The following is a 57,671-nucleotide window of genomic DNA, read 5'->3' on the forward strand; positions in this document are numbered from 1 at the left end:
GTGATAATATTACTGCTACATCTTTTGAAATATGACCTGCCCCAAATATATATGCTTTACTTATATTTTCTTTTAAGTTTTTATTAAATCTTTCTAAATTGCTCTTCAATTTACTATCAATAAAATCTATCTGTATTTCTCCAGTACCACCACATATCATTCCAAGCTTTGCTATATCAGTTTTATTTAGAGTAAATTTATACAACATTGACTCTCTATTTTTTATAACATTAATTGAATGTTTTATGCATGTTGCTTCTACACTTCCTCCACCTACAGAACCAAATATAGAACCATCACTTTTTACAATCATCATTGCTCCAGTTTCACGTGGTGTTGAACCTGAGTGAGAAGTTATTGTAGCAAATGCAAAGTCCTCGTTATTTTCTATTAACTTTATCGCTTGTTCATATATATTCATATATTTCTCCTTACCTGTCTATTTAAAAATCTTTTATATGTCTACTTTAAATTTTTTATTACTTTGTCTGGTATTACAAACTCAACTGGCCCAATATAACCAGGAGCCACTTCATATTCATCAAAACTAATTACAAGGTTTCCATCTTTATTAAAATAGAAATCTTGATACTTATTTATAGACTCAAAATTTTTTACTGGGGAATCTTTTTCTTGGTCTATAAAATATGATTTTGTATTGTCTTTCTTAATTTGATTTTTCATCTGTTCTTTTATATTATCACTTATAACATCTATATATCTACTATCTTTAAAAAATATTGGTAAATTTAATAGTATTTCTCTATTTTTATCAATAGTATAATGCGTTTTAGTTACATATGAAGAAGCTTCTATCTCTTCTTTTTTAACTTCTATAGATAAAAAATCCTTAGAATTATTTTTTACACTATAACTTACATTTAAGTATCTATGACCTTTATTATTTTCTTTTTTCATTTTATTCTGAAATTCACTATAAAGCTTTTTCCCATTTTCCATAAATTCATTGTTTAATTTATTCTCTAAATCTTTATCTTTTAAACCTTCTATCTTAGGAACTCTAATATTAACTTCATAATTATCTTGTTTTAGACTATAATTTTTAGCATTTATTACTTTTATCTGATTCTTTTTTACAAGTTTATTAGAAGAACTTCCTGCAAATATAGGATGTACATTTACTAATGCTACAAGTAGGCACACTGAAATCACAGCAATTTTAAATATAGATTTTTTAAGTTTTTTATATGTATTCATATTAACCTCCTTAATATATTTATATATAAATTACTATTCTATTTACAAATCTTTTATTACTTTATATGGGATTACAAATTCTACTGAACCCATATAACCAGGTGCTACTTCAAACTGGTCAAAACAAATTACAAGGTCTTCATTCTTATTAAGATAGAAATCTTGATATTTATTTATTGTTTTAAAATCTTTAACAGGAGAATCTTTTCCTTGGTCTATAAAATATGATTTTGTACTGTCATTTTTCATTTGATTTCGCATTTGTTCTTTTATATTATCACTAATAACTTTTATATATTTATCATCCTTAAAAAGCATAGGTAAAGTTAAAACTATTTGTCTTTTTTTATCAACATTATAATGTATTTTACTCACATATGATGATGCTTCTATTTCATTTTTTGTCATTTCTATTGATAGAAAATCTTTAGAATTATTTTTAACACTGTAACTTAAACTTAAGTATTTATGCCCCTTATTTTTTGATAATTCTATTTTTTCCATTCTATTTTGAAATTCATCATAAAGCCTCTTTCCATCTTCCATAAAACTATTATTTAATCTCTTCTCTAAATTTTTATCTTTTAAACCTTGTATTTTAGGAATATCAATTTTAGCTTCATAGTTTTCGTTCTTTAAACTATAATTTTTTATAGTTACTACTTCTACTAATCCTCCGATTATAGGTAATTTAGAAAAGTTATCTGCAAATACAGGACTTATATTTACTAATACTATAAACATACAGGCTGAAGCCATAATAACTTTAAATCTCCATCTATTTATCTTTTTATTTTGTTCGCAATATATATCTTTTATTTTCTTATGATTTATTATAGTATCTAGTTTCTTTGGTATTGGAATTTTATGATACTCATCTCTTAACTTATCTAACCTTTCTTTGTTTGTCATTCTTTTTATCCCTACTCTTCAATTTTTAATTTTAATTTTTTTAAAGCAGTATATAACCTAGTTTTAACAGTATTCACATTTTCATCCAATATTATTGCTACTTCTTCAATCTTTAAATCTTCAAAAAATCTCAATATTATAATAGATTTATATTCAATAGGTAATTCTTCTAACGCTTTTTTTAGGTCTAAATCAGTATACTTGTCATATTCTCCTGTCTCATCTATAAGAGTGATATCTGTCATGTTGTTATATTTACGGTTTTTTCTAATAAAATCTATACTCGTTCTAACTAGAATTTTATAAAACCATGTTTTTATATAATTTACTTCTTTAAGGTTTTCTACTGAATATAAAGCCTTATACATGGCTTCTTGAACCACATCTAAGGCGTCTTCCTCATTTTTTGTATAACTATATGCAATTCTATAAAAAGAGTCTTTATTATCGATAATGTATCTCTCAACTTTCCTTCTCTTTAAACTCTTAAACATTCCTGTAAAATCTCCCTCCGGCTACAGGCTAGGATTGAGTTTTTATAGATTCTATCTCTCTACTTTTGCACTTTCGTTCAATTTTTTTATGTGCTCAATATATTTTTCGTTTAAAATAGATTCTCTTACTAAACTCTGACACTCATTAATACTTTTTTGTCTTTCTCTTTTATCAGTAACTTTGACTATATGATATCCATAACTAGTTTCAAAAACACCTGAAACCTCATTTTTCTTTAATTTGAATACTTCTTTTGTAAATTCAGCATTTTTATCATTTTTTGAAAAATATCCTAGCTGACCTCCATTTTTTCCAGTCGCTTTGTCATCGGAATATTTTTTAGCTAATGCTTCAAAACTTTCTCCATTTTTGATTTTAGTCAATATACTCTCGGCCTCTTTTTTTAAAGCTTCTTTTTTATCCTTACTTACTTCTTTTTTATTTTTATCTAAAGTTGATATCAATATTTGAGAAGCACTTACTTCTTCTACATTAAAATCTTTTTTATGATTTACATAATAAGATTCCATCTCGGCATCACTTATATTTATTTTATTTTCAAAGGCTTTTTTACTTTTGTCTATGGCTAAATCTCTAGATATTATTTGTTTTAAATATTCCTTATCTACACCTGCTTTGTCCATTTTTTCTTTATAGCTTGTATTCAAATTAATTTCATTTTCTAGTTCTTGATATTTTGAGTCTATATCACTTTTACTTGGAGTTAATCCTTTATCCTTAGCCTCTTGATATAAAAGTTCATTATCCACCATAAACGATATTATAACATTTTCTAGTTTATTTCTACCTTTTTTATCCAAACTTTTTTCCATTTCATCCAAAGATTGACCATTTATATAACTATTAGTAGCAGATAAGACTGCCTTTGTTTTTTCATATTGCGCCTTCGTGATTTCTACATCATTCACTTTAGCTAAACTTTTATTACAACCAGCCATCATTAAAGATAGTATTCCAACCATTCCTATACAAAGTTTTTTATTCAAAACACTTACACCTCACTCATTTTTTATTTTCAATTTTTAAAACTCTTAATCAACATTTTTTTATTTTTACTATTCTAAATTGCGTAACCAATAATTTTTTGGTATTTGATTTTGCTCTACTGCTGCAAATTCATAGCCTTCATCTGATAAAAATTTTAAAATTGAATCTAAAGCTTCTGCACTTTGTTTTTTCTCATGCATTAAAACTACAAGTTGATCTTTATCTTCACCTTTTCTATTCTTAATATGAGTTTTTACATTTTGTACAATTTGTGCAGAATTAGATTTCCAGTCTTCAGTATCTAAATCCCAATCCCAAATTTTATACCCTGCATCAACTAAGGCTTGATATGAAGCTTGTGGAGTATATGGTTTACTTCCATAAGGAATTCTTATTACTTTTGAATGTTTACCAGTTATACTATAAAGAGTCTGATCATTCGTATCAAATTCATCTTTTGCTGATGTACTAGTAACATAAAGTTTATGAATATCATGAGATACACTATGAAAACCTGCTGTGTTCCCATTTTTAATTATATTTTTAACTTGCTGTGGATATTCCTTCATATTTCCATCTATCATAAAAAAAGTTGCTTTAACATTATACTTATTTAAAGTTTTTATCATTTGGTCAGTAAATTTAGATGGACCATCATCTATAGTTATGTATGCTACTTTTCCAGAACTTTTACTAGGCCCTTTACTAACTTCTGCTGATGTATTAGACATTATATCTGTAATAGTAGAACTTGATAGTTTAGCATTTCTACTAATTTCATCTTCTTTCATGTTCATATAACTAACTCGCATACCAATTATTATAAATGCTAAACAAACTACTATAGCACTTAAAAGCAAATACAATTTCTTTCTATTTATTTTTTTCTTTTTATTTCTCATCGTTCGACCTCCAATATTACTATATTTTTACATTTATATTTTTGTAGTATTTTAGAATCATAATCTTCACTACATATATATAGACGTTGAACTTCGACAAAAAGTTTTACCTAATTTTTAAAATTTGTTATTTTGATGATTATTATGCTGTATAATTTCTGTATAATTGTATAGAATGTTGAAAATTGAGTATTATATAGTGTTTTTTACAATTAATACTAGTTAAAATGTCGTTTCTATTTTTTAAAATTTATAATTTTTTTCTATAAAATAGAAATTTTAAATAAGAAATATATTACGAAAACACTATTATTTCTTATTTGACTTCATATGTTATATATTCATATACAATTGTTTTTGTTATTAAATAAAAATTTATAAACTTGTCTACAAAGTGTTATACTTTATAGGCAATTTTTTACATTACAACATAATAATTTGTTACAATGTAAGTATTAGTTGTATAAAAATTCTAAAAATATTATTGGGAGGTATTGTTTATGAAGGTAATTTCTTTAATTGAAAATATTTCTGGCTCCAAAAACTTAAAATCTGAACATGGTTTATCTTTGTTCTTAGAAATTAATGATAAAAGATATATATTAGATACAGGAAAAAGTGGAGATTTTATAGAAAATGCTAAAAATTTAAATGTTGATTTATTAAATTTAGATGCACTTGTAATATCTCATAATCATTCAGACCATATTGGTGGTATAGATAAATTTTTTGAAATTAATAAAGATATTAATGTTTATATAAAATCGCAAGCTAAATTATATGAATATTTCTACCATAACGAAAATCAGCAAGAAAACTACTATATAGGAAATAGAAAAGGCTTGTTTGAAGATTTTAATAAAAACTTCATTTGGATAGATGATTTTTACAAACTTAGTGAAAATCTTTATATCTGCTCTGATAAAAACAATAATAAAGATTTCTTTTGTAGAGACAAAAATCTGTTAAAATTTAAAGACAATATGTTCATTGAAGATGATTTTAAGCATGAATTATTCTTAATATATGTGGATGGAGACTATGTATCAATAATAAGTAGTTGTAGTCATAGTGGAATTGTAAATATCGCTCATACGGTTAAAAAATACTTTCCAGATAAATCAATTAAGTTTATTATTGGAGGATTTCATATGGATAATTTATCAAAACAGGGTGGACTTAACTGTTCTACAGAATACATAGATGATGTCATAAAGGAACTTAACACAATTGGTTTTCAGAAAATATATACATTCCATTGTACAGGACTAGTTGCATTTGATTACATGAAAGAATTACTTGGAGACAAAATAGAATATTTTAAGACAGGTGACTTTTTAGAAGTGTAATTTTATAAACTAAAAATAAAAAAATAAAATCCCAATATATCTATAGATAGATTGGAATTTTATTTTTCATATAATCATAAAGTATTTATAAACTAGTTAGACTCATTTTTTGTTCTCTTAGTCATATAAGCATACACTGGTAATCCTATAGCTGTTATTATAAGACCTCCAACAGATATCATAGTAGTTTTCATACCTGCAAAGCATAATTGATTAACTACGACAAATATACCACTCACTATAGCTATTATTGGAACAATTGGATATAGTGGTACTTTGTATTCTCTTGGTATATCTGGATGAGTTTTTCTAAGCTTCATTACCCCTATAAATGTCAATACATAGAATATCCAAGTAGCAAATACTGCTAAATCAGTTAATAAATTAAATTGACCTGATAAAGCATAAATAGCTGCAAGAACAGATACTAATACTATAGAATTTGCTGGAACTTGAGCAGAATTTAATTTAGAAAACACCTTATATTTAGGCAAAGTTTTATCTGTTGCCAAAGTATAGGCCACTCTTGAACCAGTTAATAAGAATCCATTTAATGCTCCAAATACTGAAATTAATATACCTACAGATATTATTTTTCCACCTATTGAACCAAATATAACCTCAGCAACTGCTGATGCTGGTGAAGCGTAAGTAGCTAGTTCACTAGCTGGTAATACCCAAAGATATGCCAAGTTTATTACAAAGTAAACAGCCATAACTACTGATAATCCACCTATTATAGCTTTTGGAAGGTCTTTTCCTGGATTTTTCATTTCTCCAGCCAAAGTACCAACATTCATCCATCCATCAAATGCAAATAATATAGCAATTAAAACTTGACCTATTACACTACCTAGACTTAGTCCTTCACCAACCATAGGACTAAGTATTGGATTATCTCCACCACCTTTAATAAATCCAACAATCATTATTAATATAAGTGGTATTAATTTACATATCGTAGAAATCGTTTGTATAGCTCCCCCAGTTTTTGAACCCAACATATTCAACCCTGCAACTATCACTATAATCCCAATTGCTATTGGAAGTAATAATGATGAATTACCAATTAAAGCTGATGCTTGCTCTCCAAATATGACACCTAATGCTGCCATCATCCCAGGATAAAATAATACAATTTGCATCCATCCAGTTAAAAATCCTAATTTATCTCCATAAATCTCTTTTATATATACCATCATTCCACCAGTTTTTGGTATTGCAACTGATACCTCTGCAGCTGTAAGCCCAGCTGTTATAGTTATGATTCCTGCTATTAACCATGCCAATATACCAAGTCCTGGAGCTCCTCCAGTTAATGTATAAACTGCTTGTGGTTTAAAAAATACACCTGCCCCTATTACTGAACCTACAACAGTTGATAATGCTGCAGATACACCAAGAGTCTTTTTTAGCTCACTATTTCCCATTTTTTTCCTCCTACTTCATCTTATTTAATTTTAATTTCATAGTTATATAAGCATCTACTATGCCAATATTATAGAAAAATAGTTTTTATTATTTATTAAAATAAAATAACATATGCTAAGCTTTTGTAAATTTTAATTTTAACTAAAATTAAAATTTTTTTAAAAAAATTATAAAAATTAAAAATCCAAATACGATGATACTTTCTTCATAACAGTTAAATTGTTTTACATTTAAATATCCATTTGCCTCTTAGAATAGCTTACATCCCTAAGTCAAAATTAATTTAAATCTTTTGCAATAAAATTTCACTGTTTTTCAAAACATTTTATTATATTCATATAATTTGTATTTTATTATTAATTTTTTTGACGGAATAATATCATTTTTATTTATTTTATAGCTTGTTTTATAGTAATAAATAATTTAACAATTTATTATAACCCAAATTAAACCATAAATCAAAATTAATATTTTATTTTTTAGTAAAAAATAAAATATTAATTTTGAAAACGTTTACTTTTTATTAAAATTTAGCCTATTCCATCTTAAAATATATCCTTTTTAAGCCCATATTATTCAATATGAAAATTAATTTAAAATCATTCTTCTTAAATATTAATTAGATAATGATGTTTTTTCTAAAACAAATAATGTATTATAATCGTTTTGTAGATAAATTGTATACATAATAAACTTAAGCAAGAAACCTTCGATTTTACTCTACAATATAAAAATAGAAAATAAGAAAGTATACCATTTTTTCTAAAAAACGGTATACTTTCTTATTTTCTATCAATCTATCTTTATTCTATTTTCTTCTTTTAATTAATTCTTTTTTTATTTCATCAATTTCAACATCTTTTTCTATCATTAAAACCAATGTATGATATACTAAATCACTAATTTCATAAATAAGTTCACTTTTATCTTCATTTTTTGAAGCTATAATTACTTCACTGCTTTCCTCTCCAACTTTTTTAAGAATTTTATCCAAACCTTTATCAAAAAGATAGTTAGTATAAGACCCCTCAATAGGATTATTTTTTCTTTCATTTATTAAATCATATAATTCTTTTAATGTATTTTTTTGTACTTCAAAATCAATTTTATCAGTATCATCAAATAAATCTCTATAGAAACAAGAATAATTACCTGTATGGCAAGCTACACCTGTTTGTTCAACTAAAAGTAATATTGTATCTACATCACAATCATAAGAAATTTTGACTACTTTTTGAATATTTCCAGATGTCTCACCTTTAATCCATAATTCTTGTCTACTTCTGCTAAAGTAACAAGCTATTTTTTCTCTTAAAGTTTTCTTTATAGACTCCTCATTCATATATGCTAACATCAATACATCTTTACTTATTACATCCTGAACAACAGCAGGAATTAATCCTTTATCATCAAATTTTACATTTTTTATAAATTCTTCAAATTCTTCACTGCACATATTATTACATTTATCATTCATTTTCCCATTCTCCTTATAGATATTTAATTTATAATCTTACTTCTACACCCATTTCTTTTAAATACTTCTTCAAATCCTTTATTTTTATCTCTCCAAAATGAAAAACAGATGCTGCTAAAATTCCATCTACATTAGATTCTTTGACTGCTTCATAGAAATCTTCCATTTTCCCAGCCCCTCCAGATGCTATAACAGGTACATTTACTAAAGATGTTATTTTTGAAAGTAACTCTATATCATATCCATTTTTCATTCCGTCTTCATCCATACTATTTACAACAATCTCTCCAGCTCCAAGTTCAACACCTTTAACTGCCCATTCAATTACATCTAAATCTGTTTTCTCTCTACCACCTTTTACATATACACTCCATGAACCTTCTTCATTTTTTTTTGCATCTATTGATAAAACTACACATTGTGCACCAAACTTTAATGAGGCTTCTCTTATTAATTCAGGATTTTTTACTGCTGATGAATTTATAGAAACTTTATCAGCACCTTTTCTTAAAATATTAGTAAAATCTTCTAATTTATTTACTCCTCCACCCACACAAAATGGGATATTTATATTTTCTGCAACTTTAGATACAAATTCTAAAGATGTCTTTCTGTCTTCATTTGATGCAGTTATATCATAAAATACAAGTTCATCTGCACCACAGTCACTATAAAATTTTCCAAGGACTTCTGGACTATCAACATCCACTATATCTGTAAATTTTTTCCCCTTTACAACTCTTCCATTTCGTACATCTAGGCATGGTATTATTCTTCTAGTAAGCATAGTTGTTGAGCCTCCTTAAAGTCTATCTTCTTATCATAAAGTGCTTTACCTATTATTGCTCCATATAAGTTCATATTTTTAAGTTTTTTGATGTCTTCAATAGAAGTCACTCCCCCAGAAGCAATAACATTTAAAGATGTCTCTTTTGATATTTTTTCATATATATCAAAGTTTGGACCTTGAAGCATACCATCTTTTGATATGTCTGTATAAACAATCGTCTTTACTCCTGTTTTTTCAAGTTGTTTACATAAAGTAAGAGAATCTACATTACTTACAACTTCCCAACCTCTAACCGCTACCTTTCCATCTTTAGCATCAATTGAAACAACAATTTTTTCTTGATATTCATTAACCAACTCTTCAACTAACTCCATATTTTCAATTGCTATACTCCCAAGTATCACTCTAGTAACACCTGCTTTTATTAAATTTTGAACTTTTTCCTTGTCTCTAACCCCTCCACCTACTTGAATAGGTATTTTTATATTGTCTGCTATATTTTCAATTGTTTTTGTATTTACACCAAATTCACTTCTAGCTCCATTTAAATCTACTATATGTATATATTCTGCACCTTCATTTTTCCATTTATATGCTACCTCTAATGGATTATCATAATATACATTTACTTTATCAAAATCACCTTGAGTTAATCGTACACATTTGTTATCCTTTATATCTATTGCTGGAAATATTATCATTTTATCATCTCCCCATATGCTTTTAATATGTTTAAACCTACTTCTCCACTTTTTTCCGGATGAAATTGTATACCATATACATTATCTTTTCTAACTATAGCTGGAATCTTCTTCTCATACTCTGAAAAAGCAACAAGTTCTTCATTTGATGAATTTGCATAATATGAATGAACAAAGTATACATAGTCATCTTCTTTAATATATTTAAGGATATCATCATTTTTCTTATTAAATTTTAGATTGTTCCATCCCATATGTGGAACTTTTAAACTTATATCCAGTTTATCAATGCTACCTTCTATAAGACCTAACCCTTCATATTCTCCATATTCATAGCTTTTTTCATAAAGTAATTGCATGCCCAGACATATGCCTATTAAAAACTTTCCCTTTGACACATGTTCTTTTATTATTGGTACCAAATCTAGTTTATTTAAGGCATTTATAGAATCTCTAAAAGCTCCAACACCTGGAAGTATTAGTGAATTTGCCTCCTTTATTTCATTTAAATTGTTAGAAATTTTAGTTTCTATTCCAGCCTTTTTAAAACCTCTGGACACAGAATCTATATTTCCTAGACCATAATCTACTATTATATTCATTTTATAAGACCCCCTTTGAAGATGCTATTTCATTGGAAATTACTTCACTACCTTCTTTCAACGCTCTTGCAAATGCTTTAAAAATACTTTCTATTTTGTGATGGTCATTTTCTCCATACAAAAGGTTAATATGTAAAGTTACTCTAGATTCGTTTACAAAAGCTCTAAAAAATTCTTTAAAACACTGTGTACTCATACTACCAATCATTTGAGTATCAAACTTTGCATTAAATACAAGATATGGTCTGTTGCTTATATCAATCGATACCATGGATAAAGATTCATCCATAGGTATGTAGATAGTAGAATATCTTCTTATTCCTTTTTTATCCCCTAAAGCATTTTTAAATGCCTCTCCTATAGCTATACCTATATCCTCAACACTATGATGGTCATCTACATATATATCTCCTTTACAAATAACCTTTAAATCAAACTTACCATGAAATGCCATTAAAGTAAGCATATGGTCTAAAAATCCAATTCCAGTATCTATCTCAACTTTTCCAGTACCATCAATGTTTAGTTCTACTAAAATCTGTGTTTCAAGTGTATTTCTTTCTATCTTCCAAATTCTCATACCTAATTCTCCTTTTGAAAAATATCTTTTATAGTATTTACAAACATAATATTTTCTTCTTTATCACCAATTGTAACTCTATAATAATTTTCTAGTTTTCCACTAAACTTTCTTATTAGTATTCCTCTATCAATCAGCTTTTGTGATAAATTTTCTATCTCAGAATAAAACAATATAAAATTTGCTTGTGATTCATACACTTTGAGACCTATATCAATCATTTCTTTATATAATTTTGCTCTTTCTTTTTTTACTTCCCTTATATAAGATTTCACTACTTCTTTATTTTGCAATGCTCTTGTAGCAATGAAATCTGATAATGAATTTAAGTTATATGGAGGTCTTACCTTCTCAACAGAGTTTATTAAACTACTATTAGATAACATATATCCAGTTCTTATGCCAGCTAATCCAAATGCCTTTGATAGCGTTCTAAGAACGATTAAGTTTTCATACTCAAAAACATTCTCTAACATGCTTTCTTCCCCAAAATCCATATATGCTTCATCTAAGACTACTAAGCTGTTAGTTGAGTTTAAAAGTTTTATTATGTCTTCTCTTTTAAGTATTGTCCCTGTTGGATTATTAGGATTACAAACAATTATTATCTTTGGATTATTTTCTTTTACTTTTTCAATTACATCATCTATATTTATAACTAAATTTTCATCACTCTCAACACCTATAAACTTTGAACCATTTATCTGACTGTATATAGAGTACATGCTAAAACTTGGAGAAAAACTTAATATTGTTTCATCTTTATCTACAAAAGTATGTATTATCAAATCAATTATTTCACTTGACCCATTTCCTACTAAAAGGTTTTTCTTACTTACTCCAGAAACATCTATGTAGTTTATTATAGACTCTTTTAAATCGCTATAAGAGTCTTCAGGATATAAATTTAAATCTATATCACTATCTCCAAGCTCTTTAACAAGATACTTAAACAACTTTTTATTTCCTTCATTTGCATCAAGCTTTACCTTACAATTTACACAATTTGGTTCGTATCCCTTTAGCTCTCTTATACTTTCTTTTTCTCTCAATTTAAACCTCTCCTTGTCAATTTTAATTATATTTTAGTTATCAATTTCCTTAAACAAACGAATTATATTTTGAATTTGTTCATACTTAAATCTATAACTAGCTCTATTTGATATAATCCTAGCACTTATATCGCATATATCTTCTAATATTTCAAGTCCATTTGCTTTAAGTGTATTACCCGTTTCAACTATATCAACAATTACATCTGATAAGCCTACTATTGGAGCTAGTTCAACAGAACCATTTAGTTTTATTATTTCAATTTTTTGACCTTTTTCTTTAAAGTATTTTTTTGCTATGTTTGGGTACTTTGTTGCCACTTTTAGATATTCATCTTTTCTATATATACTATCTCCCTTTAGTCCTGCTACTGCAAATTTACACTTTCCAAAACCTAAATCATATATTTCATATACATCTGTTTCATTTTCTAAAATAGTATCTTTACCTGCTATACCGAGGTCAGCAACTCCTTTTTCAACATACGTAACTACATCTGATGGTTTTACATGTATATATATGATTTTATTTTTTTCATCTTTAAAAATTAGCTTTCTTGTATCAGTATCTATACTATCCCCCAACCCCATTTTTTTAAATTTTTTAAATGATTCCCCTTCTATTCTTCCTTTTGCTAATGCTATAGTTAAATAATCCAAAATAATACCTCCTTTTCAATCTTACTTATATACATACTTCATTAATTCATCAACACTTAATGTAAATCCAATAGCTGGAATTTCTTTTCCATACTCTTTAGTTAGAGAATCATATCTTCCACCGCTTAGAATTTCTTTATATGAGTCTGGATAGTATCCTCTAAACATAACTCCTTCATAATAGTCAAGCATTGTAATCATTGATAAGTCAAATCTAGCTTTATCTAAAAAATTACATTCCTCAATTAAATCGTTTATTTGTTTTAACTCTTCAAGTGCTTGTTTCATCTTATCATTACAATAGAATTTTTGTGCCTTTTCAATAACATTATATAGATTACCTTGAAAACTTAAGATATTTGATAATAATTCTTTTACATCATTTTTAATTTTTAAATCTTCAATATATACTTTTAGTTCATGGTTATTTTTGGTATACAATAAGTTTTTAATTTGATTTTCACAATTCTTGTTCAATTTTAATTCCTCTAATAGTCCATTAATATATTTACTACTACCAACCTCCAAAATAAAATTATTGTTGTACTTTTCAAGTATCTTAAGAGCCAATTTTACCACTTCTCTATCTGCTTCTAAAGAAGATTCTCCTAAGTACTCACAACCTATCTGTCTTATCTCTTTTATTCCAACTGTATTCTTATTTTTATATATAGATGAATTATAAAAAAGTTTAAGTTTTAAACCATCTTCCCATCTTGGTATGAGACTTTTTATTATACTTGTAGTTATATCAGCTCTTAGGACCATTACTCTTCCATTTACAACCTTTACCATAGATTCTTTTGGAATTTTACTATTTATATTTGTAAATTCATCATATTCTTCAAATAATTGTGGTTCTATTTGAAAATATTCTTCATCTAAGAAAAGCCTGTCTATTTCTCTTTTTAATTTGTATCTTTTTTTAGAATAAATAACTTCATCTTCAATCCTTAAAAATTTCATACTCTCACCCTTTTCATTAAAATTACTCTTACATTTGCAAATTTAAAACAATAAAAAAGCCATATAGGCTTTATACCTATATGGCTATAATTTTCTTTTAAAATTACTTCCCATCATAGATACAAGACCAATTACACTAAAAACAGGGCTTGTGTCTATGAATCAATTTCATATTACAATCCCTTTAGTCTATGATGATGGTGATGATTTAATTTTATATTTAATTTTTCTACATTTAATCTCACCATGATAATTTCCTCCCAAATATTTTTTATTAATATTCTAAATTTACAGTTTTTTTATTACTATTAATGATAATATACTTTTCAAAAATTGGCAATAGTTATTTAGAAATTTAAATAAAATATTTTATATGATTTTTTATTTGTACAGTTAGATATTTAATCTTTACTTAATTTGGAAATTTTGTGTATAAAAAATGAAATTTCGGGAAAAATTGTAATAATTTAAAAAAACTTATTAAAATATAGTATAATAAGTATATCTTAATGTAAAGGGATGATTTTATGTATAAATATGATGACTATGTAAATTTAACAAATGATTTAGATTTGCCTGTGGAAATTAGAAATAAATGTGTTAGAATTGTTAGTGTGTCAGAGAATTTAGAGGATATAATTATAGTACATAAATTCAAACTATATGTCGTAAATGAGAAGTACATTAAAGGAATTATGGAATAGACATTTTGAATATGCTATTTTTATAAACAAGTTATTATAAATATAATTTGATATTTATAATAAGGAGCTGTCTTATAATAGAAGATACATTCTATATAAGACAGTTCTTTTTATTTTCTTCATTGTAGAATTTTTAGTATCAATTAACTGGATTTTTAAACTATAAAACATACAATAAAACAGCCAAAAAGTGGAATAAAGAACCTAACATAATAAAAATATGAAATATCTCATGAAATCCAAATTCAGGACTTATATCTGGCTTCTTAATAATGTAAATAACTGCACCTATAGAGTAAGATACACCTTCTATTATTAATAAGTTAAGACAATCCTTAGGAATTGAATTAAATGCATTTATATCAAAGACAATTGCCCACCCCATAAGTAAATATAGACTTGTAGACAACCATCTAGGTGCATCCATCCAAAATATTTTTATTACTATACCAATAAATGCAACTATCCATATTGCTGTAGTAAATATTATTCCCTCTTCTTTTTGCATAAAATACAAGCATATTGGTGTATATGAACCAGCAATCAATACATAAATCATCGCATGGTCTACTTTTCTGAAAAATAATTCTTGTTCTGGTGTACCTTTTAAAAAATGATAATATGAGCTTGCACTATAAAGAGCAATTAAAGATAATCCAAAGACAGACACAGACACTATCATCAAAAAAGAAGTTTGTTGTAAAGATATAGATTGAAAAATTAAAATTATAGTAGCTATAAGAGATAAACAAGCCCCTATAAAATGAGTTAAACTACTTATTGGGTCTCTACCCTTTAAAAAAAATTGATACATTTCGTCCTCCTACAATTATGTATTTTAAAAATTATATTTTATATATAGTTTTTAATACTATATTATACATTTAATTATACCACTTTATATATCTTTTGCAACCATTAATATTGTTTTATTTTCTAAATTAGTGTATTATAGATATTATGGAGGTAACATATGATGAACAATGAATTAAATACCATAATACTAGAAATGCTAAATAATACAGATATAACTTCAAATGATATTCCATCTATTGACCTATATATGGATCAAATTATTTCTCTAATTGACAATAAACTTTCTGCCAATAAAAGATTTGACGATGAAAAAATTCTCACTAAAACAATGATAAATAATTATAGTAAAGAAGGATTAATCAAACCTATTAAGGGAAAAAAATATACCAAAGAACAAATCTTACAAATGATAATCATTTATTCTATGAAAAATACACTTACAATACAAGAGATTAAAAGAATCTTAAATGGTGTATACGAAAAAGAGGATTTCAGTGGAGAAGACTTAGTGGCATGTTATGAAAAGTTTATATCAATAAAAGAAAGGCAAAGAAATAATATGCCAAACTTTATAGAGTCTAATTTTGAAAATATCACTATTAATCCAGAAAATAAAGATGATTTATTGATAGCCTTACTAAGCTTAACTTCAATGGCTGACCAATTAAAAAGTATTTCGGAAAAAATAGTAGATACTTTTTTCAAAGATACTCCCAAAAAATAATTTTAATAAAGTAAGACTGAAAATAAATATTAAAATACAATGTAACTTAAATTAATCATTATTGTATACAATATAATTTTCAGTCTAAATATTAATACTTTCTATTTTTAACTCCTTCAAGAATCTCCATATCTAAAGTTTACAAATTTAATTTTATTCTGTTTAAGTTTTGACAATGTGAACAATTCAAATTAACTTGAATTTGTTTATACCCTATGAAAACGGCTTGTTTAAGTATACCAGTGCCATCATCTATCATCACTACATTGTCTTTTATCTCTACATGGAAATTATTCTCTTGATTACACCAATAACAATCATACTTCTCATTACTTTTTTCTTCTCGCATGATTTTCGCCTCCTTCAATATAAGTTTCTACATTAAGAGAGGTTTTTCCTTTATATTTTCAATAAAATAAAATATTATAACTAAAACTTCAAAGAATCAATTATACCTTCTATTTTTTCAGATGCTTTTTCTATTGCACTTTGTCTTTCTTCTTCACTAGTTCCAGTTCCATCTACTAATAATTCATCAAATTTTTTGATTCCTATAAATTTCATGATACTTTCCACATAATTTAATCCTTTATTCATAACTGGCTTTAGTACCCATGGTATATGTCCACCTGAAGATTGTATATATACCATACTTCTATCAATATCATTTAGTATTCCTTGTGGTTTATCATCACCTTCAAAAGATATAGTTTTTCCATCTTGAATTATACAATCTATATATTCTTTAAGTGGGGCTGGAAAAGATAAACTCCACATAGGAGCTGCTATTACATATACACTTGCACTCACAAATTGGTCACAAAGACTTCTAATTTTTGCAAGTTCTTTTCTATCCTTATCATCTAATTGCTTAGCAGCTTCTTCACTAACTATACTATTTCTCTTTTCAAAGTATTGATATTCCAATCTTGGTATATGTTCTTTATAAAGGTCTACTTCTTCAACTTCAAAATCCTTATTTTTTTCCATAAATTTATTGATAAACTTTCTTGCTACAGTTTTACTTGAAGATAAATCTTCTGGTTTTGAATTCACATTTATATATAATAATTTTTTTTTCATAAGCTCACTCCTAAGATTATTTTTATATTATTATTTCACAAAAATAACCATTCTATTCTGTAGTTAAATTATAAAGTTAATAGAAATATATTTCTTAAATAATCTTAAAAAGTAAATTTATAGAATACAAGAATAAAATATAATTAATTATACAATATAATTTTAAATATATTAAAATTCTAATCAAGCAATTACTTATAATATTTTAGATAAAATAAGTATTCTATGAAGTTATGTAAATTCCTCTTAGAATTTCTAACTTCAATAAAAAATGGTATAGTGCTTTGACACTATACCATTAAAATTATTAAAGTATTTTTTAATACTTCTTCTTCCATTTTGCGCTTCTTCCCCTTGCAACAACCTCTATCTTATCTTGTTTTCTTAGATTATTAAAAACTCTATTTATAGTAGGTTCTGGAATATCAGGACATAGGTCCTTTATATCTTCTTTTGTAAAATATCCAAGAGTAGAATTTATTATTTTTTCTATTCTGCTAGTTTTTGTCTGTCTTTTCTTATCAGATACATTTAAACTGTCATCTAACTTCTTATATGCAGTCAATATAGTTTCTAAAAAATATTCAATCCAAGCATTCATATCTGATTTTTCATTCCCTATAGAGGACTTCAAATAGTTTAAGTTACTATAGTACTCATATGAACTGTCATCAAATATTTTTCCTAAACTTATATATCTTCCAACTTCATATCCACTTTTATTTAACAGCAATAATATAAGTACTCTTGCCATTTTTATATTACCTTCTTTAAATGGATGTATCAATATGAAATCTAACACAAATGCAGAAATTAATATTAATATATCAATTTCATCCTCATCTATCAATGTATTATAAGCTTCACATATTTCTTCTACGGCTTTTTCAACCTTATTAACACTTGCGTCACCATTCATGAAGTCACTATTTTTTAAATTGTATTCAAAAAATCCACTCTCTGATTTATAGCTTCCCCCTCTAGTAGATGAAAATTTATATAAGTATCCATGAAGTTCAAGAATTGTTTGTGAGCTTATTGGGATACTCTCATAAGCACTATTAATAGTTTTTACTACATCTCTGTATTCAACAATACTTAACTCTTCTCTACTTTTAGGTGTGACTTCATTACTTATTAATTTTTCTAAATTAAAAGTATTACTTTCTTTTTGATTTCCAATATATGTAGATTCTGAACAATCTACTAAAGATTTTTTTTCTAGACTTTCTAAAATTTCTTTTGGTTGTTTTTTGTAAAGCAGTTGTCTACCCTTATACTCATTTATCTTAGACAACATTCTAGCTACATTCATGTTTACATACATATTTTTTAATTTGCTTTTTTTTGTAAATTCCATAAAATCACTCCATAATTAGAATTTCTCTTCTTTTTGACAGCGGTTTTATTTTATCATATAATTGTATTTTTTACAATTTTTTACTTATTTATCTGAAATTATACTTTTTATTCGGTTGTTATTTCGCTTAATCGTTCACTTTTAGGTGTATATCTTTTCAATTCTCTAAATACTACTACACCTGTAATTACTGTGGCTATAAAGTCAGATACTGGTTGAGCTGTCCATACACCCTTTAAACCTAAGAATGTAGGAAGAATTATTACTGCTGGTATCAATAAAATTACCTGTCTTAGAAGACTTAATAACATTGCCATTTTTGCTTTACCTATAGATTGTATAAAGTTTGTTCCTGTAATTGATAAACCTACTATTGGTAACATAAGTAGATATATTTTTAAACCATCTACAGATATACTCATAAGTTCAGCGTCTTTATTAAATATTCCTATAATTGCCTCTGGGAAAAGCATAATTACTACCATACCCATACATAAAATTATAGTAGCTACTACCAATGAACCTAAGTATGCTTTTTTAACTCTATCGTATTTTTCAGCCCCATAGTTAAAACCTATAATGGGTTGCGCTCCCTGATTTATTCCAAAGATAGGCATTAAAAATACCATTGCTATAGAAGAAATTGTAGCCATAGCTCCTATAGCTAAATCTCCACCATGAGTTTTAAGAGCAATATTTGATATTACTTGAACTAAGCTTGCTGCAAGTTGCATAGCAAATGGTGACATACCTATCGCAAAGACTGCTCTTACTAATCTTTTATCTAATTTTAAATGAGATTTACTGAATTTTAAATTTGATTTTCCACTTATATAGTAGCCTATAGTTAAAATAGCTGTAAGAGCTTGAGAAGTTACTGTAGCAATTGCAGCTCCTTGTATTCCCATATTGAATCCAAATATTAACATCCAATCTAAAACTATATTAGTTAGGCATCCTATTATCATTATTCCTGCTGAAATCTTAGGGCTACCGTCAGCTCTTATTGAGTGATTTAAAGAAAAGGATAGAAGATTTACTACTGTTCCTAATAAGATGATATTTATATATGTCTTTGCATATATTAGTGTATTTTCACTTGCTCCAAATAACGTAAGTATTTTATTTGCAAATAATATCCCAAGTACCATTATTATAATTCCTGTAACTACAGCTAATGTCATTGCATTTCCTATAAGTCTTCTTGCATCTTCTACTTTACCTTGCCCAAGTTTTATTGATATAGTCGTCGTTGTTCCTATTCCTATCAACATACCAAATGCAAGTATTATTGTCATTATTGGCATCGTAACACCAAGACCTGTTATTGCAAGTGGTCCAACCCCTGGTATGTTCCCAATAAAAATTCTGTCTACCACATTATATAGACTATTTACCAGCATACCTATTATTGCTGGTATAGAGTATTTCAGTAGTAATTTACTGATTCGTTCTGTTCCTAATAATTGTTGATTATCCATCAAGTCTCCTCCTTCTTCTAATATTTAATTTTCCACATATTACAAGGGAGGTGCATATGCCCTCCCTTAATATTAACTACTTTTTAAATATTAATTTTCTATAATATATATTATATACCACTTTAATCAAAAAACCAAACTTTTCTAATATAAAATTTCTTTAGCAAATGAAAATAAAGTGAATATATACCTGAGAGCACTAATAATATACCCACATTTTTTAAGTTAAAACTATTATTTAGTACACTATTTAAAAAGAGTAAAGAAAATATGTTATTTACAATAGCTATAATAAAAGGTACAAAAAATAGTATGCCTATCTCTATACTAACAATCTTATTCATATTTTTAAAAGATAGACCTATTTTTGATAGATTGTAGTATTTAACCTTATCAAAAGGTTCATCTGTATATAGTCTAAAATACAAAAAACTAAGAACTGCCATAAACAGAATAACACCTATGAAAATACCCATAAAGTGAAGAATTTTACTTTGCTGTAACTCAACTAAATACATATCTGGTAAAGTTAAAAAATATGACTTTATATCATTTCTATCTAGGTTAAAATGTTTTTCTTTTAACGCTTCAGTTATATCAGCACTATTTTGCCAGTTTTCATAATCAAATCCATAAAAATTTATTTTTGAAAACTTACTTTGTATATTATTATATAAATCATCATGTATAACTATAATTTTACTAAACATACCTGTAGGAAAAATTATCCTATCTGTTGATTCTTTTATCTTTATCTTTATGTTTACATTTTTTATTTTATAAGATTTAATATCTTTTAAAGAATTTATGTGCTCTTTTGAATTATATCTAGGGACTATAATTCCCTCATTTTTCTTTAGATTAATTTTATCTAATCCCAATTGTTTTGATAATTTATTATAGTTATTTATACTTAATAATACTTCATTATTATATTCAAGCATAGGAAAACTTAATTCCTTATAATCATATTCTTTTATTGTATTTCTAATTTCTTTTAATTCTTCATATTCTTTGTTATTATTATCTTCTGAAAAATATGAGTAAACCATCGGAAAATTCTCTTTAGAGGATTTACCTTGTGAAGTTACAAGCGTTGAAGTTGTTGTAAATGCTACTAAGGTTCCAGATAAAAGTATTGTCATTAAAAACAACAATCGAGAATTATCTTTCATCTTATATACTAAATTACTTATAAGCAACATATTTGTTTTATTTTTATAAAACTTCTCTTTATTTTTCATATGCTTTAATATTAAAATGCTAAACTGAGAAAAAAATAAAAACGTTCCTAGCGTAATCAACAGTGCTATCGTGTACATACCTCCATTTATATTTAACTTATTACCAAATAGTATCATAGCATATCCTGTCATAAGACATACTATACCAAGCATCCCAAATAATCTTGAAGATTTTATATCTTTTTTAGGTTTTTTTGTACCTACTAAAAGTTCAAAAATATTGTTTTTGTTTAACAATTTTAAGCTAAGTGGTCCTGTTATCAAAAACAACAACATAAAAGATATAATTGTCATTAGTATCGCTTTTATTGGAAAGTAACTTTCTGTCAAGTTCATATAAAATATTTTACCTAAATACAATAAAAATAGCTTAGAAATAGATAGCCCTAAAAGTATTCCTAATATTATTGCTAATAATCCTATTATTAAATTTTCAATCAATATCAATCTTTTCAGTTGTTTATTACTCATTCCAACTATCATCATAACTCCAAAATCCCTTAATCTAGATTTTAAGAAATTTCCTAAAGAATACAATATAAAAAGTAGACTAAATCCTAATATTATTAATTCTGAAGTCATAAGAGCCATAAATGCAGTAGAGCCACTTTGGATTCCAGAATCAGTTATAATTGGATGAAACATAGATACTGCAAATACAAAGAATATCATTATAGAAAAAATTGAACTTAAAAAATACGCTAAATATGCTCTAAAGTTTCTAATTATATTATTATAAGCAAATCTTCCAAAATTCACTACCTTACACCTCCTATTTGAGACAATACAGATAGTATTTTATTGTAAAAAGAACTATTTGTGCCTGATTTCTTTATCTCTGTATATATGCATCCATCCTTTATAAAAACGACTCTATCTGAATGGCTTGCACTATATGCTTCATGAGTTACCATAAGTGTAGTTACATTTTGTTCTTTGTTTATCTTAGTAAATAACTCTAAAACACCATCAGTGGATTTCGAATCAAGATTCCCTGTTGGTTCATCTGCAAGAAGTAATGATGGCTTATTTATAATTGCTCTAGCAATTGCACATCTTTGAGCTTGTCCTCCTGAAATCTCATAAGTTCTTCTATCTAAAATTTTATCAATACCTAAAAATTCAGATATATTTTTAGTTTCCCTGTTCATTTTTTTTACATTTCTACCATCTAGTGTAAGTGGCAACATTATATTTTCACCAACTGTCAAAGTGTCAATCAAATTAAAATTCTGAAATACAAAACCAAGTTGTTTTCTTCTAAATTCAGCTAATTTTTCTCCTTCTAATCTACTTGTATCCTGTCCATTTAATATAACTTGACCTTCACTCTGCTTATCAATTGTAGATATTATATTTAAAAGAGTAGATTTCCCACTTCCAGATGGGCCCATAACAGCTACAAATTCACCTTTTTCTATACTTAAATTAATACTATCTAATGCTTTATATGGAACTTTTCCATAATATGTTTTTGATATATTTTTAATACTTAATATGTTCATTTTATATTCTCCATTACTTTTTTATTTTTACTATATTAATATACTATCGTGAATATATCATTTTAACCATAAAAATACTCTAACAATTAACTTACATATTTGTAAGTTAATTGTTAGAGTATCAACAAATTAATTAGTATTAATAATTAATTCAACTAAAATTTTAAAAGCTTTTCAAATTCACTAAGTACCATCGGTTTAGCAAATAAATAACCTTGAACCTTATCGCATCCTATTTCTTTTAAAAACTCTACTTGCTCATTGGTTTCTACACCTTCACATATAACTTTAATATTAATCGCTTTTGACATTTCTACTATCTTAGAGATAATAATTTTTCCACGTTTTGTATCTGTTGTCTCAATTAGAAAAACTCTATCTAATTTTAAAATATCAAAAGGAAGGTCCTTTAATAGATTCAAGGATGAATATCCTGAGCCAAAATCATCCATTGATATAAGAAATCCTATCTTTTTAAGCCTCTTAATTATATCAATCAATATATTTAAATTATCAAATACAACACTTTCTGTTAATTCAAGTTCTATAAACTTAGGTGATATATTATACTTATTTATCAATTCAGTAATATTTTCTATAAAATTATCTCTGTGTAAATGAACTCTAGATATATTCACAGAGATTGGCACAGGGTTATAACCTTTGTTTAGCCACTTTCTCAAGGTCTTACATACTTCTTCAAATACAAACATATCAACATTTACAATGAAACCATTTCTTTCAAATAAAGGTACAAAATCTACAGGTGAAATAAATCCCATATCTGGATTATTCCATCTTATTAGAGCTTCTGCTCCTTCAATTTCATTTCCATCATTTAAACTATATTTTGGTTGATAATATACTACAAACTCTCCTTTTTCCAAAGCTTTATTCATATTATCTTCCAATTTCTTTTCTCTATATAATCGATTTCTTGTATCTTCATTAAAAAATGAATATGAATGCTCATACTTATCTTTTTTTGTTTTTGCAGCAATATTCGCTCTATCAATTAACAAGTCAATTTTTTGTATATCATCACTTTTATTTATCTTATATATACCACTTGACATAACAATTTTATATTTTGAGGAATTACTAGTACTTAAACTGCATATTTCATTATTTATTTTAGATAGTCTATTTAAAAGGTCAACATCAGTATTGCAGGAAATTAATAATATAAAGTGGTCATTATCCATTCTAGCACAAAGTTCATATTTGTTTGTATTGTGTCTTAACACATTTGCAATATGTACTAATATCTTATTTCCTTCAGCATAACCAAACATCTCATTTATGTATTTAAATTTATTAACATCTAATTGAACTAAGTAAAAATCATCCTTATAGTAATTATGTAAAATATATATAGAATCTTTTTTAAATTTTTCTTTGTTTTTTATTCCACTTAAGGAATCATAGTAAGCTAATTTTTTAAGTTGTTCTATTAGTGTAACATTACTTAATTTCCACAATATCAAAAATATTAATATATAGAAAAATAACTTGATTATAAAATCAATTATCAAGCTTTTAAAGTTCTTAAAAACATCACAACTTGAGATTAATGTCCAATCAGTTCCTTTGATACTCGTATATCTTGCACTATATAACTTCCAATTATCCCATGATAAAAAACCACCTTGACGTTTCTCATCTATATTTTTTAAAATTTCATTTTTACTGCTCCCTATAATATTTCCTTCTACACTAAACATATTTGTCTTATTATAGACATAGTCTTTATTTTGATGAGAAATAATGGCATAGTTTTTATCTACCATTAAAAATTTAATAGAATCATCAGAATTAGTTCTACTTACTATCTTATTTACATCTTGAAAATAAAAGGAAGCAAAAATAGTTCCACTTACTTCATTATTTTTTATAATAGGTACACATATAATAAATACTTTATCCCCTGTAACCTTACTAACTGTAATATCGGAAATCACCATTTTTTTTGTTTCTAGTACCTTCTGAAAATGCGTTCGGTCTTTTATTGTCCCAACCCTTTCTCTATATGTACTTGAAGTATTTCCTTGTGCATCAGTTATTCCAAGCATAAAAAGATTATATTGTTTTTGATAAGGTCTTAATAACTTACCTTTTTCAATTAGAGAGATTCTGTCATCAGAAAATCTATCGTCTTGACTAAGAGCCTTTAATAAGGATGCATTGACGCTTAAATAATTTTCTAATTCTCTTTTTGAGGCTTCAATCATATTTTTAGAAGTAACCTCCATAGAATTACTTGCATATATAATTGTACTTGTAAAATCAATTAAAATTAATAACATCAATAAAATTAATATATACCTAAAAACTAATCCATCAAATATTTTTTCTCTTTTTCTCATATTTAAACACCATTAATTATACTATTGTAATACATACTCAATCGGCTCTTTAATAACTTGTGACATTACTCTATGTGAATAATCCAAAAGTATTCTTTCTTTAAATTTATATGAATCCCTTATACAAGATTCATAATTTAAAACTGGCACATTTGATTTTTCAATTTTATATAGGAATGGCCTATATTCTAATGATGGGATATTATTTTTTAAGTAATTTATACTTGCTTCATCTAAAATGCTTACATTTTCAATGTCTGTTGTACCAATATATGCAACAGTTATACCCAAAATATTCTTTTTAGATATAAGTTCTAATGTCAAGTTTGATAACTCTGATTCTGCCAACCACACATTATTCCCCCCTTATAAAATCTTTATTCGATATTATTTTACCATAATTAAACAAAATTATGTTGCTTAGTGGTAAATATTACAACAATAACTGTGACTTTATTATATAATTTTCAAAAAAAATATACCAAGCTAGAAATTATTCTAACTTGGTATATTTAATTTACAAATTAAGCATTAACTTTTGCTTTTAAATATTCGTCTATTGAAGCTGCTGCAGTTTTACCAGCACCCATTGCAGATATTACTGTTGCTGCTCCAGTAACAGCGTCTCCACCTGCAAACACACCTTCTTTAGAAGTTTGACCACTTTCATCTGTTATTAAGCATCTTCTCTTATTTATATCAAGACTCTTTGTGGTAGAAGATATTAATGGATTTGGACTTGTTCCAAGTGACATTATAACTGTATCTACATCAAGTACAAATTCAGAACCTTCTATTTCTATAGGTCTTCTTCTTCCAGAATCATCTGGTTCTCCTAATTCCATTCTTATACAAACCATACCTTTAACATATCCATTTTCATCTACTAAAATTTCTTTAGGATTTGTCAATGTATTAAATATAATTCCTTCTTCTTTTGCATGATGTACTTCTTCAGCTCTTGCTGGAAGCTCTTTTTCACTTCTTCTATAAACTATATATGATTCTGAACCTAATCTTAATGCAGTTCTAGCAGCATCCATAGCAACATTTCCACCACCAACTACAGCAACTTTTTTACCAGAACTAATAGGTGTATCATAATCATCTCTATAAGCTTTCATTAAGTTTACTCTAGTTAAAAACTCATTTGCAGAAAATACTCCATTTGCATTTTCTCCTGGTATATTCATAAACATAGGAAGACCAGCTCCTGAGCCTATGAATATAGCTTCAAATCCTTCATCTTCTATAAGTTCATCTACTGTAATTGTTTTACCAACAATTACATTAGTTTCTATTTTCACACCTAATTTTCTTATATTATCTATTTCAGGTTGAACAACAGCTTGTTTTGGAAGTCTAAATTCAGGTATTCCATAAGTTAAAACTCCACCTGGTTCATGCATTGCTTCAAATATCGTTACATCATATCCTTTTTTAGCTAAATCACCAGCACAAGCAAGGCCTGCTGGACCACTTCCTATTACAGCTACTTTTTGATTTTTCTTAGGTTCTGTATCAGATAAGTTTATATCATTTTCTTTTGACCAATCTGCTACAAATCTTTCTAATTTCCCTATTGATACTGCATCTGATTTTATTCCAAGTATACATACACCTTCACATTGACTTTCTTGTGGGCATACTCTACCACAAACAGCAGGTAGTGAACTACTCTTAGCTATTACTTTAGCAGCACCTTCTATATCATCTTCTTTAATTTTTGTTATAAATCCTGGGATATCAATTCCTACTGGACATCCACCTACACATTTTGGTTTTTTACATCCTAGACATCTATTAGCTTCTGCCATAGCTTCTTCTTTATTGTATCCTAAACATACTTCATCAAAATTTGTTGCTCTTACAGCAGGTTCTTGTTCTCTAACTGGTACTTTTACTTTTTTAGCATCCATTATTTGTTACCTCCACATCCACAATTACTATGATGATGACTGTCGCCTTCTTCAAGTTTTAGCATAGCTCTTCCTTCTTGAGTTTTGTACATAGATTGTCTTCTCATCGCTTGGTCAAAGTCAACTAAATGTCCATCAAATTCAGGTCCATCTACACATGCAAACTTAGTCTCATTTCCAACACTAACTCTACAACCGCCACACATACCTGTTCCATCAATCATTATTGTATTTAAACTTACTATAGTAGGTATGTTTAATTCTTTAGTCAATTGACACATAAATTTCATCATTATCATTGGTCCAATTACTATTGCTTGGTCATATTTTTTACCTTGATTATCAACTAAATCTTTTAATAAATCTGTAACTCTTCCATCAAATCCATATGTCCCATCATCTGTTGATATGTATACATTTTTAGCTACTTTTCTCATATCATCTTCTAATATGATTAATTCTTTAGTTCTTGCACCAATTATTACATCTACATCTAATCCATTATCTTTAAACCATTTAACTTGTGGATACACTGGAGCAGAACCTACTCCACCAGCTACAAATAGGATTTTTTTATTTTTTAATTCTTCTATATCTTCATGTATGAATTCACTTGCTTGTCCTAGTGGCCCTACAAAATCCATTACAAAATCGTTTTCTTCAAACATTGCTAATTTCTTAGTTGAAGCACCAACTGTTTGGAATACGATAGTCACTGTTCCTTTTTCTCTATCATAATCAGCTATTGTAAGAGGAATTCTTTCTCCCTTTTCGTCATTTTTAATTATTATAAATTGACCAGGCTGAGAAGATTTTGCAACTCTAGGAGCCTCTATTTCCATCAAATAAATACTATCTGTTAATTGTCTCTTACTAACTATTTTATTACTCATCTCGCTATTCTCCATTCTAACAAATATATTTTTCCCACTTTAAATTTAATTAAAACATAAACACACAAAACTATAACTCTAATTATAATACAATATTAGTTCTCGATTAAATGTTTTGTATTGGACATCCCCCCTGTAAAATAATTATAACTGCCCAAATTACAAATAGTTGATATTAACAAATTACTTTTAAATTCCAACAAATATTAAAACCTATATTATACATATAATTTGTTATAGATTTAACCTAATACACACTTAAAGTATACTATATTATGCTAAATTTGTAACAAAAATTTTATAAATACATAATAAATTTTTTTTATTCAATTATTTGTTTAATAAATTAACCTAGGTTTTCATAATAACTCAGATTTCTTTAAAAACTAAACGTGTATAAGGCTTTAATCTATTGCAATACAAGCTTTTATATAAACTAAAATATACTCTTATTTTATTATATATCTAAAATTTTTAATATTCATTAATTATTTGAATTTTTATATAAAATTTTTATATTTTCTAAAGATTTATTTACTTATGTAATAATTTATAATAATATTAATTTATAAAGTTAATAATTATTATGAATACACATAAAAATAATTAAAAATAGGAGGTTTGTTTTTTGAAAAATATTATTTCTGCAAAAGAACTTATATCTAAATTAGAACATAATGATAATCTAGTTGTTATAGATTGTAGATTTGACCTTATCAATAGAACTTATGGTATTGATTCTTATAAAAAAGGACATATAAAAGGTAGCTTTATCTTGGATATAGACAAGGATTTATCATCTCCTACAAAAGAACATGGTGGTAAAAATCCTTTACAAGACCCTTTTATATTAAAAGAAAAATTAGAAAAAATGGGTGTTGATAATGACACTACAATTATAACTTATGATGATGGAGATTTAAATGGTGCTTGTAGACTATTCTTCCAATTAAAACACTTAGGTCTTGAAAATGTCTATGTATTAGATGGTGGAATAACAGCTTTTGTAAAAGAAGGCGGACAATTAGAAGAAAAAATAAATATTCCAAACTGTATAGGCAAAAAAATTAAGCCTAATGTAAATGACAATTTAGTTGTTCCAATGGAATACGTTAAATCTAAATTATATGATGAAGATACTGTGATTATAGATTGTCGTGCTAATGAAAGATACCAAGGTTTAGTTGAACCTGCATATTCAAAAGCTGGCCATATACCTAGTGCAAAAAATTACTTTTGCAAGGATTTAATAAAAGGTGATTTTGAAAATGGCTCACTTAAAGATATAGAATTTTTAAAAGACTTCTTTAAGGATTTAAATAATTATGATGAAATAATTTTATCTTGTGGTTCAGGAATATCTGCTTGTGTTAACAGCCTTGCACTTAGAGAGCTTAATATGCCTCATAAGATTTATGTTGGTAGCTTTAGTGATTGGATTAGCTATGATGACAATGAAGTTAAAACTGGACAAGAATAAAGTCAATAATAAATAAAACTAGGATATAATATTTTAGTTTTTTATAAAGGCGTTAGTCATTATAGACTTTCGCCTTTTATTATTGTAATTTCATGTAGTTTTCTATTATTCATTTATTCATTAAACATACCTTTAGTTTATAATATTGATGAACTACAATATGATTAATAAACTGCAACATGACCATCACATCTTGATTCTGTTGCACAAACATAGCTTTCTTGCTCTGTTTTAAAGATTATTTGTCCCCTACCCATATCGACATTATCGTGAATTACTTTTATCTCATGGCCTTTTTCAATAAGGGCATCTACCACATGTCTTGACATCTCTGATTCAACTTCTATCTCTTTACCTTTTATCCACTGCCATCTTGGAGCATCTAATGCCTCTTGAGGGTTTAAACCAAAGTCTATCATACTTGTTAATACTTGAAGATGTCCCTGTGGTTGCATAAAAGCACCCATTACACCAAATGGACCTATTGCTTTATCATCTTTACCTAAAAAACCAGGTATTATTGTATGATAAGGTTTTTTAAATGGTTTTACTACATTATGGTGTTTAGGGTCTAAGTTAAAATTATTACCTCTACTATGTAACGCAATGCCAGTGTTTGGTATTACTATCCCAGAGCCAAAATTTATATAATTACTCTGTATATATGAAACCATATTACCATCTTTGTCAGCAGTACAAAGATATACAGTTCCACCACAATATGGCTCTCCTTCTTTTGGATATAAAGCTTTTTTATTATCAATCAATAAACTTCTCTTTTTTGCATAATCTTGACTTAATAGTTCTTGAACCTTTACTTTCATATGTTCTATATCAGTTACATAAGTTTTAGAATCTGCAAAGGCCAGTTTTAAGCTTTCTATAATCTTATGTATATCATCTACATTTTCTATATCTCCTTTTATGTCCAATTCTTTTAATATATTTAATGCCATTAAGACTGTTATCCCATGTCCATTTGGTGGAATTTCAAATATTTTATATCCTTTATATTCTGTGCTTATAGGTTCTACCCAAGTTGGATAAAAACTCGCTAAATCACTTTTTCTTATAGCTCCATCAAACTTTCTAGAATACTCATCTATTTTATCTGCTAGTCTACCTCTATAAAAACTTTCAGCTTGTGTATTTGCTATCTCTTCTAATGTATTAGCATGCTCTTCACATACAAATATGTCACCAGCTTCTGGAGCTTTACCATCTTTAGAAAATGTCTCAAACCATGACTTAAATTCTTCTCCAACAAATTCTTTTTCATATAGTTCATAGGACTTTTTCCATACTTTTGATACATTAGGAGAAACAACATATCCTTCTCTTGCATATTCAATTGCTGGAGATAAACATTCTAGTAGACTAAGTTTTCCATACTTTTTATTTAATTCTGCCCAAGCTGCAGGTATCCCAGGTACAGTTACTGCTCCAAATCCATACTTTGGCATTTCTTTCATGTTCTTGTAATTTTTTAATTCCATTCTTTCTGGAGCAAAACCACTAGAATTTAGTCCATACAATCGTTTTTCTTCTTCTATCCAAACAAGAGCATATGCGTCTCCTCCAATTCCATTACTTGTAGGTTCAACTACCGATAATGTAGCAGCAGTTGCAACTGCTGCATCCACAGCATTTCCACCTTTTTTTAGTATTTCAAGCCCAGCTTGAGAAGCTAATGGTGTTGAAGTTGCAACTGCTCCATTTTTAGCATATATAACATTTCTTATTGATGGATATTTATGTTGATGAGCATCAAACCTCATAATTTTCAACTCCTTGTCATTTTTATTTTATATTTTCCTTAAATTTATTATATAACATTAAGTAATACAACTGATAGGAAATACAAACTTTTTCCAAAACTTAATTACATTATTATAATATTTTTTTGTTTTGATTAGATAAACTATCTTACTTTTAGTATCTATTTAATTCTTATTAAGTAAAAAATACTCTACAGCTTAATCTATTATCATATTTTGAGCGTATTTTAATGTTATAAAATAATATATAAAGTAACCTATATAATAAATGGCTAGTGTTATAATAATTGGTATAAACAAAGACCTAGTTATAAATTTTTGAGCAATTGACATAGCAAATAAATTATGAATTGTACCTATAATTAATGGCAATAAAAATACAACTTTTAATTGTTTTGATATTATTTTCTCAATATCTTGATTGTTTGCCCCAAGTTTTTTTAGCATAATATATCGTTCTTTATCATCATATATATTTGATAGTTGTTTAAATAAAATTATACTTCCTGTACACAAAAGAAATACTACAGATAGAAATATACCTATAAATAACATAAGACCACTTAGTCTAATTAAATTATTATAGTTTTCGATACTTGATGTAAAATTAAAGGGATAAGTTGATTTCATATTTTTATCAACAATATTTTTTAATCTTAAAGACATGTCAAACTCTTTTTTTTCATTTTTTATATCAATTAATCTTAATAATCTTGATTTTCCATCTGATTTTAATCTATTAAATACATTATCTTCTACCACAATTAAATCAAATGTTGATTGTGAATTTATTTCTGGTTCTAAGATATTTTTTTGAACTGTAAATAAACTCATATTCTCTTTTTCTTTAAGATATATATCTATTTTTTGAGTACCAGTATTTTTAAGAAACATTTTCTTATATGAATCTGAAACATAATATACATGCTCTTCTGAAGTTAATTCTTCATAATTACTGTTTTGATATTGTCTTAATTTCTTAAAATCACTTTCTTTAATAAAATCTACAAGCACTGTGTTTTCTCTATAAACTCCTCCTTTTTTATAATACAATTTAAAATTTACATCTCTGTTTATAAGCTCTATTGTCTTATCAAAAAATATCTTATCATCTTCTTTATATTTATATAACAACTTGTCAATTTCCTTATTTACAAGATAATTTTCTGCATTTATAGTATAACTATACTTGTAGTTTTCATTTATATTTCTATCTATATCGTAATAAAGGGATATTGTAAATCCTAACATAGTTACACTTGTAGCTATTAGTATCGCTATTATTGCCAATACTCTGCTATTATTCTTCAATTTGAATCCAAGTTCCGAAAATGCAATTAAATTTCTTCCCTTGTAATAAAAACTTTTTTTCTTCTTAGCAACATCTATAATTATCGACATTATTGATGAAAAAAATAAAAAAGTACCTGGTATTATTGTAATTAATATAAAAACTGAAAACATAATGTTTTCAATAATGAAATAACTGCTGGACATTAAATAAGAAAATACTATTAGTAAAATTCCAAGTATTCCCTTTAGCTTTATAAATCTTTTATTTGTATATTTTTCTGGTGACTTCTTAAATAACTCTACAATTTTTTTATTGCTAATGACTATAATATTTCTTATTCCAATTACTACAAATATTACTACAAATATTACTAATGTTTGAATTAAAGCCTTTATACTTAAAGTCATCTTTACTCCTATAATTTCTTTCATTAATTTTACAAGAATCATTGTCATAAGCTTTGAAAATAAAAAACCTAAAGATATCCCTATTAATATTGCAAATATTCCCATCAAAAAAGTTTCATATAAAAATATTCTTCCTATCTGATTTTTTCTCATTCCAATCAAGCTATAAGTACCTATCTCTTGCCTACGTCTATTAAAAAAAAATGAATTTGAATAATATATAAATAAAAAAACAAATACCACTATTACAATTGAACTTGTATTAATGCCTATTTTAGCCCTTCTACCAAGTAAACTTAAAGCTTCATTGTACTCTATTGATTTGAAACTAAAGAATATAAATACACTAAATACAATTGAAACAAAGTACATAAAATAGCTTAAAAAGTTCTTTTTTACATTTTTTATAGCAATTTTAAATAAACTCATTTTTATTAACTCCTCCAATTAAGGAAACTGTATTTAGTATTTTATTATAAAATTCTTTTGTGCTTTCTCCTTTTATAAGTTCTGTAAAAATTATTCCATCCTTTATAAAGAGTATTCTACTACAAAAACTTGCACTTATAGCATCATGCGTTACCATTAATATTGTTGAATCATTATCTCTATTTAATTTTAGTAGAGAATTTAATAAATCCCTTGCAGATTTAGAATCTAATGCTCCTGTAGGCTCGTCTGCAAGTATTAATGATGGTTTTGTTACTATTGCTCTACAAACAGCTCCTCTTTGTTTTTGACCACCTGAGACTTCATTAGGATATTTATCTAATATTGATTCTATATTTAGTGATTTTGAAACTTCTTTTATTCTACTTTCTATTACTGATACTTTTTCATTTTTTAAAGAAAGAGGTAGCATTATATTTTCTTTTATAGTTAATGTATCTAAAAGGTTAGAATCTTGAAATACAAATCCAAGATTATCACGTCTAAAGTCAGCTAATTTATTTTGTTTCATTTTAATAATATTCTTATCCTCTATATAAACATTTCCTGATGAAGGCAAATCTATTGTAGAAATAATGTTTAAAAGAGTTGATTTTCCAGCTCCAGATGAGCCCATAATACCTACAAATTCACCTTTAGAAACTTTAAAACTTATTCCCTTTAAAGCTTCATATTTTGAGCCTTTTCTACCATACTCTTTTTTTATATTTTCAACAATTAATATTTCTTCCATAATTACTTACCACTCCTCAACATAATTGCTCATTTTCCAATTCTTATAAATATATTATATATATTAAGGTAGTTTTTAACCATTTAATTACATTAATATAATGTTACATTTCTGTAAGTATTAACTATATTTCTTCATTTTTAATGAAATTATGTTTAAAATATAATTTGTCAAGCAAAATATAGTTATATTAATATAATTATTTTAAATTATAAGGTAGAAATGTTTGAACTTATCAAGTAAAATATAGTTATGTTAATATAACTATTCTGGATTAGGAGGTAAAAATGTTCAAAATAATGGTAATTGAAGATGATGTTTCATTAAAGCATCAAATAGCAGACTGTCTTTCTAAATGGGGACATATTGTCTATCAAATAGAAAATCTTGAAAACATAATAGAAGAATTTAAGCATTATAAACCACAATTGGTTTTATTAGATATAAATCTTCCATTTTATGATGGATTTCATTGGTGTAATGAGATAAGAAAAATTTCCAAAGTTCCAATAATCTTTATTTCTTCAAGAAACTCTAATATGGATGTAATAATGGGTGTAAATCTAGGTGCAGATGATTATATACAAAAACCATTTTCTATAGATGTTTTAATAGCTAAGGTAAATGCTCTTTTAAGAAGAACTTATAATTTTGCTGATAATAATTCAAATAAAATTGTCCATAATGAAGTTACTTTAGATTTATCAACTGCAACTATATGTTATAAAGATAATACTATTGAGCTAACAAAAAATGAAATTAAAATTCTTCATGAACTTATGAGGAATAAAAGTAAAATAGTTAGTAGAAATAAACTTATGAAAAAATTATGGGATAATGATTGGTTTGTAGATGATAATACTCTCACTGTTAATGTAAACAGAATACGTTCAAAACTAAGTGAAATTGGATTGGAAGACTTTATAGAAACTAAAAGAGGACTAGGTTATATAATCAGTTAAAATAGCTTTAAGTAGGTGAATTTATGAGTTTTAAAGATTTTCTCAAAGATAAACTCGAATTTTTAGTATACAACTTTGCTTTCTTACTTTTTACGATAGCAGTTATTATATTTTCTCCTATCGATACTCTCTTAGTAGACACTATTGTATACATATTAATTGTAAATATAGTATTTTCATTCATATATATACTTACTGGCTACATTAAGAAAAATAGATTTTTAGAGAAAATTAAAAATAATACATTCAAAGTTAGTACTAATGATATAGAATTAATTAAATGTACAAATGAAGAAAAAATATATTTGGATATAATTAAAGATTATCAAAGCCAATGTGATGATATAATAGATATCAATACTAAGAAATTTGAAGAAAATAAAGAAACTATGAGTATGTGGGTACATGATATAAAAATGCCTATAGCAATAATCAAACTAATCCTTGAGCAAAACGAAAATTTAATTGAAGAAAAAATTTCAGATGATATCGATAAAGAGATATTTAGAATTGAAAATTCTGTTGAAAGGATTTTATATTTATCTAGACTTGAAGATTTTCATAAAGATTTTTTGATTCAAGAAGTAAATATTGAAAAAATTATTAGAAATATTATTAGAAAATATTCGAAATATTTTATCTCAAAAAAAATAATTTTAAACTTAAATAATTTGAATTATACAGTTTTATCAGACGAAAAATGGCTTTACTTCATATTCGAGCAATTATTAAATAATTCCCTAAAATATGCCTCAATAGAAGATAATATATCTATCTATTGCAAAACCCACAAAAATTATTTACAATTAAGGGTGGAAGATACTGGCTGTGGTATAAAAAAGGAAGATTTAAATCGAATATTCAATAAGGGATTTACAGGTAATAATGGAAGAAATAACGCTAAATCTACAGGGCTTGGTCTTTATTTAGTAAAAGAACTTTGTGACAAACTTAGCCATAAAATTGATGTAGATTCAGAGTACAATCAATATACAAAAATTACTATTACATTCAAAGATTATCTATAGTATCTTATATATTGATAGTTTATTTTCATTTGACTTATATTCAACATGCTTCTTATAATGGTTCTATATGTACATCCCAGTATATAATAAGTAGTTTTTATACAAAGGAGGAAAACATGTCTTTTCTAAAAAAATTTAAAAATAAAAGATTTAGAAATAGTAGCTTTAAGAGTAATAGCTTTAAAAATACTAGCTTTGGAAGTAGTAATTTCAAAACTAAAAACAAAGGTTTTAAAAATAATCCTTTTAAAAACAAGAGATTTAAAATCTATGCAGGAATCGTGATAATCATACTTTTAATTTTAGGGGTACTTGCTTATGTCGATTCAAAAAACACTGAGTTACAAGCTAATGAAAACTTCATAGAAACATACACTATTCCAGAAAACGAAAAAATATTTATAAATGGTATGGTTGTACCTAAGCAAACTAAAGACTTTAATATTTCTGGAGATTATGAGTTAAGCGATGTAAATGTTACAAATGGGCAAAAGGTAAATCAGGGAGACCTTCTTTTTACTGCTAAAAATCCAACTATAATAGCAGAAATAGATAGTCTAAAAACACAACTTAGCCAATATAAAAAACAAAAGATATCACTTGCAAATATTGATGAAAATAGAGATGCTATAGCCTCTATAAACGCACAAATAACAACTTTAAACTCTCAGATAGCTTCTTTAGATAAAAAAGCATATGATAGAACTACTGCTCCTTTTGATGGTACTGTATACTTAAATGACCAAACTGGAAATCCAGACCAACCAGCTTCATTTATGACTATTCAAGGTCTAGAGTTTTATATGAAAGGACAAGCAAGTGAACAAGATTTACCTAAGATGAAAATTGACCAAATGGTTAATATATTAGTTTTCTCAACTGACCAAAATCTTACTGGTAGAATAAGTTTTATATCTGATAAGCCCTCTACTCCAAATAGTGAGATGGGAGCTCAACAAAGTACTTTATCTTATTATGATATAAACATAGCATTTGATAACCAAGAAGGGTTGACAAATGGATTCCATCTTCAAGCATCACTTGAAGTAGCTAACTCAAGCTTTAAAATACCAGCATCTTGTGTACTTAAGGATAAAAAACACTCATATGTATTTAAAGACTTAGATGGAATCTTGAAAAAACAAATTGTAGATGTTGCAAGTAAAAACAATGACTTTGCTGTAGTTAGAGGCGGTCTTGAACAAGGTGATATAGTAATAAAATACCCTACTAAAGAAATGAAAGAAGGAGACCCAGTTCAAGGTGATAGTGTAACTGCTGGCTCTAATAATAATGGAGATGCTACTCCAGACAAAAAATTAAAAGAAGTTAATATGGATGTGAATTAATTTACATATGTTAATTAAATTAGAAAATATTCAAAAATATTACAAAGTAGGGAAAGATGAATTACATGTTTTAAAATCCTTAAATTTAGAAATTGAATCTGGAGAATTTGTCATGATAATGGGTAAATCTGGTAGTGGTAAAACCACTTTACTTAATATCTTAGGTTTTCTTGATGTATTTGACGAAGGAAGATATATATTTGATGGCACAGATGTAACTAATCTCAGTGAAAATGAGCGTTCTGTTTTTAGAAATGTCAATATTGGTTTTGTTTTTCAGCAATTTAATTTAATAGAAACTTTAAATATATATCAAAATGTAGAGTTACCTCTAATTTACAATAAAATATTAAAAAAATCTGAAAGAGAAGAAATTGTTAAGAGCAAACTAAAATCTGTTGGGCTTTTAGATAAAATCAAACAAAAACCTCTTCAACTATCTGGTGGCCAGCAACAACGTGTAGCCATTGCACGTTGTTTGGCAAATGACCCTCAAATAATCTTTGCTGATGAACCAACTGGAGCATTAGATAGTGAAACTAGCAGGGAAATTATGGAGCTTTTGACAGAACTTAATGAACAAGGCAAGACTATAATAATGGTTACACATGATCAGGATTTGACTAAGTATGCAACTAAGGTCATACGACTTAAAGATGGTGTGTTTACTTCGGAGGTGTAATCATGGGCTTATTAAAAAATTCTTTGGCTAATTTAAAGGGGCACAAGCTTCGTGTCTTTGTAGCTTTACTTTGGATTATTATAGGAATAACTTCAGTAATACTTGTTAGTTCTATAGGTAATGGATTTCAAAAAGAAATCAAGAAATCTGTAAATAATGCTAATCCTAATAAAACTACTATTTCATTTGAATCAGCTGATAACACAGGTCTTACTGATGATATGAGTATATTTTTAAAGCCTTTCAATGCAAAAGATTTAGAAGAATTATCATTTGTTGAAGGAGTAGAAAGAATTGCTCCTGCAAGAGATGGATTTAATCTTGATTCAACTTATTCTTCTCAGGCATCTTTTGATAAAAAAACGACTTATGTGGAAGTTGGACCAGTAAAAAAAGATTCTAAAATAAATTTAATCTGTGGTAGAGATTTTTCTTTGGATGATGAAAAAAGAAAGGTAATTATACTTACACAGCAAAGTGCAAGTGAAGTTTTTGAAAATCCAGAAGATGCTTTAGGCCATGGTATTAATGTAAATGGAACTATATTTGAAATAATTGGAGTATTGGATGATTCTTCCAACCAACAACAAACTGGAGGATTTTTGGGAGGTTATCAAGATATGCAATTTGTAACTTCTCTTATACCTAAAAAAGCTTTTGATAGTCTAATGAGTCAAAATTCTTACTCCAATGAAATTTATCAGTTAGACTTAGTTTGTTCTAAAGGATATAACGTGAATGAAGTTGCAAACAATATTATAGCTAAACTGTATGAAATGCACCCTGGTATCAATGGTTCTTATACTACACCAGACCCAACTGAACAAACAGCTTATCTTGAAAGTATCAATTCTAATGTCAATAAATATGTATCTATAATAACTGTAGTTGCAATGTTTGTTGGTGGTATTGGTGTAATGAATATAATGTATGTATCAGTTATGGAAAGACAAAGAGAGATTGGTATAAGACGTGCTATCGGTGCAAAGCCTAGGTCTATATTATTTCAATTTTTAGTTGAAGCTGTTTTTATAACAGTATGTGGAGGAATTTTAGGAACTATAGTTGGATTTATTGCTACTAACTATGTCTCTAAATACATTGGATTTGAAGCAATTCCTAGCTTAAATAGCTTACTTTATGCTATTCTAGCTACTATATTAACTGGAGTTGTATTTGGTTTAATACCAGCCTTTAAAGCCTCTAAACTAGACCCTATAAAGGCAATTTATAAATAGTATTCCTATTAATAAGTTATGATTTTTAAATTGCTTTTCTAAAATATGCTTAAATATTTAATGCACTATTATATATGATAGATTAAGAATTTAATCTTTTTCAAATCAAATATAATAGTGCATTATTACTTTCAAAATTATTATTGTTACTTTTACAATTACTAATGAATTAGTTGCTTTAAATATTTTTAATATTAATATCTAATCTATTATGCCTCTTATGAAATCTGTTTTGTTATCACAATAAGAGTTAACATCATACCTATAAAGTTTTGCTAGCTTCTTTTTTAAGTCAGAATACTCTTTAACCTTATCTGGATTTAGTCTCAAATACTCCCGAAATTTAATATGTTCTAAATATCCTTTCCCATCTTTAGGACATACATATAAATTATGCTCCATGAAATTAGTTGTCTCATAAGAAAATGCTTCTCTTCCTTCTACTTCTAAATTACCTAGATGTTTATACCCTAATTTTTTTAGTTTACTGACAACATCATTTAAGTAGCTATAGTCTTCAATTATTATATCAACATCTAATCTAGGTTTTGCAGAAAGCCATTCAACAGATGTGCTACCAACATGTTCTATTTTCAAAATCGAATTACCTAGAGTCTTTTCTAGTATAGATTTTAATTTTTCAAACTCGTACTTCCAATTTGGATTATAATCTACTATTTCAACAATTTTTGTAGTTAATCCTGTTACTTTTAATTGGTAGACATCATGTTTCATTGCTTGTCCTCTATAAATCTTATCATACTCAGATATTTTCTTCATACCTAGTCTTTTTGCCACATTTATAGATGCTATATTTTCAGGTCTGATATCTGCTACTAAAGTATCCACATTTAAGTTTCTAATAGCATAATCTATACATATAGTGGCACCTTCTGTAGCATAACCTTGATTCCAATATTCTTTTTTTACTATATAACCTATTCCCAACCCTATGTCCTGCTTTATAAGACCTATTTGTCCCACTACATCATCTATATACTTATCTATAACAATAAAATATCCATATCCATCATTATTATATCTCTGTATATTTTTATCAATCCATTCTGTAACTTCTTCATCAGAAAAAGTATGTTCCCATGCATACATTACTTCTGAATTTTGTAACATTTTACTTATTTCCTTAAAATCACTATGATTCATTTGTCTAATATATAATCTTTTGCTTTCAATCACTGTATTCACCACCCTTAAAACACAATCTTAAGCGTTGTATACAACTTCTCCATTGCATATAGTATAATTAACTTTACCATATAAAGATTTACCTTTAAATGGTGAATTGTCAGCTTTAGAAACAAAATCTTCAACTATCCATTCTTCTTCAGGATTAAATATAACAATATCTGCTACTGCTCCTTCTTCTATAAAACCAACATTTAAATTGTATAGCTTTGCAGGATTTGTAGACATTTTTTCTATTAACTGCATCATACTAAGATGATTTTTATATACTAAGTTTGTTATTCCAAGAGACAACGAAGTTTCAAGCCCTATAATACCACTTGGAGCTTTTATAAACTCTCTGTCTTTTTCTTCTTTACTATGAGGTGCATGGTCTGTTGCTATTATCTCAATAGTGCCATCATTTAATCCTTCTATAATCTTATCTCTATCCCACTTAGTTCTTAAAGGTGGATTCATTTTTGCATTTGTTCCAAACTCTAACACATCTTCCTCAGTCAGTGTAAAGTGATGTGGTGAAGCTTCTGCAACTACGTTTGCTCCAAGATATTTTGCAAATCTAACCATATCAACAGAAACACCAGAACTTATATGTTGTATATCAATCTTAGCACCAGTTTTTAGTGCTAACATACAATCTCTAGCAACCATTACATCTTCTGCTACATTTGATGCACCTTTTAGACCAAGCTCTGAAGCTATCTTTCCTGCATTTACGCCAGGATTTCCAACTAAAGAAGGGTCTTCTTCATGAAAGCTAAGTGGTACATCTAACTCCTTTGCCTTAATCATTGCTTCCATAATTAAACTGCTATCCATTAAAGGCAATCCGTCATCAGTAAATCCTGGAACTCCAGCCTTTTTAAGATTTTCCATATCCACTAACTCTTTACCTTCAAAACCTTTCGTTATGGCTGCTGCTTGTAAAACATTTATACATGCATTTTTTGCTTTTTCCTTTACATAGTTAAAAGTATCTTCATTATCTACAATTGGGTCAGTATTTGCCATACATATAACTGTTGTAAATCCCCCTCTAGCTGCAGATTTAGCTCCACTATCTATATCTTCTTTATATGTAAATCCTGGGTCTCTAAAATGTACATGTACATCTACTAATCCTGGTGCAACTATATTCCCACTAGCATCTATTATTTTTTCAAATTCATCATTTTCATCAAAATTACCTATTTTATAGATTTTATTTTCTTTTATAATTAAATCTATTTTCTCATCTCTTTGACTTTTAGGGTCTATCACTCTACCATTTTTAATTAAAATCATACTATTTCTCCTTTATAATTTACATTTATATAGACTCATATAATATTATACATTATTTTACATACTTAAATACAAAATTACGTTTGACATCAATAGCCTTTTTAGGACAAAGTTCATGACAACAGTAACATCTTATACATTTATTTAAATCTATAAGAGCACCTTTATTCCCCATCTCTATGGTATTTGCAGGACAAGCTTCCTTGCACTTTCCACATTTTATGCAGTCTTTAAATCTAACCACTGGCTTTGGTGTTATAAGTTTTGAAATAGGTTCATTTAAAAATTTTGGCAATTTTACAGAAAATAGCCTTAAATCTTTACTTACATTTGGTACCTTATAATCTTTTATAATTAAATCCTTTATATCTTCTCCTACAATCTCAATATCTGAAAAGTCTTCTTTTATATACTCTCTTTTAATAGCTCCTCTAATTGTAGCAACTTTGTTTGGAAGCAAACCTATAATCTTACATGCAACAACATCTATAGCATATGGATTTTGTGATGCTAATAAAACACCTATTTCTTTAGGATTTCCTGCTGAAGGTCCATCCCCTTCCATCCCTACGATTCCATCCATAATTGTCAGTGTTGGATTTACATAATCACAAATATCTAAAAGTACATTTTCGCAAAATAATTCCTCTGTAGGAAATCTATAATGTATTTCTGCTTTTTTTAATCCAGCTATACATCCATATAAGTTTTTTGTGCCACCAGTAAAAGTTGCCATTACATGTGTTTTTAATTTACAAAGATTTATTACATAATCAGCATCTATTACTGGTTTGATAATGTCCATATATTTAAGAGCATGTGCTTTTTCACTGTGTATCTTAACATCTGAAACATCATAATTCAATTTGATACCTAAATCATTTGCTACCTCTTCAATTCCAGATGTCTTATATATACCTTTAAGAGAACCTTGATTATATGGTCCACCAGGACTATCTGCTATTACTATGTCACAATTTAATTCTAAAAGCTTTTCACATACAACCCTTACTACCATAGGATGGGTAGTTGTAGCTTCTTCAGGCTTTTTTTTCATCAATAGATTTGGTTTTACAAGTACTTTACTTCCTTTTTTTACAAACTTGTTAAGTCCTCCAATGTCATCTAAAATTTTTTCAATAGAAAATCTTACATTTTCATACTCATAATTCTTGCAACTTCTAACAGATACTGATTTCATATTATCTTCACCCTTTTATTACAAAGATTTGTTTATATTTTTTGTATAATTTAAAAAAGGAGAAACCAAAGTTTCTCCTTTTAATCTATATTTTTAATTATTATTTTCCAAAATATCTATTTAATAATCCTAAGAATGCTTTACCATGTCTAGCTTCATCTTTACACATTTCATGTACTGTATCATGTATAGCATCTAATCCTAATTCTTTAGCTCTCTTAGCTAATTTTAATTTTCCATCAGTTGCACCATATTCAGCGTCAACTCTAACTCTTAAGTTTTCTTTTGTATCTGCAACTACAACTTCTCCAAGAAGTTCTGCAAATTTAGCAGCATGTTCTGCTTCTTCAAAAGCTATTCTCTTATATGCTTCTGCTACTTCTGGGTATCCTTCTCTATCAGCTTGTCTACTCATTGCTAAATACATTCCTACTTCTGTACATTCACCAGTAAAGTTAGCTCTTAATCCTTCGATTATTTCTGCATCCACACCTTGAGCTACTCCTATTCTATGTTCGTCAGCCCAAACCATTTCACCTTTCATTTCTTCGAATTTATCAGCTCCAACTTTACATACTGGACATTGTGCTGGTGCAGCATCTCCTTCATGTATATATCCACATACTGTACAAACAAATTTTTTCATAATTAATTTCCTCCCAATTTTATATTAATTAAATTTTTATTTTTAAAGTTTAATAACTTGCTACAAGAATATATATACCCCCTGTATTATAGTTTAAACACTAAAAATAAAATTTATTTCCTAATTAATTTTATCACTTTGAAACATCGGTATCAACTAAGTTTTGATGTCAAATTTCTACATAATATATACTTTATTTGATTAATTAGGAAACAATTGTCTCTTTAAATACTTTCTAGTGAAGAATCTTTTGACTCTTTAAGTTTTACTTTTTTACTTTTTAAAAATGATAATTTAGTTTCTGCTGTTATAATTGCACCAAATATCAATATACTACCAATAACTAATTTGGCTGTAATAGCTTCTTTTAGAATTATTATAGAAAATATAGTTCCAAATACAGCTTCAGTAGATAGTATTATGGCTGTTCTAGTTCCATCAACTCTCTTTTGACATATAGTTTGGAATAAAAATCCTATTGAAGTACTAAATATAGCTAAATATATAGTTCCCATATATCCAGACAATTCAGCTTCTATTTTCAACTGTCCTGCAAATGTCTGAACTACTAAAGACAGTAAAAATGCTACAGTAAATTGAATAGCTGTTAATGCCATTGGATTGTTATCTTTAGCAAATTCACTAGTAAAGAATATATGAAATGCAAATCCAAATGAACATATAAGCGTTAATAAATCTCCAAAATTAATAGATAAATCAGCCTCTAAAGAAAGTATACCTATACCTACAAGGGCTACTAAACTACTTATTAATCCTATTTTATCAAGTTTTCTTCTATAAAGTATAAATCCTATGAATGGAACTATTACAACATTTGCTGCTGTTATAAATGCATTTTTAGATGGTGTAGTGTACATAAGTCCAATGGTTTGTACTGTAAAGGCTAGAAATAAAAATATTCCTAAAAGCCCTCCTGCTTTTAATAAATTCTTTCCAATATTGGCACGAATTTGTTTAAAAAACAATAAATTCATAATTACAGCTGCCAAGAAAAATCTTATAGTTATTATTTGTAGAGGTGTAAGCCCACCATCTAGTGCAAATTGGGTTGCTACAAAGCCACTTCCCCATATAATTGCTATAAATATTAGTCCTATTTCTCCAAAGTATTTTTTCAATAAAGCCCCCTCCTTTTTATTTTTTTGCAAAATTATAAACCCCCTAAACAGCAAGAGAGTTTTTCTATAAGCATTACTATAAATTTATATAGTTATAGTAAATTTTTTCAGTATTTTAAATCTAGATTTATATCCACTATTTAACATTAATATATTAATCATTTTTTGTAAACACCTTTTTAATAAATTTTTACCTTTTTTATATTTTTTTTACTTATATTAAATTTTTTTATAGATAATTTCAGTATCTAGGATACTTTAATATTATGCAAATAATGTTGTATAAGTTACACTTTAGTTATTTTAGTTACAACTTTGTCGGTTTACTTTTTCTACTTTCTTCGATATAATTATAATATATTTTTGATACAATTCGACAAAAAGGGGGAATGTTGAAATCATGGTAAAAAAAAGAAAAAAGAAAACTATGGCACTTACTATAATTGTCGTAATAGTTATTGGTATTTTTTCTATGGCATGGGCGGATATGTCCAAGAAAAGAGAAATTAAAGAAACTCAAGAAAAGCTTAAAGCTGAAAAATTAGAAAAAGAAAGAATTGAAAAAGAAAAAAATGAACCTATCATTGGTGCAAAAAAAGAAGCTGCAAAAGAATATGGATATGACGCAAAATTAGTTTGGGATAAGCTTAACAAATACGACTATTCAAATAATGGAGAAAAAATAGTATTCCTTACATTTGATGATGGACCATCTACTACTAATACTCCACAAGTCCTAGATATCTTAAAAAGACACGATGTTAAAGGAACTTTCTTTATTAAGGGAGATTCTCTTGAAAGAAAAGGTGCCAACGAAATTTTAAAAAGAACATTTGATGAGGGAAATGCAATAGCTCATCACTCATATTCTCATGACTACAAAAAACTATATCCTGGCAGAAGCCTAAATCTTGATACATTTGTAAATGAGCTTAATAAAACAGATGAAGCCATGAAGAAAGTTCTAGGAAAGAATTTTTCATCACATGTAGTTAGATGCCCAGGTGGGTATATGTCATGGAAAAATATGGAGCCTTTGGGTAACTACTTAAAAGAAAAAAATATGGCATCAATCGACTGGAATGCTCTAAATGCTGATGCAGAAGGTAAAAAGAAAAATGCTCAAGAGTTATTTGAACATGCAAAGAAATCTTCTGAAGGTAAAGAAATGGTTGTACTTTTAATGCATGATACTTATGGAAAGCAAGAAACAGTAAATGCACTAGACCAAATTATAACATATTTTAAAGATAATGGTTACCAATTTAAAACCTTAATATAACAAAAAAGCAAGTTCATTGATTGTACTTTTATATAATCAATAAACTTGCTTTTATTTTACTCTATTTTACTAACTCTATTTTTACAAATTTTTTCTTTCCTATTTGAACAACAAGTTCGCTTTCTTTAGCAACTGTACTTAAATCTTCTACTTTCTCACCATTTACTTTTACTCCACCTTGAGATGCTAGTCTTCTAACTTCACTCTTACTTTTAACAAGCTCATTAGAAACTAATACTTCAATTAAATCAAATTCTTCTTGTTTAACTTGAATTGTTTGTATATCTTCAGGTATTTGACCTTTTTGGAATACAGATTTAAATCTTTCCTCAGCTTCTTTAGCAGCTTCTTCTCCATGGTATAAAGTTACTATTTCTCTCGCTAGATTCATTTTTATATCTCTTGGATTTACTGAACCATCTTTTAACTGAGTTTCAATTTTATTAACTTCATCAGGATGAACATCAGTTACTAAATTATAGTATTTAATTATAAGTTCATCAGGAATTTCCATAGATTTTTGGTACATTATTCCAGCTTCTTCATCTATTCCAATATAGTTACCTAAACTCTTACTCATTTTTTCTTTTCCATCTAATCCTTCTATTAAAGGCATCATTATTACTATTTGAGATTCCATACCAAATTCTCTTTGTAATGATCTTCCCATTAATAAGTTAAATCTTTGGTCAGTTCCACCAAGCTCTATATCAGCTTCTAATGCTATTGAATCATATGCTTGCATCAATGGATAGAAAAATTCATGCACTGATATTGGCATTTGTCCTTCATATCTCTTCTTGAAATCTTCTCTTTCTAACATTCTCGCAACAGTAATAGTTGCAGCTAATTTTATTACATCTTCAAAGTTTAATTTAGCTAACCATTCACTATTAAATCTTACAATAGTTTTTTCTTTATCTAAAACCTTAAAAATTTGTTCTTCATAAGTTTTTGCATTTTCAAGAACTTGCTCTGTTGTTAAAGCTTTTCTAGCTTTAGATTTTCCAGTTGGGTCTCCAATTTTACCTGTAAAATCTCCAATTATAATTACTATTTGATGACCTAAGTCTTGTAGTTGTTTCATTTTTCTAAGAACTACTGTATGACCTAAATGTATGTCTGGAGCACTTGGATCTAACCCCAATTTTACTATCATAGGTTTTCCTTCTTTTTCTGATTTGATAAGCTTTTCTCTTAACTCTTTTTCGTCTATTAAATCGTCTACACCTTTCATAATTATTCGTATTTGCTCGTCTATCGATTTCATTTTCATACCTCCTAAAATATTTATATAATCTATGATTTTTATTTTTATAATAAAAAAAGCTCTCATCCTATTACAAGGACGAAAGCATTGCTTACGTGTTACCACCTTAGTTCATCAATATCTCACGATATTAATCTCTATAGAGTATAATTTATTTACTCATATACTATAACGTGTACTATTCCGATATCTCTTAGTGGTTGTTATCTTTCAGAGACATTGCTCCAAGATGTATTCAAACTAAATCAATTTATTCCATTTCACCAAACTGGAACTCTCTGTTAAATAAAATTCAGCTCTACTTCTTCTCTTCACAGCATTTATATATTCAGATTATTTCATCAATTACAAGAAGTTTTTCTTAACTTACTCATAATATATTATTATTTTTACATTTTGTCAACCTTTTTTATTATTATATACATGTTTTTTTACATTATACTATTTTTTTATATTTTTTACCAATGCATAAAGTTTATTTTTCAATTAAAATATTTATTTGTTTGTTGACAATATTAATTTGAGTCAATCTTACATTCATTTTCTTATTTAAAAATGCATTTATAATTATTAATCCAATAACAGTTATCTTAAACATTAGAAATAAAGATATAACTACTATCAAGAAAGAAATTCTAGCATATGCTACTTTTCTAAATTTAGTTATTATAAAATTTTGCAGTGACATACAAGAATCTCTAATGACAAAATACGTACACAAATACCCAATTGATATAAAACTTGTTTTTAAATAAACTAACTCAGTTTTAATATTCAATATATTTGTAATTTCAAAGATAGTTAAATAAAAGACACACATATAAAAAACTTTCTTTGAACAACATAAAAATTGATTTAAAAGTCTAAAATTTTTAAATACTAAAAACTTTTTTAAAGAATTAGAACTTAAAATATGTAATTTATGTCCTATAACTAAACTTAAAATATATATACAAAAAACCATTCCAAAAGGAAATAGTGCTATCATTAAGTAATAAATAAAATCTGTATATCCATGAAAATAAATCAATTTGCTGTATCCCTGAAATTCGCTCATAAAACTGTATCCTATTAGTGCTGAAGCATATATATCAATAAAAACCATTATAATGACTCCAAGCATTGAACCATATACTAAATCATCCATAACTGTTGATGATTTAGTTATCAAACAACCACATATTATACCAAGTAATACACTCTGACTTGCCCAAATAGCAGTTCCCAAATTTCCAAGCACCAAGGAAATTATTAAAAGTGATGTAATTCCAGATAAAACAGTATACTTTAAATCACACTTTAAACATATTATACAAAAAAATATTGGCACTATAAAATCTAAATAAATGGCATATCCAAATCCAGTACCTACAGCTATAATTGTTATTACTATAAATAAAGACGACAATAAAGCCGCTTCAGTTAATTTTTTAGTAGTATCCAAAACAACTCCTCCACAAACTATAATTTTTCTAACTAATATTTTATTTTTAATACAGTATAACACTTTTTTAAAATATTTTTAACACATACATATTTTAATAAAAGTATTTCTGTTAAAAATTATAAAATGGTATAATATATCTTAATATTAAGTTTTTAATATACTTAGGAGGTAATTATTATGTTTAAAATAAAACACTTTAATGATTTGAGTTTAAATGAATTTTACGAAATAGCCAAATCAAGATATGAAGTATTTGCGTGTGAACAAAAAATATTTTCATTAAATGATTACGATGATATAGACAAAAACTCTTATCATATATTTTTAGAAGACAATGAATTGATTTGTGCTTATGCCAGAATAATTCCTAAAGAATATAGTTCTTATAATGATGTTTCTATTGGTAGGGTTTTAGTTCTTTCTACTCATAGAAAAAAAGGGCTATCAAAGCAAATGATGGACTGTGCTATAGACTTTGTAAAAGTTAATTTGCATGAAAATAATATAACCTTATCAGCACAAGCTTACATAAAAAATCTTTACTTATCTTGTGGTTTTAAAGAAATTTCAGAAGTATATGATGAAGCAGGTATTGAACATATTAAAATGAGATTATAGTGTTGACAAGCTAACATTGTTAATATATAATTAAATCATAAATTAAATATTGAATTGATATCTAGGTATTTGAAAATACCTTATATAAGTCAGAAGGCTTTTGCGCTTTCTGACTTTTTTATTATCAAAATTCAATAATTATATAGATTCAAAATGTTAATTTTTATTCTATATTCTACTTTCCCCAAAAGTAAGAATTATACCCAACTTTGTGATAGGCATATTGCCTATCTTTTTTTTTACGAAAAGTAACAAGGTAATAATGTAATGCATAGTTTAGAATAAGAAGATTAGCTCAGGCTAAATTTCATGCATGGAGGTGCTACTATGAAAAACCTTAATGATATTCAAGTGAAAAAAACTGTTAAAGTTGAAGATATATTATCTAGTGGTAATTTAAGAGAGAGAATGTTGGCACTTGGTCTTACTAGAGGAGCTGTTATAAATGTAGTTAGAAAAGGACCAAAAAATAATTTAACTGTCTACAACATCAGAGGTAGCAAGATAGCTCTACGACAAGAAGAAAGTAGACTAATATTAGTTTCTGACATTTAAAATTTTATATCAGGAGGATATTAATATGGGTTTAACACACAACTCAACTAAAATGAGTTCTTTAAAAGACATGTTTGATATAGATAACAAGGAAGACCAGTTTGTAATTGCACTAGCTGGTAATCCAAATACAGGCAAAAGTACTGTGTTTAATCATCTTACTGGACTTAGACAACACACTGGAAATTGGCCAGGAAAAACTGTAGCTACAGCTCGTGGTAATTTCAAATATCAAAATACAGAATATGCATTAATAGATTTACCAGGAACATATTCTCTATTTGCTTTGTCACAAGAAGAAGTGGTAGCTCGTGATTTTATATGTTTTGGTAATCCAGATGCAGTAATTGTAGTATGTGATGCTACATGTCTTGAAAGAAATTTAAATTTAGTTTTTCAAGTAATGGAACTCACAGATAAAGTCATTTTGTGTATAAATTTGATAGATGAAGCTAGAAAAAAAGGTATTAATATTAATAAAGATTTCTTAGAGGAATCTCTTGGAATTCCAGTTGTTTTAACTGCTGCAAGAAATGGTTCTGGTATGGATGAGCTATTAGAGACTTTAAACGATGTATCTTTTGATAGATATAAATTTAATAATAAGCCAGTAAAATACAGCGAAAATATAGAAAACACAGTAAAATCAATTCAATCAGAGTTAGATGATATCATGCCAAATATAAATTCTAGGTGGTTGGGTCTTAGACTTATTGATGGCGATGAAAGTATTTTTGAATCTATGAGTAATTATATAGATAAAGATTCTATAGATGCTATTAATGAAGTAAAGAAAAAAATTCCAAATGATATAAACAAACAGAAGACTAGAGATGAATTTACTAAAATCAATTATGATTATGCTAAAAAGTTAAGTGATAAGTGTTGTTCTAATAATGCTAAAAAATCAACAGATAGAGAGGAAAAAGTAGATAAAATATTAACATCTAAAATATTTGGATTGCCAATAATGCTCTTATTATTAGGTACTATACTGTGGATTACTATAGAAGGTGCTAACTATCCATCCACTTTACTATCTAATTTATTACTTGGATTTGAGCCAAGTATTTCAAATATATTAAACAGCATTAATTGTCCATCATGGTTAAATGATATGTTAGTGTTGGGATTATATAGGACTTTAGCATGGGTAATCTCTGTAATGTTACCTCCTATGGCAATCTTTTTCCCATTATTCACATTACTTGAGGATTTTGGATATTTGCCAAGAGTTGCATTTAACTTAGACCATCTATTTAAAAAAGCATGTGCTCATGGTAAACAGTGCCTGACTATGTGTATGGGATTTGGATGTAATGCTGCTGGAGTTATTGGTTGTAGAATAATTGACTCTCCAAGAGAAAGACTTATTGCTATACTTACAAATAACTTTGTACCTTGTAATGGTCGTTTTCCTACTTTAATAGCCATATCTACAATATTTTTTAGCTCTGTTATAACTAGCTCTTTTGTATCTAGTATAGCAACTGCATTTTGTATAACATTATTAATAATTTTAGGAGTTATAATAACACTGTTGGTCTCTTATACTCTTTCCAAAACATTATTAAAAGGAGTTCCTTCTACATTTACATTAGAACTTCCTCCTTATAGAGTTCCTCAAATAGGTAGAACTTTATATACTTCTATAATAGATAGAACAATATTTGTTTTAGGAAGAGCTATAATGGTAGCTATACCTGCTGGTGTCATAACTTGGATATTTGCAAATATCTATATAGGAGATTTGAGCATATTATCACATGTTGCAAACTTTTTAGACCCTTTAGCTAAACTAATTGGTCTAGATGGCTTCATATTAATGGCTTTTATTCTTGGATTTCCAGCAAATGAGATAGTTATACCTATACTTTTAATGGCTTATCTAGCAACTGGTTCTATGATAGAATTAGATAGCTTTAGCGCTCTAGGTCAAGTTCTTAGAGAACATGGCTGGACTTATTTAACAGCTTTAAATGTTATGTTATTTAGCTTACTTCATTGGCCTTGTGCAACAACACTTTTGACTATAAAAAGAGAAACTGGAAGTTTAAAATGGACTGCCTTAGGATTTTTAATGCCTACTGTACTTGCTTTTGTTGTTTGTTTTTTAACAACTTTTGTTTATAATTTATTTGTATAACTTAGTATTTAGTTAACATTAAACTTTATCCTATAAGTATTATTTAAAAATTCATATACTTTATTATTAAAATAGAGGTATATTCAAGTGATAAGTAAAATTACTTATTACTTAAATATACCTCTATTTTAATTTTTAATTCTTATATAGATATTTGAATTGAAATCTCAGTCATATAATTTTCTTCATTGCTTTCACAAAAAAAGTCAAGTATACTTTCTTCATATGAATTACCAATAATTTTATAGTTATTATCATATATATATTTTTTTAATTTTTCATAGGACTTATAAGAGTCTTCATATCTTCCAATATGCTTTATACACCCATACATTCCTTCTGGCTTTATATATAGCTTTTTATCTTTTATTTTTTTATCTATTTTTAAATAAAAACTTGATATACTTAAATAGTCTCCGTTTTTTATATTTTCATTACTTACTATTGCTCCTAATTCATACCCCTGATACAGATTTTTTGACTTACAGTAATTTGTAAAATCAATTAATTCCATCATAAAATTACCATCATTTATACTACTCAAATCACTTGATAATACTAAGTATTCTTCACATCTATTGGATATATAGATTTCTTCATTATCTATCTTAGAAATACCTTCAACTGTAGTATTTATCCTGTTTTGTATTTTAGAACTTATTTGTTTTAATTTTTTTATTTTCTCTCTTATCTTTTTTTCTTCTTCTTTAAGCATTTCTACACAAAGTTGAGGGCTTCTATTTTTTATATATTCTTTTATCTCTTCTAAACTCATTCCTATTTCTCTTAATGACTGTAATATATCTAATGTATCGTACTGATATACTGAATAATATCTATAATTGTTTCTATCTTTGTATTCGGGTGAAAAAATACCTATTTTATCATAAAAAATCAATGTCTGCTTAGAAATACCACATAGTTTTGCAAATTCACCTGTAGTAAAATACTGTTTTTCCAAGGTTTGTACGCTCCTTATCTTTTTATAATCTATATAGTTACTATATTCTTTATTATTGGCTAAATCAAGTAGTTATTATTTAATAAAATCAGTATATTTTTAATTTTAAAGGTTAAATGTCAGTTAAAAGTAAAATATATTTACTTGATAGATTATATAAGTAAATGCGAAATTGCAAATTTGACTAGTATCAGATATCTAATTTTAAAATATCTAGAATTTCTCTTGCTGTTTGTGGCTTTCCAAAAAAATATCCCTGTATGTAATCTGGTTTCATTTGCTTAACTAAATCATACTCCTCCTGTGTTTCTACTCCTTCTAAGCACACTCTTATTCCTACATCATGACAAATTGCAACAATAAAGCGTATGAAGGTAGCATCAAACTTACTTTTTAATATGTCTTTGACAAATACTCTATCAATTTTAACTATATCTATTGGGGAAAATTTTCCTCAGATATAATTTTAATTACATCCTCAATAAACGTTTCCTCTAATATTTGTACAGCTGAAATATTTACACTTACTGTAAAAAGAGGATTATAATCAATCCAATCACCACAAGTACGTAATGCCATTCGAAGTACCCATGCTCCCACATCATTTCCAATGAATACACTTTATTTTTCAAGATTTTTTCAGAGAAAAAACAAGTTTATTCTTTCCATGCTCTTTAGCATACTGTAAAGAGTAGCTAGCATATTTATAAAGTTCTTTTACTGTATCTCCATGTTTTGGATATATAGCACATCCAGTAGAAATTGTTATATTTAATCCATATTTTCTCCACAATTGAAGATGTATAATCAAATTCTGTATCTGTTCATATAGAATTCGAATGTCATTTTCTTTAACATTATCAACAAGAATTCCCATTTCATCACCATCAAGTTTATAAAGTTCGGCATTACCTGGCAAAATAGACTTTATGGATTGTGCTAAAGTTTTTATTATGTTATCTCCAAAAGATCTATCATACATCTCATTAACATTCTTAAAGTCATCAATATTTAGTAGCATTATGCATAATTTTTCAATCATGGGATTTGAAAGTTTTTCTTCAAATACACTCATAAATTCATAGTAGTTCAATAGCTGTGTTAATGGGTCAATCTTATTTTGCTTACCTAACTGTGTCATAATTCCTGCAAAAATACTTGGCTCTCCAAATTCATCACGCATTAGTTGCCCTCTACACTTTAACCAGATATATTCTCCACTACGATTTTTAGCTCTAAATTCAACTGTATGATAATCCATATAATCTTTACCTATTTCCATATTTGACTTATAAAAACGAGACCAATCTTCTGGATGTACAATTTTTTTCCAATAGACAAGTGGATTTTCCACAATTTCTCCTGGTAAATCAAATAATTCAACTTGTGATGGTGAATATCGAAACACTCCTGTTTTTAAATTACATATATATATATATTCATCTGTACCTCTAATCAGAGCATCATAAAGTAAAGTGGAATCATAATCAAATTTATCTCTTGACGTATTTAAATACTTAAAGTTCTCTTTTTTTTCATTGTTATCTGATACTTTACAAAACTCATCAATCTTAACTTGTTTGTTTAAAGCTATAGAATTTGTAATATCTATAGATTGATGTATATGAACAGTTGTCCCATCATACCATGTAATTAAACTATCATAATTCTCAAAGACTCTATTTAACTTATTACATTTTTCATACCATTTTATTGATACTCCTTTTTTATTGCTCTCTAGTAATTCTGAAATCTTACAACAACTACAAGGAATATTTTTTTCAGGATATAATACTTCCCAGCAAACTTTTCCTTCTGGAACTAAATTATGATACTCTTCTTTCATATTTTTATTCATGAAAATAATTTTATTGGTATGAATATCTGTAATATATATATTAATCTTTATCTGATTTAATATAATTTCAAGGTTATGTTTGTTCATATACATGCCTCCTTCATTGTTACTATTATTTATAACAACATTTCCAAAATTATTTTTTATTACAGAGGATTACTTATCATTTTTATATATACATTAAATAGCCTAATTTACTTGGGAAATTTATCACTTCATATTTTAAATTATAGTTGATTAAAAAAAATACATCAATATCCTATTTACCAATTTAAATGATATATAAAAAATATACTTGATAATGGATTTGCACAACCTCTTACTGGACTTCTTATTCGTGAAAATATAATAAAACATCTATCCAGTTTTGCAATTATAACAACCAGTTTTACATACTCACTTGTAAAATACTTTTAGACAATATATCATACTATATAGGTTTTCAAATGAAATAATACATGCCATTTACTGAATATTTTAATTTTTCGTTTTTTAGGGGGATTGATTGTGTTTAAAGATAAAATTGATGAATGTGTCCATATAATGACTGCATATATTGCTAATTTAAAAGAATACTATTCATTTATAGAAACTCAAATTGATGATTTTATTAAAAAATATGGCGAAGATACTGTGGAGTCATGTCTCCATAGAATAATGATTTTATTATGTGAATGTGGTTTGGCATAAAATCAAGTATATTAAATAGGCAAAAAGAATTTTATATAAGATTCTTCTTGCCTACTTTTATATATTTTAGTTTTAATAGTTTTATCCAAAAGTTATACATTCAAAACTAAAATTTAATAATAAATATTAAAATTAATAACAAAAGAATTTAATTAATTTATTTCTAATATACATAAAATCAAATATTAAGAATAAAGTATTATAAACAAGATACTTTCTAAAGGGAGGAAATTATGATAGATAATCAAAAATATGTTATTTTATCACTTGAATTACATTTATTTTTTTCAAGAATTATGAAAGAGCATTCTCTTTTTTTAGAAGCAGGATTTACATCTAAAGATTACAATCTTGCTTTAGAAGCTGACCACTATAAAAACCAATTTGAGGAATTATTATCATACGCTGTTAGTGCTAGCAATGGTGTAATTAGACCTGATATATTATACTCAGAAGAAATTGTCACTAGTCACACATTGGATGCAGAAAAAAAGACAGAGGAATTTACAGGAATCGAAATAAATCAAAACATAACCACAAGAGAATTAAATTTACAGAGTGGTGTAAATCCACAAGTTAGTCAAGACTTAGTAAATTATGTAGCTCAGCTTAACTCAGATTCACTAAAATTACTTGATGGACTTATTAATCTAAAAGAAAGAGTTCTAGATGGAGTGCTATCATGCAATCTATTTACCTCAAATTACCCTCTGCTTATTGAACATATAATACATGAAGCTAACTTATATCGTTCCTATGTAATTGACCTAGAAAATAAAATGGATATTGATTCAAAGGATTTTAAAGAGATAGAATTATTTTGGGACCAAATTATGATGGAACATGCATTGTTTATGAGAGGATTACTTGACCCATCTGAAAATGAACTAATCAATACTTCAAATGAGTTTGCTATAAAATTTAAGGAATTAATAGAAGAGACAAATAAAATGAATGATACTACTATAGATAGTATGACAGATAAAACTCTAGATGAAACAGTTGAGTTTAAAGATTTTAAAGAGGCTGGAGTATCTGGAATAGAACAATGTAAAATAAAATCTATAATATTGCCACTTTTAGCAGACCATGTGTTAAGAGAAGCCAATCATTATATCAGAATATTGGAGAACTACAAAAATATGTAATTAAAAAAGTGTAAGCAAATTTATATAATATAAAATTATATATAAGTCTATATTTTAAAATAAGAATATTATTATTTATAAAGAATAATATAAAATAGAAAAATATTAATTTAATAATTATAGATTAAAATGACTATTTTTTATAAAACAAAATATTCTTTATGAAACTAATTAAAGTAAAGATGCATCTAGACTGCTTCTTTACTTTTTTATTATTCAATAGAGCTTAAGTCATTTATTTATAATAAATATTTGTGACAAAAAATCATATAATCAGCTACAACTTACAACATTATTCTATATATGTTTTAAAATAAGAACTCTTAACAGAACTATTTTTCCACTTGATTATTTACTAAAAATTAATAACAGTCCTCTTATAATAAAAACTTATTTGTGTTATAACTATATTGTAACTATTTTCATAATTTTAGGAAAATGTTAATAATAAAATTGGTTTTATACAATCATCTATTAGGTAAATTTAATTAGTATAATAGTTACAACCTTAAAATTTAAATACAGGAGTGATTTTAGTATGATAAGACAAACACCATTAGAAAAACGTTATGATAAGTTAG

At 26.9% G+C, this 57,671-nt stretch carries 56 protein-coding genes and 1 other annotated feature (2 of these 57 running past the window's edge); of the genes, 16 read left to right on the forward strand and 40 right to left on the reverse strand.

The window, feature by feature from the left end; all coding sequences use genetic code 11:
- The 6 genes from KGF45_RS04030 to KGF45_RS04055 form a co-directional block, all read right to left on the reverse strand.
- Positions 1-421: the 5' portion of an XdhC family protein gene (locus KGF45_RS04030; RefSeq protein ID WP_227827415.1), read on the reverse strand. Its footprint begins 407 nt before the window's first position; the window shows 421 of its 828 coding nt (coding positions 1-421); it begins with the start codon at positions 419-421; its stop codon lies off the left edge, out of view.
- A 41-nt stretch (positions 422-462) separates the two neighbouring features.
- Positions 463-1,218, reverse strand: a complete 756-nt coding sequence (locus tag KGF45_RS04035) for a DUF3298 and DUF4163 domain-containing protein (RefSeq protein ID WP_227841889.1) — start codon at positions 1,216-1,218, stop codon at positions 463-465.
- Positions 1,219-1,260: 42 nt separating this feature from the next.
- Entirely contained in the window at positions 1,261-2,130 is an 870-nt protein-coding gene (locus KGF45_RS04040; RefSeq protein ID WP_227827413.1) for an anti-sigma-V factor rsiV, read from the reverse strand.
- 11 nt (positions 2,131-2,141) lie between these two features.
- The gene (locus tag KGF45_RS04045) at positions 2,142-2,624 is read right to left on the reverse strand and encodes an RNA polymerase sigma factor (protein ID WP_227827412.1); all 483 of its coding nucleotides are present in this window, start codon (positions 2,622-2,624) and stop codon (positions 2,142-2,144) included.
- Positions 2,625-2,675: 51 nt separating this feature from the next.
- On the reverse strand, positions 2,676-3,632 hold the full coding sequence (locus KGF45_RS04050) for a peptidylprolyl isomerase (RefSeq protein ID WP_227841890.1): 957 nt from the start codon (positions 3,630-3,632) through the stop codon (positions 2,676-2,678).
- Positions 3,633-3,701: 69 nt separating this feature from the next.
- Entirely contained in the window at positions 3,702-4,535 is an 834-nt protein-coding gene (locus KGF45_RS04055; RefSeq protein ID WP_227841891.1) for a polysaccharide deacetylase family protein, read from the reverse strand.
- 500 nt (positions 4,536-5,035) lie between these two features.
- On the opposite strand from KGF45_RS04055, the gene KGF45_RS04060 reads away from it, so the two are divergent.
- Positions 5,036-5,884: an MBL fold metallo-hydrolase gene (locus KGF45_RS04060; protein ID WP_227841892.1), complete on the forward strand. Its 849-nt coding sequence runs from the start codon at positions 5,036-5,038 to the stop codon at positions 5,882-5,884.
- A gap of 92 nt (positions 5,885-5,976) precedes the next feature.
- Here KGF45_RS04060 and KGF45_RS04065 read toward each other — a convergent pair whose 3' ends face one another.
- From KGF45_RS04065 to KGF45_RS04105, 9 genes are all read right to left on the reverse strand, one after another.
- Positions 5,977-7,314: an amino acid permease gene (locus tag KGF45_RS04065; RefSeq protein WP_227841480.1), complete on the reverse strand. Its 1,338-nt coding sequence runs from the start codon at positions 7,312-7,314 to the stop codon at positions 5,977-5,979.
- An 809-nt stretch (positions 7,315-8,123) separates the two neighbouring features.
- Entirely contained in the window at positions 8,124-8,792 is a 669-nt protein-coding gene (hisIE, locus tag KGF45_RS04070) for a bifunctional phosphoribosyl-AMP cyclohydrolase/phosphoribosyl-ATP diphosphatase HisIE (protein WP_227827407.1), read from the reverse strand.
- A gap of 28 nt (positions 8,793-8,820) precedes the next feature.
- Entirely contained in the window at positions 8,821-9,579 is a 759-nt protein-coding gene (gene hisF / locus KGF45_RS04075; protein ID WP_227827406.1) for an imidazole glycerol phosphate synthase subunit HisF, read from the reverse strand.
- Complete coding sequence (gene hisA, locus KGF45_RS04080) at positions 9,561-10,283, reverse strand: 1-(5-phosphoribosyl)-5-[(5-phosphoribosylamino)methylideneamino]imidazole-4-carboxamide isomerase (protein ID WP_227827405.1); 723 nt, start codon at positions 10,281-10,283, stop codon at positions 9,561-9,563. Before hisA ends, hisF begins: the two co-directional genes overlap by 19 nt.
- Positions 10,280-10,885 (reverse strand): imidazole glycerol phosphate synthase subunit HisH, encoded by a 606-nt coding sequence (gene hisH, locus KGF45_RS04085; RefSeq protein WP_227827404.1) that lies wholly within the window; start codon positions 10,883-10,885, stop codon positions 10,280-10,282. The genes hisA and hisH overlap by 4 nt, the downstream gene beginning before the upstream one ends.
- Position 10,886: 1 nt before the next feature.
- Positions 10,887-11,465, reverse strand: a complete 579-nt coding sequence (gene hisB, locus KGF45_RS04090) for an imidazoleglycerol-phosphate dehydratase HisB (RefSeq protein ID WP_227827403.1) — start codon at positions 11,463-11,465, stop codon at positions 10,887-10,889.
- A gap of 2 nt (positions 11,466-11,467) precedes the next feature.
- Positions 11,468-12,517: a histidinol-phosphate transaminase gene (hisC, locus tag KGF45_RS04095; RefSeq protein WP_227827402.1), complete on the reverse strand. Its 1,050-nt coding sequence runs from the start codon at positions 12,515-12,517 to the stop codon at positions 11,468-11,470.
- Between the two features lie 33 nt (positions 12,518-12,550).
- Complete coding sequence (gene hisG, locus KGF45_RS04100) at positions 12,551-13,177, reverse strand: ATP phosphoribosyltransferase (protein ID WP_227432938.1); 627 nt, start codon at positions 13,175-13,177, stop codon at positions 12,551-12,553.
- A 21-nt stretch (positions 13,178-13,198) separates the two neighbouring features.
- Positions 13,199-14,143 carry an ATP phosphoribosyltransferase regulatory subunit gene (locus KGF45_RS04105; protein ID WP_227827401.1) on the reverse strand — a complete coding sequence of 315 codons (945 nt, stop codon included), beginning with the start codon at positions 14,141-14,143 and terminating at the stop codon, positions 13,199-13,201.
- A gap of 527 nt (positions 14,144-14,670) precedes the next feature.
- Between KGF45_RS04105 and KGF45_RS04110 the strand changes: the two genes are divergently transcribed.
- On the forward strand, positions 14,671-14,847 hold the full coding sequence (locus tag KGF45_RS04110) for a hypothetical protein (RefSeq protein WP_003420092.1): 177 nt from the start codon (positions 14,671-14,673) through the stop codon (positions 14,845-14,847).
- A 160-nt stretch (positions 14,848-15,007) separates the two neighbouring features.
- Here the strand turns inward: KGF45_RS04110 and trhA are convergent, their stop codons facing one another.
- Entirely contained in the window at positions 15,008-15,661 is a 654-nt protein-coding gene (gene trhA, locus KGF45_RS04115) for a PAQR family membrane homeostasis protein TrhA (RefSeq protein WP_227841893.1), read from the reverse strand.
- 159 nt (positions 15,662-15,820) lie between these two features.
- Between trhA and KGF45_RS04120 the strand changes: the two genes are divergently transcribed.
- On the forward strand, positions 15,821-16,387 hold the full coding sequence (locus tag KGF45_RS04120) for a DUF1836 domain-containing protein (RefSeq protein ID WP_227856580.1): 567 nt from the start codon (positions 15,821-15,823) through the stop codon (positions 16,385-16,387).
- 139 nt (positions 16,388-16,526) lie between these two features.
- On the opposite strand, the gene KGF45_RS04125 is transcribed toward KGF45_RS04120, so the two are convergent.
- The 10 genes from KGF45_RS04125 to KGF45_RS04170 all read right to left on the reverse strand — a co-directional run bounded on the left by KGF45_RS04125 (position 16,527) and on the right by KGF45_RS04170 (position 28,238).
- Positions 16,527-16,736 carry a hypothetical protein gene (locus KGF45_RS04125; protein ID WP_227432931.1) on the reverse strand — a complete coding sequence of 70 codons (210 nt, stop codon included), beginning with the start codon at positions 16,734-16,736 and terminating at the stop codon, positions 16,527-16,529.
- An 80-nt stretch (positions 16,737-16,816) separates the two neighbouring features.
- A complete protein-coding gene (locus tag KGF45_RS04130) occupies positions 16,817-17,470 on the reverse strand; it encodes an FMN-dependent NADH-azoreductase (RefSeq protein ID WP_227827399.1) in 654 nt (217 codons plus the stop codon).
- Between the two features lie 319 nt (positions 17,471-17,789).
- Positions 17,790-18,830: a Fic family protein gene (locus KGF45_RS04135; protein WP_227827398.1), complete on the reverse strand. Its 1,041-nt coding sequence runs from the start codon at positions 18,828-18,830 to the stop codon at positions 17,790-17,792.
- A 107-nt stretch (positions 18,831-18,937) separates the two neighbouring features.
- Complete coding sequence (locus tag KGF45_RS04140; protein ID WP_227827397.1) at positions 18,938-20,311, reverse strand: MATE family efflux transporter; 1,374 nt, start codon at positions 20,309-20,311, stop codon at positions 18,938-18,940.
- 122 nt (positions 20,312-20,433) lie between these two features.
- A complete protein-coding gene (locus KGF45_RS04145; protein WP_227841894.1) occupies positions 20,434-22,314 on the reverse strand; it encodes an FtsX-like permease family protein in 1,881 nt (626 codons plus the stop codon).
- On the reverse strand, positions 22,314-23,060 hold the full coding sequence (locus KGF45_RS04150; protein WP_227841895.1) for an ABC transporter ATP-binding protein: 747 nt from the start codon (positions 23,058-23,060) through the stop codon (positions 22,314-22,316). The genes KGF45_RS04145 and KGF45_RS04150 overlap by 1 nt, the downstream gene beginning before the upstream one ends.
- A 155-nt stretch (positions 23,061-23,215) precedes the next feature.
- On the reverse strand, positions 23,216-25,426 hold the full coding sequence (locus KGF45_RS04155; protein ID WP_227841896.1) for an EAL domain-containing protein: 2,211 nt from the start codon (positions 25,424-25,426) through the stop codon (positions 23,216-23,218).
- Positions 25,427-25,447: 21 nt separating this feature from the next.
- Complete coding sequence (locus tag KGF45_RS04160; RefSeq protein ID WP_227827393.1) at positions 25,448-25,780, reverse strand: hypothetical protein; 333 nt, start codon at positions 25,778-25,780, stop codon at positions 25,448-25,450.
- 170 nt (positions 25,781-25,950) lie between these two features.
- Complete coding sequence (gene gltA / locus KGF45_RS04165; RefSeq protein ID WP_227827392.1) at positions 25,951-27,345, reverse strand: NADPH-dependent glutamate synthase; 1,395 nt, start codon at positions 27,343-27,345, stop codon at positions 25,951-25,953.
- Positions 27,345-28,238, reverse strand: coding sequence for a sulfide/dihydroorotate dehydrogenase-like FAD/NAD-binding protein (locus tag KGF45_RS04170; RefSeq protein ID WP_227432921.1), 894 nt, complete (start codon positions 28,236-28,238; stop codon positions 27,345-27,347). Before KGF45_RS04170 ends, gltA begins: the two co-directional genes overlap by 1 nt.
- Before the next feature lie 628 nt (positions 28,239-28,866).
- Between KGF45_RS04170 and KGF45_RS04175 the strand changes: the two genes are divergently transcribed.
- Positions 28,867-29,718 carry a sulfurtransferase gene (locus tag KGF45_RS04175; protein ID WP_227827391.1) on the forward strand — a complete coding sequence of 284 codons (852 nt, stop codon included), beginning with the start codon at positions 28,867-28,869 and terminating at the stop codon, positions 29,716-29,718.
- 164 nt (positions 29,719-29,882) lie between these two features.
- Here the strand turns inward: KGF45_RS04175 and ggt are convergent, their stop codons facing one another.
- From ggt to KGF45_RS04190, 3 genes are all read right to left on the reverse strand, one after another.
- Positions 29,883-31,496, reverse strand: a complete 1,614-nt coding sequence (ggt, locus tag KGF45_RS04180) for a gamma-glutamyltransferase (protein ID WP_227827390.1) — start codon at positions 31,494-31,496, stop codon at positions 29,883-29,885.
- 198 nt (positions 31,497-31,694) lie between these two features.
- Positions 31,695-33,626 carry an FtsX-like permease family protein gene (locus tag KGF45_RS04185; protein WP_227827389.1) on the reverse strand — a complete coding sequence of 644 codons (1,932 nt, stop codon included), beginning with the start codon at positions 33,624-33,626 and terminating at the stop codon, positions 31,695-31,697.
- Positions 33,613-34,380, reverse strand: coding sequence for an ABC transporter ATP-binding protein (locus tag KGF45_RS04190; RefSeq protein WP_227827388.1), 768 nt, complete (start codon positions 34,378-34,380; stop codon positions 33,613-33,615). The genes KGF45_RS04185 and KGF45_RS04190 overlap by 14 nt, the downstream gene beginning before the upstream one ends.
- Before the next feature lie 287 nt (positions 34,381-34,667).
- On the opposite strand from KGF45_RS04190, the gene KGF45_RS04195 reads away from it, so the two are divergent.
- The 5 genes from KGF45_RS04195 to KGF45_RS04215 all read left to right on the forward strand — a co-directional run bounded on the left by KGF45_RS04195 (position 34,668) and on the right by KGF45_RS04215 (position 39,639).
- Positions 34,668-35,342, forward strand: a complete 675-nt coding sequence (locus KGF45_RS04195) for a response regulator transcription factor (RefSeq protein WP_227827387.1) — start codon at positions 34,668-34,670, stop codon at positions 35,340-35,342.
- Positions 35,343-35,365: 23 nt separating this feature from the next.
- The gene (locus tag KGF45_RS04200) at positions 35,366-36,370 is read left to right on the forward strand and encodes a sensor histidine kinase (RefSeq protein WP_227827386.1); all 1,005 of its coding nucleotides are present in this window, start codon (positions 35,366-35,368) and stop codon (positions 36,368-36,370) included.
- A gap of 116 nt (positions 36,371-36,486) precedes the next feature.
- Positions 36,487-37,719, forward strand: coding sequence for an efflux RND transporter periplasmic adaptor subunit (locus KGF45_RS04205; protein WP_227827385.1), 1,233 nt, complete (start codon positions 36,487-36,489; stop codon positions 37,717-37,719).
- Positions 37,720-37,726: 7 nt separating this feature from the next.
- Positions 37,727-38,401 (forward strand): ABC transporter ATP-binding protein, encoded by a 675-nt coding sequence (locus KGF45_RS04210; protein WP_227827384.1) that lies wholly within the window; start codon positions 37,727-37,729, stop codon positions 38,399-38,401.
- Positions 38,402-38,403: 2 nt separating this feature from the next.
- A complete protein-coding gene (locus KGF45_RS04215) occupies positions 38,404-39,639 on the forward strand; it encodes an ABC transporter permease (RefSeq protein ID WP_227827383.1) in 1,236 nt (411 codons plus the stop codon).
- 201 nt (positions 39,640-39,840) lie between these two features.
- Here KGF45_RS04215 and KGF45_RS20440 read toward each other — a convergent pair whose 3' ends face one another.
- The 5 genes from KGF45_RS20440 to KGF45_RS04240 form a co-directional block, all read right to left on the reverse strand.
- A complete protein-coding gene (locus tag KGF45_RS20440; RefSeq protein WP_227841897.1) occupies positions 39,841-40,836 on the reverse strand; it encodes a GNAT family N-acetyltransferase in 996 nt (331 codons plus the stop codon).
- Between the two features lie 27 nt (positions 40,837-40,863).
- A complete protein-coding gene (locus KGF45_RS04225; RefSeq protein WP_227827381.1) occupies positions 40,864-42,129 on the reverse strand; it encodes a dihydroorotase in 1,266 nt (421 codons plus the stop codon).
- 52 nt (positions 42,130-42,181) lie between these two features.
- Entirely contained in the window at positions 42,182-43,330 is a 1,149-nt protein-coding gene (locus KGF45_RS04230; RefSeq protein WP_227827380.1) for a DUF362 domain-containing protein, read from the reverse strand.
- Positions 43,331-43,430: 100 nt separating this feature from the next.
- Positions 43,431-43,976, reverse strand: coding sequence for an NADH peroxidase (locus KGF45_RS04235; protein ID WP_003420048.1), 546 nt, complete (start codon positions 43,974-43,976; stop codon positions 43,431-43,433).
- Between the two features lie 224 nt (positions 43,977-44,200).
- Positions 44,201-45,145, reverse strand: coding sequence for a DMT family transporter (locus tag KGF45_RS04240; RefSeq protein ID WP_227841898.1), 945 nt, complete (start codon positions 45,143-45,145; stop codon positions 44,201-44,203).
- A 370-nt stretch (positions 45,146-45,515) separates the two neighbouring features.
- Between KGF45_RS04240 and KGF45_RS04245 the strand changes: the two genes are divergently transcribed.
- On the forward strand, positions 45,516-46,397 hold the full coding sequence (locus KGF45_RS04245) for a polysaccharide deacetylase family protein (RefSeq protein WP_227827378.1): 882 nt from the start codon (positions 45,516-45,518) through the stop codon (positions 46,395-46,397).
- 61 nt (positions 46,398-46,458) lie between these two features.
- Here KGF45_RS04245 and tyrS read toward each other — a convergent pair whose 3' ends face one another.
- Complete coding sequence (gene tyrS / locus KGF45_RS04250) at positions 46,459-47,667, reverse strand: tyrosine--tRNA ligase (protein WP_227827377.1); 1,209 nt, start codon at positions 47,665-47,667, stop codon at positions 46,459-46,461.
- A 71-nt stretch (positions 47,668-47,738) separates the two neighbouring features.
- Positions 47,739-47,991, reverse strand: a binding site (T-box leader).
- Positions 47,992-48,142: 151 nt separating this feature from the next.
- Positions 48,143-49,111 carry a DUF2232 domain-containing protein gene (locus KGF45_RS04255; RefSeq protein ID WP_227827376.1) on the reverse strand — a complete coding sequence of 323 codons (969 nt, stop codon included), beginning with the start codon at positions 49,109-49,111 and terminating at the stop codon, positions 48,143-48,145.
- A gap of 180 nt (positions 49,112-49,291) precedes the next feature.
- Here KGF45_RS04255 and KGF45_RS04260 point away from each other — a divergent pair, with 180 nt between their 5' ends.
- The 3 genes from KGF45_RS04260 to feoB all read left to right on the forward strand — a co-directional run bounded on the left by KGF45_RS04260 (position 49,292) and on the right by feoB (position 52,433).
- The gene (locus KGF45_RS04260; protein ID WP_227827375.1) at positions 49,292-49,732 is read left to right on the forward strand and encodes a GNAT family N-acetyltransferase; all 441 of its coding nucleotides are present in this window, start codon (positions 49,292-49,294) and stop codon (positions 49,730-49,732) included.
- 327 nt (positions 49,733-50,059) lie between these two features.
- Positions 50,060-50,287, forward strand: coding sequence for a FeoA family protein (locus KGF45_RS04265; RefSeq protein WP_227827374.1), 228 nt, complete (start codon positions 50,060-50,062; stop codon positions 50,285-50,287).
- A 25-nt stretch (positions 50,288-50,312) separates the two neighbouring features.
- Positions 50,313-52,433, forward strand: coding sequence for a ferrous iron transport protein B (feoB, locus tag KGF45_RS04270; RefSeq protein ID WP_227827373.1), 2,121 nt, complete (start codon positions 50,313-50,315; stop codon positions 52,431-52,433).
- Positions 52,434-52,575: 142 nt separating this feature from the next.
- Here feoB and KGF45_RS04275 read toward each other — a convergent pair whose 3' ends face one another.
- From KGF45_RS04275 to KGF45_RS04280, 4 genes are all read right to left on the reverse strand, one after another.
- Positions 52,576-53,394 (reverse strand): MerR family transcriptional regulator, encoded by an 819-nt coding sequence (locus tag KGF45_RS04275; RefSeq protein ID WP_227827372.1) that lies wholly within the window; start codon positions 53,392-53,394, stop codon positions 52,576-52,578.
- 190 nt (positions 53,395-53,584) lie between these two features.
- On the reverse strand, positions 53,585-53,833 hold the full coding sequence (locus KGF45_RS20285) for an EAL domain-containing protein (protein WP_413926582.1): 249 nt from the start codon (positions 53,831-53,833) through the stop codon (positions 53,585-53,587).
- Positions 53,830-53,973: a hypothetical protein gene (locus KGF45_RS20290; protein WP_285891641.1), complete on the reverse strand. Its 144-nt coding sequence runs from the start codon at positions 53,971-53,973 to the stop codon at positions 53,830-53,832. The genes KGF45_RS20285 and KGF45_RS20290 overlap by 4 nt, the downstream gene beginning before the upstream one ends.
- 49 nt (positions 53,974-54,022) lie before the next feature.
- Complete coding sequence (locus KGF45_RS04280) at positions 54,023-55,339, reverse strand: sensor domain-containing diguanylate cyclase (RefSeq protein ID WP_285891642.1); 1,317 nt, start codon at positions 55,337-55,339, stop codon at positions 54,023-54,025.
- 420 nt (positions 55,340-55,759) lie between these two features.
- Between KGF45_RS04280 and KGF45_RS04285 the strand changes: the two genes are divergently transcribed.
- The 3 genes from KGF45_RS04285 to KGF45_RS04295 form a co-directional block, all read left to right on the forward strand.
- Positions 55,760-55,942, forward strand: coding sequence for a hypothetical protein (locus KGF45_RS04285; protein WP_227432883.1), 183 nt, complete (start codon positions 55,760-55,762; stop codon positions 55,940-55,942).
- Between the two features lie 233 nt (positions 55,943-56,175).
- Entirely contained in the window at positions 56,176-57,090 is a 915-nt protein-coding gene (locus tag KGF45_RS04290) for a DUF2935 domain-containing protein (RefSeq protein WP_227827371.1), read from the forward strand.
- A 538-nt stretch (positions 57,091-57,628) separates the two neighbouring features.
- A protein-coding gene (locus tag KGF45_RS04295; RefSeq protein WP_227841899.1) for a lactate utilization protein crosses the window boundary here: on the forward strand, positions 57,629-57,671 show its start. It continues 605 nt past the right edge of the window; the window shows 43 of its 648 coding nt (coding positions 1-43); the start codon lies at positions 57,629-57,631; its stop codon lies off the right edge, out of view.

This window comes from Clostridioides sp. ZZV14-6154 (assembly GCF_020657785.1).
Taxonomy (GTDB): domain Bacteria; phylum Bacillota; class Clostridia; order Peptostreptococcales; family Peptostreptococcaceae; genus Clostridioides.

Excerpts from the sequence above, each read along its gene's own strand:
- KGF45_RS04035 (WP_227841889.1), bottom strand. The coding sequence starts at position 1,218 with ATGAATACATATAAAAAACTTAAAAAATCTATATTTAAAATTGCTGTG.
- KGF45_RS04040 (WP_227827413.1), bottom strand. The coding sequence starts at position 2,130 with ATGACAAACAAAGAAAGGTTAGATAAGTTAAGAGATGAGTATCATAAA.
- KGF45_RS04045 (WP_227827412.1), bottom strand. The coding sequence starts at position 2,624 with ATGTTTAAGAGTTTAAAGAGAAGGAAAGTTGAGAGATACATTATCGAT.
- KGF45_RS04055 (WP_227841891.1), bottom strand. The coding sequence starts at position 4,535 with ATGAGAAATAAAAAGAAAAAAATAAATAGAAAGAAATTGTATTTGCTT.
- KGF45_RS04060 (WP_227841892.1), top strand. The coding sequence starts at position 5,036 with ATGAAGGTAATTTCTTTAATTGAAAATATTTCTGGCTCCAAAAACTTA.
- KGF45_RS04065 (WP_227841480.1), bottom strand. The coding sequence starts at position 7,314 with ATGGGAAATAGTGAGCTAAAAAAGACTCTTGGTGTATCTGCAGCATTA.
- hisIE (WP_227827407.1), bottom strand. The coding sequence starts at position 8,792 with ATGAATGATAAATGTAATAATATGTGCAGTGAAGAATTTGAAGAATTT.
- hisF (WP_227827406.1), bottom strand. The coding sequence starts at position 9,579 with ATGCTTACTAGAAGAATAATACCATGCCTAGATGTACGAAATGGAAGA.
- hisA (WP_227827405.1), bottom strand. The coding sequence starts at position 10,283 with ATGATAATATTTCCAGCAATAGATATAAAGGATAACAAATGTGTACGA.
- hisH (WP_227827404.1), bottom strand. The coding sequence starts at position 10,885 with ATGAATATAATAGTAGATTATGGTCTAGGAAATATAGATTCTGTGTCC.
- hisB (WP_227827403.1), bottom strand. The coding sequence starts at position 11,465 with ATGAGAATTTGGAAGATAGAAAGAAATACACTTGAAACACAGATTTTA.
- KGF45_RS04105 (WP_227827401.1), bottom strand. The coding sequence starts at position 14,143 with ATGAAATTTTTAAGGATTGAAGATGAAGTTATTTATTCTAAAAAAAGA.
- KGF45_RS04110 (WP_003420092.1), top strand. The coding sequence starts at position 14,671 with ATGTATAAATATGATGACTATGTAAATTTAACAAATGATTTAGATTTG.
- trhA (WP_227841893.1), bottom strand. The coding sequence starts at position 15,661 with ATGTATCAATTTTTTTTAAAGGGTAGAGACCCAATAAGTAGTTTAACT.
- KGF45_RS04120 (WP_227856580.1), top strand. The coding sequence starts at position 15,821 with ATGATGAACAATGAATTAAATACCATAATACTAGAAATGCTAAATAAT.
- KGF45_RS04125 (WP_227432931.1), bottom strand. The coding sequence starts at position 16,736 with ATGCGAGAAGAAAAAAGTAATGAGAAGTATGATTGTTATTGGTGTAAT.
- KGF45_RS04130 (WP_227827399.1), bottom strand. The coding sequence starts at position 17,470 with ATGAAAAAAAAATTATTATATATAAATGTGAATTCAAAACCAGAAGAT.
- KGF45_RS04135 (WP_227827398.1), bottom strand. The coding sequence starts at position 18,830 with ATGGAATTTACAAAAAAAAGCAAATTAAAAAATATGTATGTAAACATG.
- KGF45_RS04140 (WP_227827397.1), bottom strand. The coding sequence starts at position 20,311 with ATGGATAATCAACAATTATTAGGAACAGAACGAATCAGTAAATTACTA.
- KGF45_RS04150 (WP_227841895.1), bottom strand. The coding sequence starts at position 23,060 with ATGAACATATTAAGTATTAAAAATATATCAAAAACATATTATGGAAAA.
- KGF45_RS04155 (WP_227841896.1), bottom strand. The coding sequence starts at position 25,426 with ATGAGAAAAAGAGAAAAAATATTTGATGGATTAGTTTTTAGGTATATA.
- gltA (WP_227827392.1), bottom strand. The coding sequence starts at position 27,345 with ATGGATGCTAAAAAAGTAAAAGTACCAGTTAGAGAACAAGAACCTGCT.
- KGF45_RS04170 (WP_227432921.1), bottom strand. The coding sequence starts at position 28,238 with ATGAGTAATAAAATAGTTAGTAAGAGACAATTAACAGATAGTATTTAT.
- ggt (WP_227827390.1), bottom strand. The coding sequence starts at position 31,496 with ATGAGGTTTGATGCTCATCAACATAAATATCCATCAATAAGAAATGTT.
- KGF45_RS04185 (WP_227827389.1), bottom strand. The coding sequence starts at position 33,626 with ATGAGTTTATTTAAAATTGCTATAAAAAATGTAAAAAAGAACTTTTTA.
- KGF45_RS04190 (WP_227827388.1), bottom strand. The coding sequence starts at position 34,380 with ATGGAAGAAATATTAATTGTTGAAAATATAAAAAAAGAGTATGGTAGA.
- KGF45_RS04195 (WP_227827387.1), top strand. The coding sequence starts at position 34,668 with ATGTTCAAAATAATGGTAATTGAAGATGATGTTTCATTAAAGCATCAA.
- KGF45_RS04200 (WP_227827386.1), top strand. The coding sequence starts at position 35,366 with ATGAGTTTTAAAGATTTTCTCAAAGATAAACTCGAATTTTTAGTATAC.
- KGF45_RS04205 (WP_227827385.1), top strand. The coding sequence starts at position 36,487 with ATGTCTTTTCTAAAAAAATTTAAAAATAAAAGATTTAGAAATAGTAGC.
- KGF45_RS04210 (WP_227827384.1), top strand. The coding sequence starts at position 37,727 with ATGTTAATTAAATTAGAAAATATTCAAAAATATTACAAAGTAGGGAAA.
- KGF45_RS04215 (WP_227827383.1), top strand. The coding sequence starts at position 38,404 with ATGGGCTTATTAAAAAATTCTTTGGCTAATTTAAAGGGGCACAAGCTT.
- KGF45_RS04225 (WP_227827381.1), bottom strand. The coding sequence starts at position 42,129 with ATGATTTTAATTAAAAATGGTAGAGTGATAGACCCTAAAAGTCAAAGA.
- KGF45_RS04230 (WP_227827380.1), bottom strand. The coding sequence starts at position 43,330 with ATGAAATCAGTATCTGTTAGAAGTTGCAAGAATTATGAGTATGAAAAT.
- KGF45_RS04235 (WP_003420048.1), bottom strand. The coding sequence starts at position 43,976 with ATGAAAAAATTTGTTTGTACAGTATGTGGATATATACATGAAGGAGAT.
- KGF45_RS04245 (WP_227827378.1), top strand. The coding sequence starts at position 45,516 with ATGGTAAAAAAAAGAAAAAAGAAAACTATGGCACTTACTATAATTGTC.
- tyrS (WP_227827377.1), bottom strand. The coding sequence starts at position 47,667 with ATGAAATCGATAGACGAGCAAATACGAATAATTATGAAAGGTGTAGAC.
- KGF45_RS04260 (WP_227827375.1), top strand. The coding sequence starts at position 49,292 with ATGTTTAAAATAAAACACTTTAATGATTTGAGTTTAAATGAATTTTAC.
- KGF45_RS04265 (WP_227827374.1), top strand. The coding sequence starts at position 50,060 with ATGAAAAACCTTAATGATATTCAAGTGAAAAAAACTGTTAAAGTTGAA.
- feoB (WP_227827373.1), top strand. The coding sequence starts at position 50,313 with ATGGGTTTAACACACAACTCAACTAAAATGAGTTCTTTAAAAGACATG.
- KGF45_RS20290 (WP_285891641.1), bottom strand. The coding sequence starts at position 53,973 with ATGGCATTACGTACTTGTGGTGATTGGATTGATTATAATCCTCTTTTT.
- KGF45_RS04280 (WP_285891642.1), bottom strand. The coding sequence starts at position 55,339 with ATGAACAAACATAACCTTGAAATTATATTAAATCAGATAAAGATTAAT.
- KGF45_RS04290 (WP_227827371.1), top strand. The coding sequence starts at position 56,176 with ATGATAGATAATCAAAAATATGTTATTTTATCACTTGAATTACATTTA.